General features: G+C 33.7%; 49 protein-coding genes, 2 tRNA genes, 1 riboswitch and 1 other annotated feature (1 of these 53 running past the window's edge). Of the genes, 11 read left to right on the forward strand and 40 right to left on the reverse strand.

Annotation, left to right across the window (positions count from 1 at the left end; genetic code table 11):
• Positions 1-215: 215 nt before the first annotated feature.
• From IDG66_RS02980 to hutH, 28 genes are all read right to left on the reverse strand, one after another.
• Positions 216-722 carry a DUF1643 domain-containing protein gene (locus tag IDG66_RS02980; RefSeq protein ID WP_000447786.1) on the reverse strand — a complete coding sequence of 169 codons (507 nt, stop codon included), beginning with the start codon at positions 720-722 and terminating at the stop codon, positions 216-218.
• 15 nt (positions 723-737) lie between these two features.
• Positions 738-1,049, reverse strand: coding sequence for a DUF960 family protein (locus IDG66_RS02985; RefSeq protein WP_001083109.1), 312 nt, complete (start codon positions 1,047-1,049; stop codon positions 738-740).
• 95 nt (positions 1,050-1,144) lie between these two features.
• Positions 1,145-1,483 carry an SAUGI family uracil-DNA glycosylase inhibitor gene (locus IDG66_RS02990; RefSeq protein WP_000171559.1) on the reverse strand — a complete coding sequence of 113 codons (339 nt, stop codon included), beginning with the start codon at positions 1,481-1,483 and terminating at the stop codon, positions 1,145-1,147.
• Between the two features lie 105 nt (positions 1,484-1,588).
• Complete coding sequence (gene ccrC, locus IDG66_RS02995) at positions 1,589-3,265, reverse strand: cassette chromosome recombinase CcrC (protein ID WP_000676596.1); 1,677 nt, start codon at positions 3,263-3,265, stop codon at positions 1,589-1,591.
• 225 nt (positions 3,266-3,490) lie between these two features.
• Positions 3,491-5,110: a DUF5906 domain-containing protein gene (locus IDG66_RS03000; protein ID WP_103143684.1), complete on the reverse strand. Its 1,620-nt coding sequence runs from the start codon at positions 5,108-5,110 to the stop codon at positions 3,491-3,493.
• Positions 5,110-5,478, reverse strand: coding sequence for a hypothetical protein (locus IDG66_RS03005; protein ID WP_103143685.1), 369 nt, complete (start codon positions 5,476-5,478; stop codon positions 5,110-5,112). Before IDG66_RS03005 ends, IDG66_RS03000 begins: the two co-directional genes overlap by 1 nt.
• On the reverse strand, positions 5,471-6,571 hold the full coding sequence (locus IDG66_RS03010) for a DNA polymerase family A protein (RefSeq protein WP_103143686.1): 1,101 nt from the start codon (positions 6,569-6,571) through the stop codon (positions 5,471-5,473). The genes IDG66_RS03005 and IDG66_RS03010 overlap by 8 nt, the downstream gene beginning before the upstream one ends.
• 210 nt (positions 6,572-6,781) lie before the next feature.
• Positions 6,782-8,107 (reverse strand): DUF6038 family protein, encoded by a 1,326-nt coding sequence (locus tag IDG66_RS03015; protein WP_048665304.1) that lies wholly within the window; start codon positions 8,105-8,107, stop codon positions 6,782-6,784.
• A gap of 4 nt (positions 8,108-8,111) precedes the next feature.
• Complete coding sequence (locus tag IDG66_RS03020) at positions 8,112-9,815, reverse strand: hypothetical protein (protein WP_224759327.1); 1,704 nt, start codon at positions 9,813-9,815, stop codon at positions 8,112-8,114.
• A 101-nt stretch (positions 9,816-9,916) separates the two neighbouring features.
• On the reverse strand, positions 9,917-10,396 hold the full coding sequence (gene rlmH, locus IDG66_RS03030) for a 23S rRNA (pseudouridine(1915)-N(3))-methyltransferase RlmH (RefSeq protein WP_000704777.1): 480 nt from the start codon (positions 10,394-10,396) through the stop codon (positions 9,917-9,919).
• A 367-nt stretch (positions 10,397-10,763) separates the two neighbouring features.
• On the reverse strand, positions 10,764-13,082 hold the full coding sequence (gene adsA, locus IDG66_RS03035; RefSeq protein WP_000645781.1) for an LPXTG-anchored adenosine synthase AdsA: 2,319 nt from the start codon (positions 13,080-13,082) through the stop codon (positions 10,764-10,766).
• 227 nt (positions 13,083-13,309) lie between these two features.
• The gene (locus IDG66_RS03040; protein ID WP_000088649.1) at positions 13,310-14,110 is read right to left on the reverse strand and encodes an MBL fold metallo-hydrolase; all 801 of its coding nucleotides are present in this window, start codon (positions 14,108-14,110) and stop codon (positions 13,310-13,312) included.
• A gap of 388 nt (positions 14,111-14,498) precedes the next feature.
• Positions 14,499-15,287, reverse strand: a complete 789-nt coding sequence (locus IDG66_RS03045; protein WP_001104167.1) for a two-component system regulatory protein YycI — start codon at positions 15,285-15,287, stop codon at positions 14,499-14,501.
• The gene (gene yycH, locus IDG66_RS03050) at positions 15,288-16,622 is read right to left on the reverse strand and encodes a two-component system activity regulator YycH (RefSeq protein ID WP_001060150.1); all 1,335 of its coding nucleotides are present in this window, start codon (positions 16,620-16,622) and stop codon (positions 15,288-15,290) included.
• Positions 16,615-18,441: a cell wall metabolism sensor histidine kinase WalK gene (gene walK, locus IDG66_RS03055; RefSeq protein ID WP_000871607.1), complete on the reverse strand. Its 1,827-nt coding sequence runs from the start codon at positions 18,439-18,441 to the stop codon at positions 16,615-16,617. Before walK ends, yycH begins: the two co-directional genes overlap by 8 nt.
• Before the next feature lie 12 nt (positions 18,442-18,453).
• Positions 18,454-19,155 (reverse strand): response regulator YycF, encoded by a 702-nt coding sequence (gene yycF / locus IDG66_RS03060; RefSeq protein ID WP_000101976.1) that lies wholly within the window; start codon positions 19,153-19,155, stop codon positions 18,454-18,456.
• A 619-nt stretch (positions 19,156-19,774) separates the two neighbouring features.
• Positions 19,775-19,847 (reverse strand) — tRNA-Asp (locus IDG66_RS03065).
• A gap of 7 nt (positions 19,848-19,854) precedes the next feature.
• A tRNA-Glu gene (locus IDG66_RS03070) sits at positions 19,855-19,929 on the reverse strand.
• A gap of 429 nt (positions 19,930-20,358) precedes the next feature.
• A complete protein-coding gene (locus tag IDG66_RS03075; protein WP_000095327.1) occupies positions 20,359-21,642 on the reverse strand; it encodes an adenylosuccinate synthase in 1,284 nt (427 codons plus the stop codon).
• Between the two features lie 278 nt (positions 21,643-21,920).
• A complete protein-coding gene (dnaB, locus tag IDG66_RS03080; protein ID WP_000375647.1) occupies positions 21,921-23,321 on the reverse strand; it encodes a replicative DNA helicase in 1,401 nt (466 codons plus the stop codon).
• Positions 23,322-23,352: 31 nt separating this feature from the next.
• Complete coding sequence (gene rplI / locus IDG66_RS03085) at positions 23,353-23,799, reverse strand: 50S ribosomal protein L9 (RefSeq protein WP_000864305.1); 447 nt, start codon at positions 23,797-23,799, stop codon at positions 23,353-23,355.
• Positions 23,796-25,763, reverse strand: a complete 1,968-nt coding sequence (gene gdpP, locus IDG66_RS03090) for a cyclic-di-AMP phosphodiesterase GdpP (protein ID WP_001081643.1) — start codon at positions 25,761-25,763, stop codon at positions 23,796-23,798. Before gdpP ends, rplI begins: the two co-directional genes overlap by 4 nt.
• Positions 25,764-25,777: 14 nt before the next feature.
• A complete protein-coding gene (locus IDG66_RS03095) occupies positions 25,778-26,716 on the reverse strand; it encodes a YybS family protein (protein ID WP_021286023.1) in 939 nt (312 codons plus the stop codon).
• A gap of 292 nt (positions 26,717-27,008) precedes the next feature.
• On the reverse strand, positions 27,009-27,977 hold the full coding sequence (metX, locus tag IDG66_RS03100; protein ID WP_000186492.1) for a homoserine O-acetyltransferase MetX: 969 nt from the start codon (positions 27,975-27,977) through the stop codon (positions 27,009-27,011).
• A gap of 60 nt (positions 27,978-28,037) precedes the next feature.
• Positions 28,038-28,136: riboswitch (SAM riboswitch) on the reverse strand.
• Between the two features lie 203 nt (positions 28,137-28,339).
• A complete protein-coding gene (locus tag IDG66_RS03105) occupies positions 28,340-28,669 on the reverse strand; it encodes an AzlD domain-containing protein (RefSeq protein ID WP_000628050.1) in 330 nt (109 codons plus the stop codon).
• Entirely contained in the window at positions 28,666-29,361 is a 696-nt protein-coding gene (locus IDG66_RS03110; protein WP_000207110.1) for an AzlC family ABC transporter permease, read from the reverse strand. Before IDG66_RS03110 ends, IDG66_RS03105 begins: the two co-directional genes overlap by 4 nt.
• Positions 29,362-30,012: 651 nt before the next feature.
• Complete coding sequence (gene serS / locus IDG66_RS03115) at positions 30,013-31,299, reverse strand: serine--tRNA ligase (RefSeq protein WP_000884343.1); 1,287 nt, start codon at positions 31,297-31,299, stop codon at positions 30,013-30,015.
• A gap of 89 nt (positions 31,300-31,388) precedes the next feature.
• Positions 31,389-31,598 (reverse strand) — a binding site (T-box leader).
• Between the two features lie 79 nt (positions 31,599-31,677).
• Positions 31,678-33,192: a histidine ammonia-lyase gene (gene hutH / locus IDG66_RS03120; RefSeq protein ID WP_000177468.1), complete on the reverse strand. Its 1,515-nt coding sequence runs from the start codon at positions 33,190-33,192 to the stop codon at positions 31,678-31,680.
• 325 nt (positions 33,193-33,517) lie between these two features.
• On the opposite strand from hutH, the gene IDG66_RS03125 reads away from it, so the two are divergent.
• Positions 33,518-34,330 carry an NAD(P)H-hydrate dehydratase gene (locus tag IDG66_RS03125; protein ID WP_000449218.1) on the forward strand — a complete coding sequence of 271 codons (813 nt, stop codon included), beginning with the start codon at positions 33,518-33,520 and terminating at the stop codon, positions 34,328-34,330.
• An 86-nt stretch (positions 34,331-34,416) separates the two neighbouring features.
• On the opposite strand, the gene gyrA is transcribed toward IDG66_RS03125, so the two are convergent.
• The 6 genes from gyrA to dnaA form a co-directional block, all read right to left on the reverse strand.
• Complete coding sequence (gyrA, locus tag IDG66_RS03130; RefSeq protein WP_000819084.1) at positions 34,417-37,080, reverse strand: DNA gyrase subunit A; 2,664 nt, start codon at positions 37,078-37,080, stop codon at positions 34,417-34,419.
• Positions 37,081-37,116: 36 nt separating this feature from the next.
• Positions 37,117-39,051: a DNA topoisomerase (ATP-hydrolyzing) subunit B gene (gyrB, locus tag IDG66_RS03135; protein WP_000255586.1), complete on the reverse strand. Its 1,935-nt coding sequence runs from the start codon at positions 39,049-39,051 to the stop codon at positions 37,117-37,119.
• Between the two features lie 9 nt (positions 39,052-39,060).
• On the reverse strand, positions 39,061-40,173 hold the full coding sequence (gene recF / locus IDG66_RS03140; protein WP_000775113.1) for a DNA replication/repair protein RecF: 1,113 nt from the start codon (positions 40,171-40,173) through the stop codon (positions 39,061-39,063).
• Complete coding sequence (gene yaaA, locus IDG66_RS03145) at positions 40,170-40,415, reverse strand: S4 domain-containing protein YaaA (protein WP_001789359.1); 246 nt, start codon at positions 40,413-40,415, stop codon at positions 40,170-40,172. The genes recF and yaaA overlap by 4 nt, the downstream gene beginning before the upstream one ends.
• Before the next feature lie 380 nt (positions 40,416-40,795).
• The gene (gene dnaN / locus IDG66_RS03150; RefSeq protein ID WP_000969811.1) at positions 40,796-41,929 is read right to left on the reverse strand and encodes a DNA polymerase III subunit beta; all 1,134 of its coding nucleotides are present in this window, start codon (positions 41,927-41,929) and stop codon (positions 40,796-40,798) included.
• 277 nt (positions 41,930-42,206) lie between these two features.
• On the reverse strand, positions 42,207-43,568 hold the full coding sequence (dnaA, locus tag IDG66_RS03155; RefSeq protein ID WP_001290433.1) for a chromosomal replication initiator protein DnaA: 1,362 nt from the start codon (positions 43,566-43,568) through the stop codon (positions 42,207-42,209).
• A gap of 730 nt (positions 43,569-44,298) precedes the next feature.
• Between dnaA and rpmH the strand changes: the two genes are divergently transcribed.
• From rpmH to IDG66_RS03200, 9 genes are all read left to right on the forward strand, one after another.
• Positions 44,299-44,436, forward strand: coding sequence for a 50S ribosomal protein L34 (gene rpmH, locus IDG66_RS03160; protein ID WP_000240855.1), 138 nt, complete (start codon positions 44,299-44,301; stop codon positions 44,434-44,436).
• A 120-nt stretch (positions 44,437-44,556) separates the two neighbouring features.
• Complete coding sequence (gene rnpA / locus IDG66_RS03165; protein WP_001789343.1) at positions 44,557-44,910, forward strand: ribonuclease P protein component; 354 nt, start codon at positions 44,557-44,559, stop codon at positions 44,908-44,910.
• Between the two features lie 138 nt (positions 44,911-45,048).
• The gene (gene mnmE / locus IDG66_RS03170; protein ID WP_000362509.1) at positions 45,049-46,428 is read left to right on the forward strand and encodes a tRNA uridine-5-carboxymethylaminomethyl(34) synthesis GTPase MnmE; all 1,380 of its coding nucleotides are present in this window, start codon (positions 45,049-45,051) and stop codon (positions 46,426-46,428) included.
• Between the two features lie 66 nt (positions 46,429-46,494).
• Positions 46,495-48,372, forward strand: a complete 1,878-nt coding sequence (gene mnmG, locus IDG66_RS03175) for a tRNA uridine-5-carboxymethylaminomethyl(34) synthesis enzyme MnmG (RefSeq protein ID WP_000249657.1) — start codon at positions 46,495-46,497, stop codon at positions 48,370-48,372.
• Positions 48,372-49,091 carry a 16S rRNA (guanine(527)-N(7))-methyltransferase RsmG gene (rsmG, locus tag IDG66_RS03180; protein ID WP_000215595.1) on the forward strand — a complete coding sequence of 240 codons (720 nt, stop codon included), beginning with the start codon at positions 48,372-48,374 and terminating at the stop codon, positions 49,089-49,091. Before mnmG ends, rsmG begins: the two co-directional genes overlap by 1 nt.
• A gap of 42 nt (positions 49,092-49,133) precedes the next feature.
• Entirely contained in the window at positions 49,134-49,973 is an 840-nt protein-coding gene (noc, locus tag IDG66_RS03185; RefSeq protein WP_000742837.1) for a nucleoid occlusion protein, read from the forward strand.
• 316 nt (positions 49,974-50,289) lie between these two features.
• Positions 50,290-50,643, forward strand: a complete 354-nt coding sequence (locus tag IDG66_RS03190) for a DUF3147 family protein (protein ID WP_000491382.1) — start codon at positions 50,290-50,292, stop codon at positions 50,641-50,643.
• A 67-nt stretch (positions 50,644-50,710) separates the two neighbouring features.
• On the forward strand, positions 50,711-51,106 hold the full coding sequence (locus IDG66_RS03195) for a DUF3147 family protein (RefSeq protein WP_000779136.1): 396 nt from the start codon (positions 50,711-50,713) through the stop codon (positions 51,104-51,106).
• Between the two features lie 259 nt (positions 51,107-51,365).
• Positions 51,366-51,935 (forward strand): helix-turn-helix domain-containing protein, encoded by a 570-nt coding sequence (locus IDG66_RS03200; protein WP_001054118.1) that lies wholly within the window; start codon positions 51,366-51,368, stop codon positions 51,933-51,935.
• A gap of 117 nt (positions 51,936-52,052) precedes the next feature.
• Here the strand turns inward: IDG66_RS03200 and IDG66_RS03205 are convergent, their stop codons facing one another.
• The 4 genes from IDG66_RS03205 to vraD form a co-directional block, all read right to left on the reverse strand.
• A complete protein-coding gene (locus tag IDG66_RS03205) occupies positions 52,053-52,253 on the reverse strand; it encodes a cold-shock protein (protein WP_001059079.1) in 201 nt (66 codons plus the stop codon).
• Between the two features lie 392 nt (positions 52,254-52,645).
• Positions 52,646-52,837, reverse strand: a complete 192-nt coding sequence (gene vraH / locus IDG66_RS03210; protein ID WP_000672033.1) for a peptide resistance ABC transporter activity modulator VraH — start codon at positions 52,835-52,837, stop codon at positions 52,646-52,648.
• 92 nt (positions 52,838-52,929) lie between these two features.
• A complete protein-coding gene (gene vraE, locus IDG66_RS03215) occupies positions 52,930-54,810 on the reverse strand; it encodes a peptide resistance ABC transporter permease subunit VraE (RefSeq protein ID WP_000143655.1) in 1,881 nt (626 codons plus the stop codon).
• Positions 54,800-55,558: a peptide resistance ABC transporter ATP-binding subunit VraD gene (vraD, locus tag IDG66_RS03220; RefSeq protein ID WP_000154162.1), complete on the reverse strand. Its 759-nt coding sequence runs from the start codon at positions 55,556-55,558 to the stop codon at positions 54,800-54,802. The genes vraE and vraD overlap by 11 nt, the downstream gene beginning before the upstream one ends.
• A 282-nt stretch (positions 55,559-55,840) precedes the next feature.
• Between vraD and IDG66_RS03225 the strand changes: the two genes are divergently transcribed.
• Entirely contained in the window at positions 55,841-56,353 is a 513-nt protein-coding gene (locus tag IDG66_RS03225) for an HdeD family acid-resistance protein (RefSeq protein ID WP_001051870.1), read from the forward strand.
• 133 nt (positions 56,354-56,486) lie between these two features.
• On the opposite strand, the gene IDG66_RS03230 is transcribed toward IDG66_RS03225, so the two are convergent.
• Both IDG66_RS03230 and IDG66_RS03235 read right to left on the reverse strand, forming a co-directional pair.
• The gene (locus IDG66_RS03230; protein WP_001017420.1) at positions 56,487-57,281 is read right to left on the reverse strand and encodes an arylamine N-acetyltransferase family protein; all 795 of its coding nucleotides are present in this window, start codon (positions 57,279-57,281) and stop codon (positions 56,487-56,489) included.
• Positions 57,282-57,523: 242 nt separating this feature from the next.
• Positions 57,524-57,671, reverse strand: the end of a protein-coding gene (locus IDG66_RS03235) for a HoxN/HupN/NixA family nickel/cobalt transporter (protein WP_000215641.1). It continues 869 nt past the right edge of the window; 148 of the gene's 1,017 nt are visible here — the last part of the coding sequence; the start codon falls outside the window, past its right edge; it ends in the stop codon at positions 57,524-57,526.

Consider the following 57,671-nt stretch of genomic DNA (forward strand, 5'->3'; position numbering starts at 1 on the left):
CCGCAGGTCTCTTCAGATCTACGGATTTTCGCCATGCCACGAAATTAGCATCATGCTAGCAAGTTAAGCGAACACTGACATGATAAATTAGTGGTTAGCTATATTTTTTTACTTTGCAACAGAACCAAATAATATATCTTTTAATCATATTGTAGATTAAAAGATATATATGAAATTCAATTATTTTCATGGATAGTGAATAAACATTTTAGTTGCTATACTTTTAATATCCATTTTTGACGTGCTTTCGAATTAAGGGGATGCATGATTTCATTGGTTTCTGGATTCATGAGTCGTTTTACTTTCTTTTTATGTGGTTTCAACATCTCTAATACTTCATTAACACGTGCTTCAACACCGGGCTTTTTAGCGTAAGCGCCCCAAGCTAATATCACTTCATCTGACTCTTTCACTGCCTTCATAATTTGAATATCTGTATGCTTATCATACGCATTTTCTAAATGTTTGAGATTGATAGGGGTTGTAATATTAGAGTATAGATTCACAAAATTGATTGAACCAAATGCATCCATTTCTGAAACTTTGTTCATGATGAGTTGGGTCGTTAGGTCAATATTGAGAATGCCATCATAATGCGGATACATTGTAATGATTGTGATTGATTGTTTTTCACTATTCCATGTTTTCTTAAGTAGATAGCGATGTTGTTTGTCATCACTGAATATGGCTTCTGTTTTTAATGTACTTTTGATTGTTTCCATATAATTTTCACTCCTCTAGTATTCTTCAGGTAATAACATGACATAATAAGAAAGGTCTACATCATCTTCTCGAATAATGTAGACCTTATTGATATTGATTGCTTTTGAATAATTAGCTTTATGGATTTTCGCATATTCAGGTCGTTCTTGTTTGTGTTTGATATATAATTGATTGCGATGCTTATTGAACTGGAATATATGAAAATAATCTACTGAAGTATTATCTTTGGTTTGTTCTTGTTCTCGCTCAGATACGAGTTGCCATAATTGGTGTTGTAAGATATTAGGTAAGTTGTTGGCGATACCCCGGGTGATATATCTATTCATAAGAGACTTCCTTTCGTTCTGACTCTTTCATCCAAATGATGATTTCACTTAGTATTGTAATGACTAATTGTGTAATTTTGATGTATTTATGCATTTTATTGTCCTCCTGTTAGTAAGTATCGTTGATCCAAAAGAGGCATGATAGTGTTGTGTAGGTATAAGAAATCCATATCGTGATTTTCGTCGATATAACCGATGGCTATGAGTTGTTTCTGATAGTAGAGAATGAAAGGATAGATATTACTTTCATGAAGTGTGTCAGAGTAGTAGGTATTAGTCTGAAGTGTTTTATTACTGAGTGGGCCAAGTCTTACATATTGATTGGGTAAGATATCATCAGCGATTTCCTCGATAGATTCGCAGTGCCACACTTCGTCCCTTGGCAGATTGAATAAGTTGGTTATATAGTGCTTGAGTTGTTGTTCTAGTGTCATGGTTATGACCTCCTAATGTATTTGATTGATGTATGCATGTGATACATCATTTTGATAATATATATTTGATTTTTATTTCATTTCGCTCACTTTTGTCACTAATAACTAAGTGGTAAAAGTGGTAATTTGGTCGATGAAATAATCATTTTGACCATATATTTCAAATTGGAATTTGGGCATAAAAAAAGACCCCCAATCTTTTTTCAAAGATTGAGGGATAAGACTTTCGTCAATTTTATACCTTACAAGTTTTACTTGTTTATCTGTCGTAATTTCAATTGAATCAATTAACATTTTCATAAGTTGATTTTTAGCTTCGGGTGTAGCCTTTCTTAAGTACACGCTGAATCGTGTTATCATCAAAATGAGTCGTCCTTTTAATTTATCAAAATTAGGTATTTCATCCTGTGATTGATTTGCTTGTTGCGCTTCTTTAATTTGTTGATCTAATACTTCTAACTGTTGATTCATTTGACTTTGTTTAGCTTTTAACATTTCGCTATCCATCTGATCATCTAAGAACAATTCTAACAATCGTTCTTGTTGTGTTTTAAGCTTAGCTTTTTGTTTTTCTAAACTATCAATGTCATATTTAATTTCTGTTTGGTTACTATGCTTTTGTTTCAGTTCTTCTATCACATTTGACGCAATCTGCTTGATAATATCTGGTTGAGACAGAATACGATTCAAATGAACATTAATTACACGCTCGACGACTTCAGCATTGATGGAATTACTGTGACATGCAGAACTCCCTGAACGATTGAATAAGGAACAAATGTAATAACGCTTGATTGTCCGTTCTTTGGACTTTTTCGTTTTATAATACGTCCGTCGACATACCATATTATTTCCGCATTCTGGGCATTTAATAAGGCCACGTAAGTAGAAATCTCCACCAATAGGTCTGCCCGGTTTAAAACTTTTAGAAGCTAATTTTTCATGAACTTTATCAAATACCTCTTCACTTATAATGGCTTCATGTTTACCTTTGACCAATATCACATCATTTTTATCACTTTTGCCACTTCTTCGCTGTACAGCCCAGTTTTGATGGTTATTGAATCTGACATAGCCTTTATAGACTGGATTATTCAAAATGTATTTAACACCATACACTGAAAATGGCTTTTGATTAATAGTACGATACCCCTTTTGATTAAGTACGGTTGTAATGGCTTTGAGGCCTTTATTATGATTCAAATATAAATCGAAAATTTCACGTACAATATTAGCTTCATTTTCATCGATAACCAAATCATTTTTCTGTGTAAGTGGATTAAGTGATAATTTGTAGCCTAAAACACGACCGGTGATTGCCTCTCCGCTCCTTGCCTTAGCATTCATAGAAAGTTTCACATTCGAAATCAAAGTCTGGCGTTCTATAGATCCTATTAACCCAAACATTGTAACGAGTACTTCTCCAGAAGCATTGGATGTATCAATATTCTCAGAAATCGATTTATACCCTACATCATGTTCTTTGAATTCATGAATAATATTAAACACGTCTCTCATTGATCGTGAGATACGATTCAATTTCCAACTTAACACCATTTCGATTTTATTATCCTTAACATCTTGTAATAGACGTTTCATTGCCGGACGACCTTCAATATTTTTACCTGAAATGCCTGAGTCAGTATATGTCTCATAGTCATAACCTGGGAAATTTTTCACAACTTCTTTGATGAGTACTTGTTCCTGCTCATGGATTGAGTACCCATGCTCCGACTGCTCTGACGTACTAACGCGTGAATAAAGTGCAATTTTACCCTTCATATCATACCGCTCCTTTTATTAGATTATTGCTACAGACTATCGGTCTTGTAACAACATATAGATAATATATATTTATAATTTCGTTTCATTTTTATCACTTTTACCACTTAATCATATGAGTACTACAGGCAACTGCCTGTAGTACGTAATTAGCCTTAATTACCTTTATTGATACGTTCTTCTATGATAGGTACAAGCACTTCTACAAATGCTTCAATTTGTTCATTATTCATCGTCAAAGTCCTCCCAACCTAAGTTCAAATCATCTTCGTATAAGAACTCATCATCTGTTACATTCTCATTTTCATCGAATGAAATCATGTCATCTTTTTTATCAGTTTCTTTCCATCCTAAATCGATCCAATACTTATAACCATTATTTAGTCTACTTTGTACATTAAAGTTAGCTTGAACCAAATCATTAATAACTTGAGAGCTTACTTTAATTTCATCTCTAATAACCTCATTTAGCCTAGACACTTTGATACGTGACCCTGGTTTAATTGCTGTAAGTTTTCGGAGTAAATTAATACATGCTTTCTGATTTGGAATACTTACGGACCTGCTAGAAACAAATTCATATCCAAAATTTAACCAATCGTGAGTAATTTCAGTGACACGGCTATTTTCAAGGTACTCGATATCTGCTTTTACAATCTGTTGATACACATACATCAAGTAAAGAAAGATTTCTTTCTTTTCATCCTGTAACTTTTCAATTAAGTCGGGATCAGCTTTTTCAACATAATATTCACATGGAATAACAGCAATTCTACGCTCTAATGCTTTTGCGTGCTCAGATGGAAAGTTTAGTACAGCATTAGTATTAAAAATCAGTTTTAAATCTAATGTGACTTCTACTTGTGTCTGTCCCTTTCTATCAACATGGATAGGTTCAACTGAAAGTAACTTCTTAAAGTCATTTACTACCTTCTCATTGATTCTTGCCTCACCAATTTCATCACTTGCCATTAATCGTTTCCCAATTAAGCTTTCTTTATCAAAACGTCCACCAAGTTCGTTTAGCGTTTTTGATATAACGTCATTTTGATGAAAGAATGATTTCAACAACTTTATATATACTGATTTTCCATTATTAGCAGCGCCATGCAGAATCAAACCTCTTCGTAGTTTGGTATTAGCAGTAAGCAGTATTGCTGTATGCTGTATCAGAAAGTGCTTTAAATCGGTATCAAAGTTAGCAAGCTCTAGCATGTATTTACTAAAGTGGTCAGGTATATTTTCATTTATAACATCACCTTTATCTATTTCTATATTCAAGCGTGTTTTAGGGAATATATCTATACAATTTTTAACAACTTCAAATGTATTTAGATTAAACATGTTAGGACCGCAACCAATATACTGCTTATCCTCAACAAGCTCTTCTACATCTGTTGATTTTTGTAGACCATCAACCACATTTCTTAGTGTACTTTGTGAAGGTTTGTAGTCGATAAATAGTACTTGTATCATTTTACTTACCAATCCTTGTAATTCATCTTTATTTATCTTTTGCCAACCGTTAGCTTTGAAAACAAATAATTCTGAATTAAAACGTTTAATATGAAAAACCTCTATCATCATTTCCATTAGTACTGTATCATTGGGTTTCTTCTGAATACCAAAATAACTATAGATATTAGGTCGGTAATCCTTATCTTTAGGGATATTAAGTTGTAACTTATCAATAAGTTTGCTATATATTGCTTCACCTTGTGCCGTTTCTTCTATCTCATTGCCATTACCAATACTAAGGGTTAGGATAGCAATCAGACCTTGACGGTCGATTGCCTCCTTAGCTTCACTTAATAGCTTAGATAACATTTGTAATATATGGTTCATTATAATATGCCTCCAGTTTCATTTAATGGCGCTACATCGTTTACATAATAATTACCATTATATTGACCAATATGGATTAAATGCTTACGGTCAATGTAAGGTTCATACGTTTTATGACACACGCTATAGTTGCTATGACGTTTAAGCCAATCATGAATTGACAACTGATTAGCGCTCGGTTTTGTTGGAATATTACGATTCGCATATACAATCTGATTGTTCACTTCAATTTCATACGTGAATTGGTGCTTTATTTCACCTGAGAAATCTGTTTGGATCACAGAATGTAACGTAGCTACATATATATTATTTTCTTTGATTGGTGTACTACTTGGGATGTGTAGGCTTTGTCCTCTATCATTATTCATGGTCTACGCCTCCTATTTCTTCCACTGTCACATGTGCAAATTCACCATTGAACAACTGGTTAGCCGTATCTTTCATTAACTGACCCACATTTTGTGCAATTTCTTCATCTTCACATTCAATCATAATCGCATCGTGTATCGGTACTATAATCTTGAACGTTTTTTGATCGCACTGTGCTTTGTACACTTTTAGCAGAATGTGCTTGAAAATATAACTCGCTACAGTTTGTACGTAGATTGCCATAATACTGCTACCTTGAAATGCGCTCATATCATGTTCAATGCCGTAGGGCATCGGCATGGTTTTATGCTCTTCGATTTGTTTCTTAAGTTCATTGACTTTTGTAAATTGGCTGACCGTATCCAACCATTGCTCTTCACTTACATAATGTTTCAACTTGAATTTGGGGCTATCGAAGTTGCCGCCAAATAAAAACGAACCAATAAATGTACGTTTAACGAACTTTTTCTCCTTTTTGGACAGTGATAAATCTTCTAATAATGCGTCATATAAACCTTCTTTATGATTCAAATAGTCAATCAGTTTAGAATCTTGCGTCATGTATCCAACAACTGAAGGGTCAAATGACTTGAAATCGATTGTATATACCTTTTTGAATTGTGAAGGTAAAATCATACGTTGGACGGATTTTGGTAAGCCTTGAAGATTAAAATTTTTAGTTGTAATTCGATGTGTTCGTGTACCAATCAACGATAATTGCGTATATAATCGATTCGTACCATTTAATGCCTGTTCTAACCTATCAAATAGCTTTTCGATCTTATCAGAATGTTCATCATTCTTGGCTCTTTCAAGCATTGTTGCTTTGATATCGGGTAATTTATCTATATTAAGTTTAATGGATTCTGATTCAATCTCTTCCTTTAATGCTTCCAATCCTTGATGTACTTCCACATATTGGTCTAACTTAGCTTGATTGTCAGCTAAAAGTGCATTATATTTTTGATCTAACTGCTGGCTGAATTGTTGCTGCAATTGTTGAATGTCATCTTGGTTAGATGACTTGTCCATTAGCCATTGCTGTGTTTTGTCACTTTGAGTCAATGACATCAGTTTGTCTCTTGTCTCCATGTAAATCTTCTCCTTTATGGTTGAAAGTGGCGCGCTCACTTTCAACTTAAAATTTGTTCAAAACGTTTTGATAAGACAATCCTAATACTAAATAGAGGTCATTGATGAAGTGGCAAAAAATTTCAAAAAAAATTCCACCAAATAAATAAGCTCAATCCCTTTATATGAGGGATTGAGCTTACCAATTATTTATTAATTTTCTACTTAACTTCAATTAGAGCTTTTTCGGTTATTCCTTCTTTTTAACAGTTGATTCTTAAATTGTTTCATTAACATTGCCATTGGGATGTTATTTTCGTACGTCTTAGTCACTTCAATTTCATTATTATATGCATTATAAAATGATTTATATTCATTAATATAGCCATTTTTCATATCATTATAATGTTCAGTCTTATTAATGTATCGGTCTATCAATGTTACAACTTGTTGCATATCATCCATAAAATATTGGAACATTTCATTGCCTATGTGTGAATGATTTTTCTGATTTAATACTGCTGCAGAATGAAAGTCTAATCGTTTACGTAACTCTAATAAATGCTTTCTAATTTGTTCATCCTCATTAAAAAACTCAATATTGTCATTAATGACCTTTATCTTATTATCGAAGTCATATTTTTTAGATTGTTTATTTAAGTTTTCCTTTTTGTTAAGCTCTTTATCAATCATTTTCGATACGTCTCTAAGGAAATAATGTTCAATATCTCTAAACTTTTGTGTTCTATGATGAGGCTTAGCGTTTCTCATCCCCCAACCATCAGCAGCCCGTTGAACTTTATTTAGTATGTTAACCAATAACCAATCTAATTGTTCATCATTATCATATATAAAGGCTTTTTCTTCATTTATATCTTCTGTTATTACATTATCAGTTAATTGATTTACGAAATAGTTAAATCTAAAATCATACTGACTTGAGTTTTCACTTGTTTGATTATGCTCAGCAATCCTTTCATTATACTTGATCTCTGCGAATGTAGAATAAATAGTTTCATGTATAGCAAATGCGATTTTATCACTTAATTCAACTTGTTTATCAATAGGTAATTGATTCATTACTTCTGAAACTAATTGCAACTTTTCATTTATTTTATTACCTGAATCAAATACTTTTTTTACATCTTGATATGCTTTTTGTGCATGTATATGTAACTTTAATGGCTTAAATTCAATTTTATCTATATCATTTTTAATGCTTTTAATAAAATGTGCATATTGGTCAATATCGATATGCTCTATCGCATTTTTTCTTAACTTTACGTCTTCATCTGTTATTGCTTTAGGGAGCATATCATCTGTCATATTATTTAATAAGACACATAGTATATCAAAAGCAATCCCATTGAAACTATAAGCAGCTCTTTCACTTTCGCCAGAATTTTTTTGAAATTTCTTCATATCAACCTTATAAATATCAACTAATTTATCAATTCGTTTCTGCAATTGAGCTTTGTTTTTAAGACCTAAAGCTTTCTCAAGATCTTTTTTTGTATATGTTTTTTGAATTCTTTCTCTAAAAGTATTTTTCGTCATAATCTCAACTTTCTATTAATTTTTTATATAAATTAAAAATCGGGTAAGCATTAAATATTTCCAAATCTGCAGCATTGAGGGTTTCATATCTTATTTTTGCCTCTTGCTTACTCCCTGATACTACGTTGATATACAATGTTGCTATTTCTTTATCAATGTCTATTAATTTATCTCTCAATTTGAATAACTTAATTAACAATTTTTCATCTACATCATTTCTTCTTCTCTTTATAATTTGAGCTTTGTTGATTAAGTTCATAAATATTTTATCATTATCAAAATTCAGCAAATTATTTAATACATATTCAGCTAATTCTAATAAATCGGTTCTTTGAGTTTCATCATAGGCTGCGATTAATTCTAATGCAAAGTTATTTAATTTCTCCCATTTAATGTCAGATTGAATAGCAATTTTATCTGATTCAATACATTCTTTAATAACATTTATATCAAAATTCAGTACATCTACAATCATATCTCTTGTTAATGTGTAAACAATTGGCATCTGTACAACTCTTTCTTTTGTAACAGCCTCAAATCTATCTACAAAGTCATTAGAGTAGACATTATACAATGATGTATTGTCTTTAAATAATAATATAAATTTTCCACAAAACTTCATTTTATAGTATCCATTATTATGCATTTTAAAATCTTTAAAATTTTTATATTCCAATAATTCTAATAAACCTTTTATCTCATTCATCTGCTTATCAAATTCTGTAGATTTTAGACTCACATCAAACGAAAGCAAGTTACTATACTCTGATAATTTAATATTCAACTTATTTATTGTTTCTTTTATTTCAATAATATTAATTTCAAAAGGTTGGATTACTAATTGGATTTGATCCAAAAAGAATTCGCCGCCTTTCGACAATTCGTTTATAACATTAAAAGATTGTTCGGCTATATTTAATTTTTTAAATGGTAACATTGTATATGTACTTTTGTTATCACTTTCAAATGTTTGAATTTTGAAAATATCATCTATAGTTATAGAGATGGATTCCTTTGAAGTTTCTATACCTACCATACCTTCAAATAATAACTTGCCTTCTTTTATTATCTGCTTTTTGTTCACTCTTTTTACTTTTTCCATACTTAATACTCCATCTGGTATAGTTACATCTAATTCAGATGAATTAATTTTTATATAGCCATAAAAATCATTTAATGGTAAACCTCTATGATCCATCACAATATTTTCAGGTGTAGCTATATATGATAAAGCTTTTTCTATGTTCTTTACTTTAACTTGACCTACTTGGTTTTGTAATCTCTTTTCATTTATATATTTTACGCAATTATTATATAAAATTTTTTCATTTTCAATTTCATACATTTTTATAGTGACGCTTTTCTGCTTTTTTTGCAGTAAAAATTGTAAATCTAATTGATGTAATTGTTTACCATAAACCTGCTTCTCAACAACTTTTTTATTCTCAACGATTAAATACACGACAAAGTAATACACACCACCTTCTCGTTGGTATGCCTTTAAATCATTCATTTTGACATTACTTCGATGAATAACCTTACCTCCTCTTTTAGCTACTTCCTTTCCTTTAACTTGAACTTGTATTTTTCCAACGAAATTTTTTTTACTCAAATTTTCAGAATCATACACTTCCAATTCTCCATCGAAAGACATTTTTGTATCGTTTGAATTAATATCCGGGTTTATTTTCAATGTATTAGTTGCCATAGATTCAATTTCTAAGGTAGCTTCCCTTTCAATAATTTTTGAATTCAAAGTTTTAATATAAATCCGCTCCTTTTATATTATGCACAATCTATTTTTTAGTTTTATTTGTGATACGCTTCTCCACGCATAATCTTAAATGCTCTGTACACTTGTTCAATTAACACAACCCGCATCATTTGATGTGGAAATGTCATTTTGCTGAATGATAGTGCGTAGTTACTACGTTGTAAGACGTCCTTGTGCAGGCCGTTTGATCCGCCAATGACGAATACAAAGTCGCTTTGCCCTTGGGTCATGCGTTGGTTCAATTCTTGGGCCAATCCTTCGGAAGATAGCATCTTTCCTTGTATTTCTAATGTAATGACTGTGGATTGTGGTTTGATTTTGGCTAGTATTCGTTGGCCTTCTTTTTCTTTTACTTGCTCGATTTCTTTGTCGCTCATATTTTCTGGTGCTTTTTCGTCTGTAACTTCTATGATGTCTATCTTGGTGTATGGGCCTAAACGTTTTTCATATTCTGCTATGGCTTGCTTCCAATATTTCTCTTTTAGTTTCCCTACAGCTAAAATGGTGATTTTCATGTCGTTTGGTCCTCCAAATTGTTATCAACTTTCCAGTTATCCACAAGTTATTAACTTGTTCACACTTTTCCCTCTTATTATACCAAGTTTTTTTGCAGTTTTTGATATTTTTCTGACATTCATGCCCAATTTTCAGTGTATAACTTGTGTATTTGTGGATAACTCTGTGGGCATTGTGGGTATTTCTCTTTAAATTGTACACAATTCTGGATAACTATCCCCATTTCTGTGGATAAATACCTTGATGTCTTATTACTTATCCCCGTTTTTATATCCCATATTTATCAACGGTTATAGCTTTTTTCCATAAAAAAACACTACCGTACCTCTTATTTAAGAAATACAGTAGTATTGTTTTCAATATATTTTAGCTAGCTTTTCTACGTCGTACAGTCGCGATTAAACCTATACCTGTTACTAATACAAACATCGCTGCTGGGCTTGAACTTTGATCAGTTCCAGTTTTTGGTAACTGTTTCTCATGTGCGCTACCTTTAGGCGCTGACATGTTAGCCAATTGTTTCCCACTCTTACTTGATACAGCAGTTCCTTCTAATGCGCGATCAGAACCTTCTGTACCGCTACTAACAGTTCCTCTATGCGCTGGTAACAACACAACTTTACCTGTCGCTGGTTGTTTCGCTGGATTCATCACTTTCTCTTTACCAATTGGTTGTGTATCTTTACCAGACTCACTACCTTTGCTACCTTGTTGTCCTTTAGCTGGTTGTTCACTTGCTACTGGTTTACCTAATAACATACGTTGTGGTTCTGTCATATCATACTTAGCTAAGTTAGCTGTTTTTAAATAACTTGCTAGTACTTGATCTAATGAAATACCTTCTTCTCTAGGGCCACCGAACATACTATATCCGTCTCCACCTGATGCTGTGAAGTCATTCATCGTTACATGATATACACGTTTTAAATCAATACTTTCAAACTTACCTGTCTCTTTATTTAAAATTTGAATAGCATTAATTCGTTTGCCAGACGGTTTATTCATATCATAGTAAACACGAATTGAATCAGAGATATGTAATAAACCGCCATTCGCTGTTAACACTGTCTTACCGTCTTTTTGTGTTGTTGGTGCACCTAAACTATGTTCGAAAGCCGTCCAGACGTCTGAACCTTTTACATCAATTTGCGCAATCGTATTTCCAAATGGTAATACTGAGATTAAATCATAGCGTGTCACCTTACCTTTTGCGATAGAGGCACGAATACCTCCACCATTTGTCACGGCAAAGTCAGTCTTTTTAGAGAAATTCTTAACGCCATATGCTTCCATAGCATCTGCAATCGCGTTTCCTAAATTTGTTTCACGCGTTCTAACGTCATCTCTTTCTCCTTTGAAATCAATCGTATTATTTGGAATAATAACCTCTGCTGTTTGTGCTCTAAATGTTTGATCAGCTTGATTAATTTGTTCAGCTAATGCTTTGTTCGGTGTTACATTTTCAACGTCTTTAACATTAATCAATGACGGCTTAATATTCGATACTTCTCCATTGCGATAATTAAATGTAATCTTACCGATATTCGCAAGTGCTGTACCTGTTTGTACTAATGCATCATTGTTATAAATTTGACCATTTTGAAGTACGGTATGTGAATGACCGTCAATCACTGTAATACGTTTCTTCAATTGTGGATTTTGACTTAATTGTTTCACTAAGTAATCGCCACGCCATGTTTCTTGTGTTGAAGGATCAATACCTAAATGAGATATAACAACAAATGTATCTACATCTTTATAAATACGCATCATTTCCGCTGTCACACTTTGTAATGGATCTCTAAATTCAACACCTTTAATGCCTTCAGGTCTTGTTTTCGTCTTTGTTTCTGGTGTCGTTACGCCAATAATTCCATAACGAATACCATTTTTCGTTACAATCGTTGAAGGCTTAAACGCGCGTTTTCCATCTTTATAAACGTTAGTACTTAGCATCGGGAAGTCTAACATACCCTCTAACTTTTTCAACTGATCGTATCCAAAGTCAAATTCATGGTTACCGACTGCCATAGCATCATAACCTACTGCATTCATTGCTTTAGCCATTTCTTCACCTTTAGATTGATTTGAAAGTGGTAAACCTTGGAAGGCGTCTCCTGCGTCTAACATTAAATCAGGCTTTTCTTGTTCTTTTACTGTTTTTAATTTAGCCATACCGATGACACGCCCTTTTTCTTCGGCTAGTCGGCCATGGATATCATTTGTATGTAATATTTTATGTGTTGTTGTTTGTGGTACATTAGCAGCAAACATTCGTGGTGAAAGTGATGCTGTTTTAGCATTTGATAATTTGAATGTTGCTGTGTGAGTTGGTTTTTGTGTTGAGGCTTGTTGTGCATCTACATCGTGTCTTTTGTTTCCTGTTGTTGAAACTGCTGTAGTTGGTTTGTTAGTTGGTGCGTTGGATGTTACTTTGTTGTTTGTATCATCAGCTGTTCCCTGCGCTGATGCTGATACGTTGGTTGCCGCTTCTTCACCATAATGATGAGCCGCTTCCTTTGTTGGCGGTACTTGTTGCCTATCTGTTGTTGCTTTGTCTATCGTTGTTACTGCATGTGCTTTCATTGGTGTATGCTGCTCAGCCGCGTTCGAGACTTGCCATAATCCCATCACACTAAAAAGCAAAACGAGCCATACACTTGTTTTAAGTAATAAAGCTTTCATTTCGTTCCCTCCATTAACTGTCATACACCAATATATTATCATAATCCTTATATTAAAATGATTGATTTTATGTAAATTATTTATAAATTACATTTAATATCGAATTATTTTACACATTTCAATCAAGCCGGTTCAATCTAACAACAGCCATTTCCCACCAATAACATAAAAAAGCACCCGATAAAGTCGTCTCACAGCAGTGCCGAACTTTATAGGGTGACTCTCATTTATATTGTATATATTGGCGTTGGAATAGCTTTATCCGTATCACATAGCAATACTTCTTTTTCCGTATCAATATCGTGTTCGTTCAATACTTGACCAACACTCATACGCGCCAAATCTTTCATATTATTATCTTGTGATAAATGTGATAGGTAAATACGTTTCGTGTTGCCTGTAATCACATCCGTCATCGCATGGCCCGCATCCTCATTAGATACATGTCCCATATCGCCTAAAATACGTTGTTTCGTCTTCCATGGATAACGACACATTCTCAACATATCGACGTCATGATTACTCTCAAAAATAAACGCATCGCTGCCACGTATCATACCTTTCATACGATCCGACACATATCCCGTATCCGTTAAAATCGTAAACTTCTTATAGTTATTATGGAAAATATAAAATTGCGGATCTATCGCATCATGTGACACGTTAAACGATTCAACATCGAAACCTGCAATAGATTTCGTTTCATAAGGATTAAAAATGAATTTCTGATCCATAGGGATGCGACTATCTTTCTTTTCAATAGCTTGCCAAGTCTTTTCATTCGCATAAATTGGCAATTGATATTTACGCGCTAAAACACCTAAACCTTTAATATGGTCAATATGTTCATGGGTTACTAAAATACCATTTAAATCTTGAATATTACGGTCAATTTGACTAAACAATTCTTCCATTTTCTTGCCAGTCAAACCAACATCAACTAATAGACTACCTTTTTCATTTTCTACAAAAGTGGCGTTACCTGTACTACCACTTGCTAATACACTCATGCGTATCAAGCGGCTCATCCTTTCTATTTAAGCAGTCAATCTCTCTATATGACTGCAATATACATCAGTGCAAATATACGATTTTCCCTACAGAAACTATCAGTATATTAGCTGTTTTGTATACCTTTCCTATTATGTAACTTTAGTTCATCGACCGGTCTCTTATAATTAAATTTTGATAATCACGTGCAATGAATGTCCTAATTATTATAACAATGATTAGACAAATACTAAAGTTTTTAAAATAACAGTTACACTAATTTTACAATGCGGTACTACTTAAAATATGAATAAATGCGCACGTTGGAGACACAGAAACGTCAGCCATAATAAACCGTACCAGCAAAAAGCTAGCACCGCTTCTCACATATGATGAGCTTGCAATGCTAGCTTATTACGATTCATATTAATGATTAATAATTTTAGGGTTATTATTTGTCGCTTCGACATAGTAAGTATTCGTTTTGTCCTTACCGTCATGCTTCACTTTAATTTCCCAGTTTGGTTGTAACAATTGAACATTCGTTTCATTCACGACTGAATAGTAACCAAGTCTAGCATTAATGACTTCATCACCTTTTTTCAAGTAACGATTATAATATAATGCCTCGATTGCTTTTCTCACACCAATCACTTGATGCTTCTTATCTGCACCATCTGTGGGCTTAATGTCATCCATCATTGATTGTTTATAACTAGTCGCTTTGTTATCTTCTATATTAAAGTTCAACATCGCTTTACTATTGTTCAAAATCGGGAAATTATCATACGTTTGTTCGTATTTTACAGAACCAGAACTAATTTCACTTAATTGATATTCTGAACCTTTGAACACACGTTTGTTAACATAATCTTTCAAATCTTTTAAGTTATTGTCACTGACCTTTACCGATTGACTAATGTTCGCATTTAATAATTTTCCACCATCTGATGTGGTCAAATCCGAATCGCCTTTAGCTTTAGAACTAAAGTCTTTTGATCGCCCTGTAATTTGCTCTAATTTTATACCTTTAACTGATTTATTCAATATACTAGCCGGTACTTTAATTTCTTCTTGCTGAAAATTAACTTCATTGTTACTCTCAACTTCATTAATGTGTGAGCGATTGACTTTATTAACATAAATCGATACTAACACGATGTTGACAAGAATAAACACGAAAATGAAAAGTGTCTTTGTCAGTTTCCAGTTCATTTATTCAAGCCTCCCATCGTTATAAACATACCATTCGCCATCATATTCTACATACCAACGCGGTACGAGTTCACTGTTAATCTGCACTTCAATGTGATTATGATCTGAGTTATCCTGCATTTCGTAACCGATAGCGATGTTTGTTACTTTTTCAAAATTAATATCACTATTGTTCGCTAAGCTTGAACGTACAGACTCTAATTTCGGCAACGTTTTATTATCTTCACTGTTTAAAACAACGTCGGTGCGTAATAACGAACGACGATAATCAAAGACGCCTTTTTCACCCCAAGTGACTTGAATTTGATTAGAGCCTTCTTTATTAAACGTTGGATAACCATTAAGGAAACGTTGATATGTTAACTCGCCTGACTGATTATTCGTACTAAACAATCTGAAGTCTTCGTTTAAGAAACCACCATGACCATTAATAAAATCAAAGGTTCCTGGAATCGTTTCTTCCATTTTGCTGGAACTCGCTTCATCTTCGGACAAGTTTTTATAATGATATTTTTCATTTTTATCGTTATAGTTTGCGACACCTGTATTATTGTTGTAGGTTGTAACACCACTCTTTGAACTACGAACGATGGTTGAATCGTCAAATAGTATAGCATTCATTTTCTCAACACTAATCGTGTTAAATACCATGCGATATGTTTTTAACTTTTCAGGTTTACTTGGTGCAAAAACATGCGTCGTACGATCAATCGTATCTTTGTTTGTGATGATATCTGTGTATGGTTGCATATCTTTTTTCACTGCTGCTAATGCATCTAAAAAATGATCATTTTTCGTTGTAGTTGTTAATTTTACGTAATCGTGGCGATCTTTGCTTATAGCATAAAGCACGATATTATCATCAGCATCATAATCTATGACCAAACGATTGAAATTGAAATGATTTGGTACTTTCGCATTCATGTTCAGTACTTGGCCAAGATATGTTGATAACGGTAAATCATACGTAAAATCGAATAATGTAAAATCACTGCTCAAATCAGGAATCATCAAGTTATGATCCCGACGAACATGTTCCACGGACTTCACTTCTTTATTTTTCAAAGGTTTCGTCAGTTTATTCACATTAGATACCGTCGCGATTGTACCTTCTGGATGATCATTTTTCGAATGAATAATCTGAAATGGCGTAATAGTTGTATCCATTTTGGCTGTCATAGGTGTCGTTAAAGGTTTCGTTTCACTCTTCTTACTATCTGTATTGTCGACATTTGCAATATCAGGAGAAAAGTTCCATACCATATATGTCAATACGACACTCATCAAGACGAGTAGCGCTAAAATGACAGATTTAATATGTTCCTTATTATTCATCCCAATCACCGTCTTCAATGACTTCACATGGAAGTGTGATAAAGATAGATGTACCTTGACCTTCTACACTGTTTGCCCAAATACGACCATTGTGCGCTTCCACAATCTCTTTCGAAATGGCTAGTCCTAATCCAGTACCACCCATTTTACGCGTACGCGCCTTATCTACACGATAGAATCGGTCGAATATCTTATCGACTTTATTGATAGGAATACCGATGCCATTATCTTTAATACGAATCGTCATTCGATTATAAAGTGGATTTTGTTTCACGTGGAACTCGACACGTTTATCGCCTCTAGAATATTTCATCGCATTTGTAATGACATTATCAAATACTTGCGTCATTTTATCAGGATCAAATTCTGTGAAAATCGTCTTTTTCGGAATATCTCGAATAAATGTTGTATCTTTCGCAGACATTTCATGTCGATTAATAATTTTATTAATGAACATGTTAAAGTCGATAATTTCTTTGTTGATTTGATCAGACTCATTATCCATTTTAGATAACTGTAGCAAGTCATTGACCAGTCGAATCATTCGTTCTGTTTCTTCACGGGTAACAGATAAAAATTGTGGCGCAAGTTCCTCATCTTTCCATGCACCTTCTTCAAGTGCTTCAATGTAACTATTCATAGAAGTTAAAGGTGTACGTAACTCATGTGATACATTGGCAACAAATTCACGACGCTCACGTTCAACTTGTTGTTGTTCAGTAACGTCATGTAACACAGCGATATAACCAGTTACAAATCCTGTTTCCTGCACAATCGTACTAAAGTTAACACGTGCGATTAGACCTTCTTCTTCATTTAAATCTAATAAGAAACTATCATTATTCTCTTGAATTTCTTCAAGTTTAAATTCATCTTCAAGACTTAATACACTTAACATGTAATATCCAATGATGTCTTCTTTCGCCATACCAAGCATCTTGAGTGCCATATCATTGACGATACGAATACGTCCACGGCGGTCTGTTGCAATAATACCATCACTCATATGGGTGATAACTGAGTCCAGTCTACGTTTCTCACTTTCAGTATTAGCCTGCGCTTCTTGTACACGTTTAGACAAGTTATTAAATGCTAAAGCTAATTCGCCAATTTCATCATTACCATAAATCTTCACACGTTGCGTATAGTTACCTCTGGACATTTCAACCGTCTGGTTACGCATATCGGTGATTGGTTTGGTAATCGTTCGCGCTATAAAGAATCCTAGGATGACTGTGATTAATAATGAAATAGCTGTACCAACAATGAATATTTGATTTATATTATTTAATTGGTTATAAACGTCATTAATTTTTGATTCGATATAAATATTACCAATTACCTTTTTATCGACTTTAACTGGGATATTATATACCCAGACACGGTCCTTACCACCGCCATAATCTTTTAAAATTAAATGATCGTTTGATTGTCCTAGTGATAGTGCTTTTTGGACAGAACTATCATTCGCTTTTTGATTGATTAGACTACGGTTAGACTGCTTCGTCGTCGCAATAATAATTTGGTCTTTATCTATAAAACGAATTTCTCCAATTTCTTGACGGTTGGCATACTCACTTAATAAATTTTGAATATCTTTTTGTGCATTTACGGAGCCCTTTTCGTCATATACTTTTTCAATACTAATTTCTAATTGTTTAGCGTACTGCGTAATATTCTTCTTAAAATTATCAAGCAGCTCTTTTTCAAGATTATTTGTAAAATACAGCCCGATAATTTGCATACCAATGATAATCAGTAATACATAAACAATTACAAGTTTAGTATGAAGGGATTGTAGTTGTTTTAGCCACTTCATTCGTTTCGACCTCTACTCATGTTGTTGGAGGAAATATCCAACGCCTCTACGCGTCACAATATATTCAGGATGTGACGGATCATCTTCAATCTTTTCACGTAAACGACGAATCGTTACATCGACCGTACGTACATCGCCAAAGTAATCATAGCCCCATACTGTTTGTAATAAATGTTCACGTGTCATTACTTGTCCCATATGTTTTGATAAATAATGGAACAATTCAAATTCACGATGTGTTAATTCAATATCTTCGCCACGTTTTTTAATAGAATATGCGTCTGGATAAATCACAATATCTTTAATTGTGATTTCATTCGTTACATTTCCAGTGTCTTGTGCTGGTTGTGAGTAATGACGACGTAAGTTCGCTTTCACACGTGCGATTAATTCACGCGTACTAAACGGTTTCGTTACATAGTCATCTGCACCTAGTTCTAAACCAAGCACTTTATCAATTTCTGAATCTTTAGCAGTAAGCATTATAATTGGCATTTCGTATTTTTTGCGCACTTCACGACATACTTCCATACCATCACGACCAGGTAACATGATATCTAGTAATACGATGTCTGGTTCTTCTTCATAAATTAAGTCGACTGCATCATTACCATCGTATGCACAGTACACATCGTATCCTTCTTTTTTTAAGTTAAATTCTAAAATATCAGCAATCGGTTTTTCATCATCAACTACAACAACTTTTCTAGCCATTTGCATAAACCTCTTTTCTTAAATCATTAATATTATTTTATCATTTTTTGTTCTTTATCGTTTATGTTTGTGTAAAAAATCACAGGATGTCGCTTACTATTTTTGTTATTGTGCGCATTTTCCGTCTTATAACGTATAGTAACCTATTATATAATTTACCATTTATAAGCTATTAATTCTATTTTCCAATATAAACTTATATATTACTATTTTTTATTAGTTTCTCACGGCGGATTGTGACAATGATATTTAACACAATGATGAGGTCTCTATTCCAATAATAAAATTAGGATAATGGCAACTTCTAGTTGCACGTCATTGCTCAGAAAATAAATATCATTATTCGTTATTCGTTACTTTAACAATTGATGTTATGGAGGACTGGTGGCATATCACAACGAAGAAATATGTTGACAGTAGCATATGTTTGTACGTCTAATAAAGATTTTATTGTCTACGTTTATCTTTCATATCCAACCACTAAGTTACTTGAGGTTCATACATTTTAAAGAAAATGGACGAACAGATAAATCAATATGATTATCATTCGTCCATATATCTTTTATTAATATAATATTAAACGCAAAAAAATGCCTATCCTCTTGGATAGGCATTTGTACGGTCTCGACGGGAATCGAACCCGCGATCTCCTGCGTGACAGGCAGGCGTGTTAACCGCTACACTACGAGACCTAAAAAATGGTGACTCCTACGGGACTCGAACCCGTGTTACCGCCGTGAAAGGGCGGTGTCTTAACCGCTTGACCAAGGAGCCGTTCTTAAGCACAAGATAGATTATAGCACAGCCAATCTTGCCATGACAAGATATTTTTTACATAATTTTGCTATTATTTTTTGAAGAATGTTATAAGTGAAAAATTGCATTTTATTGGCAGTCTATTTATTATAATAATTACGCTATTTTTGAAATTTTTCTATTTTAGGTGCTTTCATTTACACTTACGTCTACTCTATTTTAATAGCTATTTTCGACATCAGACTTCTTACATTCAAGTATTTCATCTTAATTTTCGTTAAATATCATCTAATCTTCTAAATTATGACTAGCAAATATCGCCTTTACGTTAGTATTTTTTATCTAAATAATCGAATCGATACAGAAGCAAGCATAACAAAAGCCTCCTACCAATAAAGATAGAAGGCTCATGTATTTATAATCATTGTGTATGACTTATATAAAGTTCTACCACAATTCTTTTAATAGGTTTGTTTGTTCTCTATCTGGACCAACTGAGAAGATAGAAATTTGTACATTACATAATTCTGAAATACGCTCTAAATATTTACGTGCATTTTCAGGTAATTCTTCTAAAGTACGCACATTTGTTACGTCTTCTGTCCAACCTGGTAACTCTTCAAAGATTGGTTTACAACGTTTTAATTGATCTAAGTTTGCTGGGTACTCAGTAATTTCTTTACCGTCTAATTCATAAGCTGTACAGATTTTCACTGTGTCTAGGCCTGTTAAAACATCGATTGAGTTAATAGATAAATCTGTAATACCACTTACACGACGAGAGTGACGTAATACAACTGAATCAAACCAACCTACACGACGTGGACGTCCTGTTGTTGTACCGTATTCACGACCAACCTCTCTAATATGATGTCCATCTTCATCGAATAATTCAGTAGGGAATGGACCATCACCAACACGTGATGTATAAGCTTTACATACACCAATTACCTTTGAAACGAATGTAGGACCTACACCTGTACCAACAGTAACGTTACCTGCAATTGGATTACTTGATGTAACGAATGGATATGTACCATGGTCGATATCTAACATTACACCTTGCGCACCTTCGAAAAGTACCTTTTCATCTGCTACAAATGCATCGTCTAAGATTTTTGATGTGTCTGTTACAAATTCTTTTAAACGTTGACCTGCAGCATAGTATTCTTCAAAGATATCATCAAATGATGGACATGTTTCGTTAAACATACCTTTGAAATATGCTTGTTTATATTCAATGTTTGATTTTAATAATCTTTCGAATGTTTCTTTTTCAAGTAAATCTGCCATACGAATACCGATACGTTGAACTTTGTCTACATATGCTGGACCGATACCTTTTTTAGTTGTACCAATCTTATTGTCACCGCGTAAACGTTCTTCATATTCATCTTGTGCTAAGTGATATGGTAAAATCACTTGCGCACGATTAGATATACGTAAATTACTTGTAGGAATGCCACGTTCATTTAATCCGTCTAATTCTTTCAATAGTGCAACTGGATCAACAACGACACCGTTACCGATTACCGCTAATTTGTCTTTGTAAAAGATACCAGATGGTACTAAATGTAATTTATATGTTTCTCCGCCAAATTGAATGGTATGGCCTGCATTATTACCACCTGAAAAACGCGCGATAACATCTGACTGTTCTGCCAAGAAATCCGTTATTTTTCCTTTTCCTTCGTCTCCCCATTGTGTCCCAACTACTACGATTGATGACATGTGAGCACCTCCAAGTTTTTCTCATTTAACCATTTGATATTCTACCAATATCGAGACCATAATGCAAATAAAAATCGAACATTGATTTTCAGCCTTTTTAAAAGAAAAATCATTTTAACAAATCGTCTTCAACGTCCTAAAAACCCTTTAACAGAGGCGTTGACAGTACTAATCCATCACTTTCAATACACAAACTTAACATATATCAACCCGTTCAGAACAAAATAAAAACCGTACAATTTTATCATCGCAATGATTATTGTACGGAAAAACTTTTTTTACATCATATCAGCATGTGCATAATCGATATCTGTAAATTTATTATATTGTTTCATAAAGTGTAACTTAACTGTGCCTGTTGGACCGTTACGTTGCTTAGCAATGATGATTTCTATTTCACCGTTTTCATCATTCGTTTGTGGCTCAAAACCACCATCATCGTCATCATCTTCATCGCCGCCACGGTTATAGTAATCATCACGGTATAAGAACGCAACGATATCAGCATCTTGCTCAATCGAACCAGATTCACGAATATCACTCATCATTGGACGTTTATCTTGTCGTTGTTCAACACCACGAGATAACTGACTTAATGCGATAACTGGACATTCTAATTCACGGGCTAATGCTTTTAATGTACGAGAGATTTCAGAAACTTCCTGTTGTCTGTTATCGGACGCACGTGAACCACTACCTTGAATCAACTGTAAGTAGTCAATCACAATCATGTCTAAGCCATGTTCTTGCTTTAATCGACGACATTTAGAACGTAAATCATTAATTCGAATACCCGGTGTATCATCAATAAAAATCTTCGTACGTGATAATTTACCTACCGCTATAGTAAAACGACTCCAATCTTCCTCAGTCATAGTACCCGTTCTTAAGCGGTTTGAGTCAACATTTCCAGAACTACAAATCATACGTGTGGCTAACTGATCAGCACCCATCTCTAGCGAGAAAATACCAACTGTATACATATCTTCATGCGTTGCAACTTTTTGTGCAATATTAAGTGCGAACGCAGTCTTACCTACAGATGGACGCGCTGCAAGGATAATTAAATCATTTCGGTTGAACCCTGCTGTCATTTGGTCTAAATCTCGATATCCTGTAGGTATACCTGGTGTTTGACCACTATTTTGATCAAGCTCTTCAGCTGTTTCATACACTTGTCCTAAGACGTCTCGAATGTCTTTAAAGCCATCGCTTTCACGAGAAGATGATAGCTCTAAAATTCGACGTTCTGCATCACTTAAAATCGCATCTAGTTCAAGTTCATCATTATATCCATCATTGGCAATACTATCTGCAGTTTGAATCAATCTACGTTTTAATGCATGCTTAGAAACGATATCAGTATAATACTGAACATTTCGCGTCGTTGGTACATTTGTAGATAACTCTGCAAGATATTGCGGGCCACCCGCTTCATTCAACGTACCTTCCGTCGATAATTGATCCATCAATGTTACAACATCAATTTCTTTATTATCTTCATTTAAGTGCATCATTGCACGGAAAATATGTTGATGGGCACCCCTATAAAACGACTCAGGAAGCAAAACTTCCTGAGTAGTATTAATCAATTCTGGATCTATAATAATTGAACCTAAGACAGACTGTTCAGCTTCATTGTTATGCGGCATTTGATTTTGCTCATACATTCTATCCATGAATGGTTACACCTCTTATTTCAATCCAACTTTATTGTTCAACTGTGTGTACGCGAATTGTACCTTCAACTTCTTTATCTAATTTAACAGGTACATTCGTATATCCTAGGGAATGAATTCCATTTGGTAAATCCATTTTACGTTTATCAATTTTAATATCATGTTGTGCTTTTAGTGCTTCGGCAATTTGTTTTGTACTTACTGACCCAAACAATTTACCACCTTCACCAGTTTTTGCTGATACTTCAACTTCAATGTTTGATAACGTTTCTTTTAATGCTTTAGCATCTTCAATTTCTTGTTGGCGTTCTTGTTTTGCACGTTTTTTCTGTAACTCTAATTGTTTAAGGTTACCTGGTGTTGCTTCTACAGCATAATTCTTTTTCAATAAGAAGTTATTTGCATAACCTACTGGTACTTCTTTAACTTCACCTTTTTTACCTTTACCTTTAACATCTTGTGTAAAAATTACTTTCATGCATCTTCACTCCTACTTAATTGTTCTGTAATTGCTTGTTGTAATTGTGCTATCGCCTCTTCGACTGTCACACCTTTAAGTTGTGTTGCCGCATTGGTTAAATGTCCACCGCCACCAAGTGCTTCCATTGTTAACTGGACATTTACTGAACCGAGTGAACGCGCAGATATACCAATCAGATTATCTTCACGTCTCGCAACAACATATGATGCTTCAATACCTTCTAAACTTAACAGTTCATCTGCTGCTTGTGCAACTGTTACTGGATGATAAATTTTATCGTCTGAACCATGCGCAATTGCTATGCCATTATCTTCAACTTTTACAGTTCGAATTAATTCAGATCGATTAATGTAAGTATCCACATCATCTTTTAAGAAATGTTGCGTTAAAATCGTATCTGCACCATGTGCACGTAAATAACTCGCTGCATCGAATGTTCTTGATCCTGTTCGTAATGTAAAGTTTCTTGTATCTACAATAATACCTGCATACATCACTGTTGATTCAAGACGTGTTAAACGTTGTTCTGTTGGTTGATATTCCAGTAACTCTGTTACCAATTCAGCTGTCGAACTTGCGTATGGTTCCATATATATCAACAATGGATTAGAGATGAAGCTTTCACCACGTCTATGATGATCGATAACAACTTTACGGTTTGCTTTATTTAAGACATTTTCATCTAAAACCAGTTCCGGTTTATGCGTATCAACAATCACTACGGTTGTCTTAGATGTCATCATATCCCAAGCATCATCTGATGTAATAAATCGCTCTCTTAACTCTGGCTTTTTATCAATTTCGTTCATCACGCGTCGTAATGTTGGATCAATGTCAGTCTCATTTAATACGATGTATGCTTCTAAATTATTCATCATTGCAAATCTAGACACACCGATTGCTGCACCAATTGCATCTAAGTCAGGACGTTTATGTCCCATGATAATGACTTTGTCACCCTCTGCAAGGATATCTTTTAACGCATGTGAGATAACACGCGCTCTTACACGAGTACGTTTCTCCATCGGGTCAGTCTTACCGCCATAGAAGCGCACATTACCATTAATACTTTTAATTGCAACTTGGTCGCCACCGCGTCCTAATGCTAAGTCTAGGCCTGATTGTGATAATTCACCTAAATCGATTAAATTTTCAGTACCTTCACCAACACCAATACTTAATGTTAATTGGGCACGATAACCAACACTTTTTTCACGTAATTGACTCAAGATATCAAATTTAGATTCTTCTAAGTCAGCTAATATTTTTTGATTTAAATAGGCTACGAATTGATCGGAACTATACCTTTTAAAGAATATATTATACTCAGTTGCCCATCGACTAATAACACGCGTTACCATTGAATTGATTTCCGAACGCTGCGTATCATTCATATTTTGAGTAATCTCATCGTAGTTATCTAAAAATAATGTCGCAATGATTGGTTTAGAATTTTCATATAGTTCATTTGTTTGTACTTGTTCAGTTATATCAAAGAAATAGAGGCAGTGATCATTCTCAGAATAACGTACTTGGAAATGATACTGATTATATTCTATTTCAACGGATTTCACTCTATCTAATTGCTTTAAAATGTTTGGAAATACTTCATTTACAGATTCAGAAATGACATTTGCTTCCATATGATCTGTCATAAATTGGTTAACCCATTCGATGTGATCATTTTCATCTAAAACAATGATACCAATTGGTAAATGTTTGATTGCTTTATTATTTGTTGTTGAAATTTGAGCACTCAAACCATCTACATAACTATCCATTTTCATTAAAGCTTGTCTGAATAAAACGATGCTAACAATAATCATCACGACAAGAACGATAGATGCAATTAGTGCTATAAGACTATTAAAGATAAACCATACACCCATTAAAACAATTGCTGTGATGATCATGATGACAAATGGTATTAGTAAAGCTTTCTTAGTGGACTGCCGATTCATTATTCCACCTCTATTCACTTTTTAGAATTATTTTTCATGATTCGCTTCAAATTCAAACTTAAATCGATAACACCAAGTAGTCCTACAATATGTGTCGTAGGTGTCAGTATTGTACCGATAATCAATAGTAAAATCGTTACTGCATTCGGCAAACCTTTCGCTTTACCAAAGAAATGAATAACACTTAAACCTTGAATATACATTACTAATGATAACACAAGTTGGAAGTTTAAAAGAATGCTCTGGAACACACTCGGTTGACCTGTAAATAATAAACATATGATAACAATAATGTATATCCATAATAAAATACCGCTCATTTGCCACGCGAAAAGTGGCTTAAATACAGGTGTAGCGATTTTAAATTTTCGTAAAATCGGAAATGTAACGATTAAGTTAATTAAGACGATTAAAAATGTAATGATAATGATGAAACCTGGTAATTGAACGGTCGCTTGTCTAAACCCTTCTTCTAATATTTGGGTCATATTCGCATCGGCACCGCTCATCGTAATCGCTTCATGTAATGTTTGCTTGAAAGGTTTTACTATGCTCGCTGATGGTGGAATTCTTCCGAATGTTTGTAGTAACATAAAAGCGATTAATGAAATTAAGCTCATCGCTACTGTTGTTACGTATAATATTCTTTCTTTAGACGTTCTTTCTTTGAGCAATTGACCAATAATTAAACTTGCAATTAAGACTAATATGATGGCACTTAAAACGAAAGTATTACCTAAAACAGTTGTTATAATTACTGTAATAAGTGCACTAATCCCGAAAGATTGTATTGATTTATTCCATAAAACGATACCTGGTATGGTTGCAAACAATGCAAATATTAGTCCTAAACCAGGCACTAGATATAAAGCTAAAGCGACAAATACCAACGCAATCGTTGCAATTATTGTTGCTTTAGGTTGTATTTTTGAAAACACATAAGCCACTCCCATATTTTTAACTATAGCTATTATTTTAACCTCTTTAATGGAATTTAACAATTTATAGATTGTATGCTTCTATTTCATTTAATTGAATAATAACTTTCATGTTTTATAAGTAATTAACATACTCATTTGAATCGCTTTTGTGTGCTTTCATTTTCAACATGATTATTTAATCCCACTACATAGCAATCAAGCTTGATTTAGATTTACAATTCATTACCACTCTCATGTACTCTAGATGTTTTTGAATATGATAGCTGTGATTTAGTGGCTTCATTCTTTGAAAATATATATATTATTACTTACGCTTAAAATGCTTTAAATTTAAGAAATGATATAAGTTAGGTGCCCAGGTACTAAAGTTTAGTAGGAATCCATCATGCCCAACATTATCAGGCACGAAGAAATGACGATGATATTTAAAACGTTCACCTAATGCACGAACTTGATCATCCGGATATAGCAAATCATCTATGAACCCCATCGTTAACACTTTTGTTTCTAAATTTTTAAAAACATGCGTTACGTCTGTGCGACCTCGGTCAATGTTGTGACTATCCAATACATCTAGCAGTGTCAGATAACAATTCAAATCAAAATGTTCTTTAAATTTATTACCTTGATGTTGTTGGTATGCGACTACTTCATCCGGCGTGAAACGTTCATCATAACTTTTTGATGATCGATATGTCAAAAAACCTAATTGGCGTGCAATACTTAGACCTTCCTTACCACCAAGATGAATGGCTTGCCTTGCAATTTCATTGAAAGCTCTACTATAAGATGATGTTCGGCTTGTTGCAGCAAGGATAATGGCTTTATCTACTTCAAACTGTTGATTGTAAAGTAGTTCCATTGCTTGCATTCCTCCAAGGCTTCCCCCTATTAAAATATTAATCTTGTCATAACCAAGGGCTTGTATACCTCGTTCATTCGCTCTGACTATATCTCTTAATGTTAATTTTTTAGGAAAATGAGGGTCGTTTAAAGGTGAACTTGAACCGAAAGGACTACCAATAACATCAAATGTTAAAAATTGATAATCGTGAATGGGTATATATCCCCCATCAATAATTTCTCGCCACCAACCCGGATAATCATCTGTTCCATATGTTAAATGATTGCCAGTTAATGCATGACAAACTACAACTAATGGTTGTCCATGATAACCGACATGCTCATATCTCAAACGCAAGTTATCTATGACTTCCCCAGATTCTGTAATAAATTTCCCTAAATTTAAAGTATCTACTGTGTAATTTGTCATTGTTTTTTCCTCCTTAAACAAAAAAAACTTCTCACCCTATTGAAAAGTAAGAAGTCTTTATACTTATCATTCGAGTAACTCGTTGGTTTTAGCACCGTGCTATAAAGTCGGTTGCTGAAGTATCACAGGGCCAAGTCCCTCAACTTCTCACAATAAGAAATATGAAATTGTTATGTGTTAGTTGAGATTCAGTGATGAATTACTTTATCATTTAAAATGTTGTTATCATTGTCATGCGTTAGCCAAATCGCTTACGTATACACGATTCCCAATCTTAACATAGACGATTTGTATATCAGAATTTTCTGATTACTAACAGTTTACCTAAGTTTAAATATCTGTTCAATGATTTTCAGTTATTTTTAAAAGAAAAATCGTAATGCTGCCATGATAACAATCCCACTAATAATTGTAATAGTTAAACTACGCGTGATTATAGATAAAATAACCGTCGGAATGAGCGCGATAATGTAAGGGATGTTTAATGTATACCCCTCACCATGAGGCGTCTGTTGAATAATGCTGTCTATGACAAGTGCCGTAAATAGTGTGATTGGGATAAATGATAGCCATCGAACCACGACATCAGGCAATTGCACTTTTGAAATCATGATAAAAGGTATAATTCGAATTAATAGCGTTACGATACCACACAATAAAATAAGTATTAACATGTTCATATGAGTTATCATCGTTCCATCATCACTCCTAACGCTGCTGAAATTGTGGCTGCAATTAATATTGCTAGATATGAAGGCATAAACATACTTAGCGATAACATCATTACTATGACGGCAATAATGAGTACTATGTAAATTCTTAATCGCGATTTAGTAATTGATTCAAATTGCGCAATGGCCAAAAAGATAAACATAGCCGTGATAGCAAAATCTAACCCTAATGCTTGTGGATTCGAAATATACTCGCCAAACAATGCACCTGCTACACATGAAATTGCCCAAAATAAATATGCTGTGATATTAAGACCATGCATCCAACGATCATTGATAGCTTCTCCTTTTAAATAAGGTGTAATGGCGACGCCAAACGTTTCGTCAGTTACTAATGAACCTAATCCAACACGGTTCCAAAACCCATATGTCTTGAAGTTTGGTGCAAGCGACATACTTAAAAGGAACATTCTTGAATTTACGATAAATACAGTTAGTACAATCGCTGATATCGGTGTACCTGCTATAAACAACGCGCACATAATAAATTGCGCAGCACCGGCATATATAACAAGACATAACAAGACAATTTCTAAAATACTAAAGTTTTGAGACGAAGCCACAATACCAAATGAAATACCAACACCGGCATAACCCAATAATGTTGGGACACACTCTCGCACGCCTTGTCTAAAACTTAAATGTGTTGTCATCTCAACTACCTCCTTTGCCACTTTATATTTATATAATTACGAAAAAAATAATATACCTAGTCTAATACAGTTCTATATCACAAGCAATAACGTTAGACACTGGTTTGTCTGAAGTTAGACATACCGGAGTCTTTAATCAGCTTCATATTAACTTTTTATTTTTTTAGAATTTTCAATTTTTTATTTAAGACTACCTCCATATTTTCTATGGATTGTAGTTGTTTTTAAATACTAATTTTATAAATTTTTATATCTAATGATGAGTCTGGGATATTGATTCATGTACCACTCCCTTATAATCATCATCCCCTCCCCCTACCCTACTCCATCGATATTACTCATACTACATCAACGAAATCAGTATTTTATCGCTTAATTTCCTATAATAGTGATGCTCAAAATTGTTACGTTTTAGATTGTTTTAGTTCATCATAATTATCCCGTATTGTTGCTATAATGAAATGCGTTCACCCCATTAAACAACAAACTTAATTTATTGTTGTTATGTGCATTGGCTCACTACTATACTTTTACAGCACAAAAAAAGTGGCGACAGCTTCGTCACCACTTTTTAAAATATTATTTAAAGTATCTTGCCCTTGCTTTAAGTATACGTAGATATATACTTTTTAAAGCTTGTAGCTAAAGCCTTTATTTAACTGGTTTTGAAATTTGTGTTTTACCACCCATAAATGGTACTAATGCTTCTGGAATTGTTACTGTTCCATCTTCATTTTGGTAATTTTCAACAATAGCAGCAAATGTACGTCCAACTGCTAAACCACTACCATTTAATGTATGTGCTAATTCTGGTTTAGCTGCTTTGTCACGCTTGAAGCGGATGTTAGCACGACGCGCTTGGAAATCCGTACAGTTTGAGCATGAACTAATTTCTTTATAATCATTGTAGCTTGGTAACCAAACTTCTAAATCATATGTTTTGCTTGCACTAAATCCAATATCACCTGTACATAAAATAACACGACGATATGGTAAACCTAACTCTTCTAGAATTGCTTCTGCGTTTGTTGTCATTTCTTCTAAAGCATTCCATGAATCTTCAGGTTGTTCAAAACGTACCATTTCCACTTTATCGAATTGATGTAAACGAATTAATCCTCTTGTATCTCTACCTGCTGATCCTGCTTCACTACGGAAACATGCAGATTGACCAGTGAATTTTTCAGGAAGTACACCTGGTTGAATAATTTCATTACGGTAGAAATTCGTTAATGGTACTTCAGCAGTTGGAATTGTATATAATCCTTCTTTTTCTACTTTAAATAAATCTTCTTCAAATTTAGGTAATTGACCTGTACCATACATTGTATCTGCGTTCACAAGCTGTGGTACCATCATTTCTGTATAACCATGTTGTGTTGTATGTTTTGTAATCATATAGTTCATTAAAGCACGCTCTAATTGCGCACCTTCATTTGTTAAATATACAAAACGCGCACCTGAAACTTTTGCTGCACGATCAAAATCAGCCATTTTCAATTCTTCTACAATATCCCAATGTGCTTTGGGTTCAAATGAAAACTCACGTGGTGTACCCCACTTTTTAACTTCAACGTTATCTTCATCAGATTCACCTTGAGGTACATCATCACTTATTAAATTTGGAATACGACAAAGGATACCTGTCATTTTATTATCAATTTCATTTAATTGACTATCTTTTTCTTTAATATCGTCACCTAATGTGCGCATTTCAGCAATCACATCATCAGCATTTTCTTTATTACGTTTTTTTAATGCGATTTCTTCGCTTACTTTATTACGACGTGCTTTCATTTCTTCTGTTGCACTAATTAATTTACGTCGTTGCTCATCCAATTCTAAAATTTCATCTACAACTTTTGAATCATCTCCACGTAATTCAATTTTGCTCTTAACTGTGACAGGCTCATTTCTGAATAATCTAATGTCTAACATTAACCTTCATCCTTTCCCAAATAATTATCATTTATTATGGAATGACGTACGTCTTTATTTTTTAGAAAATAAAAAAAGACCACATCCCTACAAGGGACGTGGTCTACGCGTTGCCACCCTATTTAACAATTTAAGTTATAAAGATACACTAAACCTAAATTGCACTTCACTAAAATAACGGTTATCACCGATTGTTCTTTTAAATTAAGTAGGTAGATTCATATATATGTTGATTCTTGTTCACACTAACCACAAGCTCTCTGATATCGAACACTATATATTACTTGTCCTACGAACAATGTCTTATTAAGTTATTTTTAATATAGCAAACTATATTTGCTTTTTCAAGTAACGATTTCAAACATCGCTCATGTCGATTTAGTGACATGCAGTCGTTTGATAAATTGATTGCTTTAAATACTGTGCAACCGCTTCAATATCTTTATGAAATTGACGGTCATGTGTAATGGATGGCACGATACTTCGAAACTCCTCATATTTACGACGTGTTTTTGGTGATAAACCTTCAACACCTTTTAACTCTGCTGCTTGTAATGCAATAACACATTCGATTGCCAGCACACGTCTTGCATTTTCAATAATTTGATAACCATGTCTAGCAGCTGTAGTTCCCATAGATACGTGATCTTCTTGGTTCGCAGATGAAGTGATAGAATCAACACTCGCTGGATGCGCTAAAGTTTTATTTTCAGAAACGAGACTTGCAGCAGCATATTGCATAATCATCGCGCCACTTTGCAATCCTGGCTCTGGACTAAGAAATGCTGGTAAATCACCATTTAATTGAGGATTTACTAGTCGCTCTAAACGACGTTCCGATACGTTTGCTAATTCACTTACACCTAATTTAAGATGATCTAATGCAAAAGCAATAGGTTGTCCATGGAAGTTACCACCTGAAATAACAAACGTTTCATTTGCTTCCTCAAATATAAGTGGATTATCATTAGCCGCATTCATTTCAAATTCTAATTGCTGTTTAACATAATTGAATACTTGAAAACTCGCGCCATGGATTTGTGGTATACAACGCAACGTATATGCATCTTGTACACGTATTTCTGCTTGTCGCGTCGTTAATGTTGATCCTTCTAACCAATCACGCATACGCGCTGCCACATTAATCTGTTCTTGAAAATTACGAACAGCGTGCACATCATGTCTATATGCATCTATAATGCCATTAAGAGACTGATGCGTTAATGCAGCAATCCATTCAGATTGGTAACCTAAATCTTCTGATTCTATATAACTAATGACACCTTGAGCTGTCATAGCTTGCGTACCATTAATCAATGCTAAACCTTCTTTAGCCTGAAGGTTCAAAGGTTGTCTATTTAATTCTCTTAATACATCGTCACTATCCTTTTCTTCCCCTCTGTACAATACTTTCCCTTCACCAATTAATGCTAATGCTAAATGTGATAATGGCGCTAAATCTCCTGATGCACCGAGAGAGCCTTGCTGTGGGATTATCGGTATAATACGTTCATTTATAAAAAATTGTAATTGTCTCACTAATTCTAAAGTGGCACCTGAATGACCTTTTAATAATGTATTCAATCGTAAAATCATCATGACTAATGCTACTTCTTTTGAAAATGGCTCACCTAGTCCACAGGCATGTGAGCGTATCAGATTCACTTGTAATTCATTATATTGCGTCGGGTCTATACGTACATCACTAAATAACCCAAAACCTGTAGTAATACCGTAAACCGTTTCCTCATTTTCAATAATACGTTCAACTACCGCTCTACTTTTTTTGACACGTTCTAACGCATCATCAATAATTTCAATCTTTGATTGTTGTTGTAAAAATGATTTAATATCCTCAATTGTTAGTGTTTCACCATCTAAATATAAAGTCATATATGTTACCCCCTTGTTTATATTAAGTAACCCATCCTTCTTGAAGTATACGTTTTCATTTTTATTGAAACAATGGTTTTACGTACATTTATAACCTATTATCAGAGCACTATTGTAGTGCGTTAAAGGATATTAAGATTGTTGTAAGCATATTTAATAATTTATCTATTGACGAATTGCATATACAGGTATAGTATTTTCTATTGTATTTAACGACAAATAATAATGAATTCAGAAATTTATAATACATTTTGTTAAAAGTTACTATATATTTTTAAAATTGAATAAATTCGGAAAAGGCTTTTACATGGGAGGTTATATCACTATGGAAACGTTAAATTCTATTAACATTCCTAAGCGTAAAGAAGATTCACATAAAGGTGATTATGGCAAAATTTTATTAATTGGTGGATCTGCTAACTTAGGTGGTGCCATTATGTTAGCGGCTCGTGCATGTGTATTTAGCGGTAGTGGTTTAATCACTGTAGCTACACATCCAACAAATCATTCAGCATTACATTCTCGTTGCCCAGAAGCGATGGTTATTGATATTAATGATACGAAAATGTTGACGAAAATGATTGAAATGACTGACAGTATACTAATTGGTCCAGGTCTTGGCGTTGATTTCAAAGGAAATAATGCCATTACATTCCTACTACAAAATATACAACCGCATCAAAATTTAATCGTAGACGGCGATGCGATTACAATCTTTAGTAAACTGAAACCGCAATTACCTACATGTCGTGTGATCTTTACACCACACCTCAAAGAATGGGAACGATTAAGTGGTATTCCTATTGAGGAACAGACATATGAGCGTAATCGTGAAGCAGTTGATCGTTTAGGTGCAACTGTTGTACTTAAAAAACATGGTACTGAAATTTTCTTTAAAGATGAAGACTTTAAATTGACAATCGGTAGCCCAGCAATGGCGACTGGTGGTATGGGCGATACACTTGCTGGTATGATTACAAGCTTTGTCGGTCAATTTGATAACTTAAAAGAAGCGGTTATGAGTGCCACATATACACATAGTTTTATTGGCGAAAACCTTGCAAAAGATATGTATGTGGTGCCACCATCAAGACTTATCAATGAAATACCTTACGCAATGAAACAATTAGAAAGTTAGTCATTACTAATCATTGAATATAGTAAAGCATTACTTTCTAGCATAAAAATAAGACTCCCCTACATATAGGGAAGTCTTATTTTTTATTATTCTTCATCTGATGATTGTTGTATATCTTCTTCAACACGATCCATGAAATCTTGTCTTACTTCAATACGTCCATCTTCATCATTTTCTTCTGAATCAATCACTTCAGTATGAATTGCATTTCCTGGTGTTTCATCATTTACAACCGCTTCACGTTGTTGTTCAGTACCATCTTCAGATACAGTTGAAGTAGATTGCTCATCTTCATTCGTTTCATCTTCTGCATCTTCTTTTACTTTAGCAACCGTTGAAACAAATTGATCATCACCTAAGCGAATTAAGCGAACACCTTGTGCTGCACGACCATTTTGAGAAATATCTGCAACATCTAGTCGAATAATGACACCTGCATTAGTAACAATCATTAAATCTTCTTCACCAGTTACTGTAGTGATACATACAACATTACCATTACGCTCAGTAATCGTAGCTGTTTTAATACCTTTACCACCACGATTTGATAAACGATAGTCATTAACTGGCGTACGTTTACCATAACCATTTTCAGTAACTACTAATACTTCATCAACACTGTTTGCATGAGCTACATCAAGCCCTACAACTTCGTCACCTTCACGAAGTGTAATACCTTTCACACCCGTTGCTGTACGGCCTAAAGGACGTAATGTTGATTCAGGGAATCGAATTAATGATGCATGTGATGTTCCAATCAAGATATCTTCTTGACCACTTGTTAAGCGAACTGCAATTAACTCATCATCTTCTCTGAACGAAATCGCAATCTTACCATTTCTATTTATTCTTGAGAAGTTACTTAATGCTGAACGTTTAACGACACCACGTTTAGTTGCAAACACTAAGAAGTTGTCTTCACTTTCAAGGTCTTTAACAGCAATCATTGTACTAATGACTTCATCATTTTCAAGTTCAATAGCATTCACTACAGGAATACCTTTAGACTGTCTTGATAACTCAGGCACTTCATAACCTTTAAGTTTGTATACACGACCTTTGTTAGTAAAGAACAATACATGGTCATGTGTACTTAAAGTTACCAATTGACTGACAAAATCTTCTTCCAATGTATTCATACCTTGAACACCACGACCACCACGGTTTTGAGCACGATATGTAGATACCGGCAAACGTTTAATGTAGTTATTATGGCTTAGTGTAATTACTATTTGTTCTTCTGGAATTAAGTCTTCGTCCTCTAAGTCTTCAAATCCACCTAATTGAATTTCTGTACGACGATCATCACCGAAACGATCTCTAATTTCAGTCAATTCATCTCTAACTAACTGTAATAACACTTCTTCATCAGCTAAGATTGCTTCTAATTCACTAATATAATTTAATAACTCATTATATTCAGCTTCAATTTTGTCTCTCTCTAAACCTGTTAGACGTCTTAAACGCATGTCTAAAATAGCTTGAGCTTGTTTTTCAGAAAGTTTGAAGCGTTGTTGCAAGCTTTCCATTGCAACTTTATCTGTATCTGACTCACGAATCGTTGAAATAATTTCATCGATATGGTCAAGTGCGATACGTAATCCTTCTAAAATGTGGGCACGATCTTTAGCTTTACGTAAGTTGTATTGCGTACGTCTTCTAACAACTGTCTTTTGATGCTCTAAATAATGTACCAACGCTTCTTTTAAATTAATAAGCTTCGGTCTACCATTTACAAGTGCAATCATATTCACACCAAATGATGTTTGAAGTGGCGTTTGTTTGTATAAGTTATTTAAAATGACACTAGCATTTGCATCCTTACGCACATCAATAACGACACGCACACCAGTACGTAAACTTGTTTCATCACGTAAATCAGTGATACCGTCAATTTTCTTGTCACGAACGAGTTCTGCAATTTTTTCAATCATACGAGCCTTATTCACTTGGAAAGGAATTTCAGTGACAACAATACGTTGACGTCCGCCTCCACGTTCTTCAATAACTGCACGAGAACGCATTTGAATTGAACCACGACCTGTTTCATATGCACGTCTAATACCACTCTTACCTAAAATAAGTCCAGCAGTAGGGAAATCAGGACCTTCAATATCCTCCATTAACTCAGCAATTGAAATATCAGGGTTCTTACTTAAGCTAAGTACACCATTGATTAATTCTGTTAAGTTATGTGGTGGAATATTCGTTGCCATACCTACCGCGATACCTGATGCACCATTGGCTAACAAGTTAGGGAATCGAGCAGGTAAGACTGACGGCTCTCTTTCATTACCATCATAGTTATCGATAAAATCTATTGTATCTTTATTAATATCACGTAACAGTTCAAGTGTGATTTTAGTCATACGCGCTTCAGTATAACGCATTGCTGCTGCGCCATCTCCATCCATTGAACCAAAGTTACCTTGGCCATCAACAAGCGGATAACGATAACTGAAATCTTGAGCCATACGTACCATTGCTTCATAAATAGATGAGTCACCATGAGGGTGATATTTACCCATTACGTCACCAACGATACGTGCTGATTTTTTATATGATTTATCCGGTGTCATACCTTGTTCATTTAATCCATATAGTATACGACGATGTACTGGTTTTAAACCGTCACGAACATCTGGCAATGCACGAGCAACGATAACACTCATCGCATAATCTAAAAATGATTCACGCATTTCACTGGTAATATTTCGTTCATTTATTCTTGATTGAGGTAATTCAGCCATCAAGAGTTCCTCCTTCAAAAGTTCAGTTCACAGCGCTTAGAAGTCTAAGTTTGCATAAACTGCATTATCTTCTATAAATTGTCTACGGTTTTCTACAACATCACCCATTAACATTTCAAATGTTTGGTCCGCTTCAATCGCATCTTCAAGTTTTACTTGTAAAAGAGCGCGGTGCTCAGGGTTCATTGTTGTTTCCCATAATTGATCTGCATTCATTTCTCCAAGACCTTTGTATCGTGCAATAGACCATTTTGGTGTTGGATTCAATTCAGATTTAAGTTTATCAAGTTCCCTATCATTGTATACATAATACTTTTGTTTACCTTGTGTCAGTTTATACAACGGTGGCTGTGCAATATACACATAGCCTGCTTCAATTAACGGTCTCATAAATCGATAGAAGAATGTTAATAACAATGTTCTAATATGCGCTCCATCCACATCGGCATCAGTCATAATGACGATTTTGTGATATCTTGCTTTCGCTAGATCAAAGTCGCCACCGATTCCTGTACCAAATGCTGTGATCATTTGACGAATTTCATTGTTATTCAAAATTCTATCTAATCGTGCTTTTTCAACATTTAATATCTTACCTCGTAATGGTAAAATCGCCTGCGTTCTAGAGTCACGACCAGATTTTGTAGACCCCCCGGCAGAGTCCCCTTCGACTAAGAAAATCTCACATTCTTCAGGACTTTTACTAGAGCAATCGGCTAATTTACCTGGAAGGCTTGCTACATCTAACGCTGATTTACGACGTGTTACTTCACGCGCTTTTTTCGCAGCAACACGTGCACGTGCCGCCATAATACCTTTTTCAACCACTGTACGTGCGACTTGTGGATTTTCATATAAAAATCGTTCAAAGTGCTCTGAGAATAATTTATCTACAACTTGACGCACTTCAGAATTACCTAATTTTGTCTTCGTTTGACCTTCGAATTGAGGATCACCATGTTTGATAGATATAATTGCTGTCATACCTTCACGTGTATCTTCACCAGAAAGTCTATCTTTTTCTTCTTTCATAATCTTGCTACTTAAACCATAACTATTTAAGACACGCGTTAATGCACGTTTGAATCCGTCTTCATGCGTACCACCTTCATACGTATGAATGTTATTTGCGTAAGTTAAAAGATTTGTGGCATATCCTGAGTTATATTGAATCGCAATTTCTACTTCAATATCATCTTTAGATTGATGAATATAAATTGGCTCATCATGAATAGGTTCTTTATTTTCGTTCAATAACTCAACGTACGATTTAATACCGCCCTCATAGTGATAGGAGTCTTCTCTAACGTTTTCTTCATCACGTTCATCTCTTAATGTGATTTGAATTCCTTTGTTTAAGAAAGCAAGCTCTCTAATACGCTGCTGTAATGTTTCATAGTTGTATACAGTTGTCTCTGTGAAGATTTCTCCATCTGCTTTAAAACGAATGACAGTACCTGTCTTATCAGTTGTGCCAACTTCTTTTAAGTCAAATTGAGGTACACCTTTTTTATATGCTTGATGATATATAGTCTCATTTCTGTGTACATATACTTCTAAGTCTTGTGACAATGCGTTTACAACTGATGAACCAACACCATGTAAACCACCAGATACTTTGTATCCGCCACCGCCAAATTTACCACCAGCATGTAAAACAGTTAAAATAACTTCGACAGCTGGACGTCCCATTTTTTCTTGAATATCAACTGGGATACCACGTCCGTTATCCGTTACTTTAATCCAGTTATCTTTTTCAATAACAACTTCAATTTGATTTGCATAACCAGCTAATGCTTCATCGATACTATTATCGACAATTTCCCACACTAAATGGTGCAAACCTCTCTCTGAAGTCGATCCTATATACATACCTGGTCTTTTACGTACTGCTTCTAAACCTTCTAATACTTGTATTTGCCCAGCACCATAATTATCCGTGTTGTTTACATCTGACAATGCAGTCACCATCGCTTTCTGTTACTTTATAATTTCACCTTGATTAATACGATACAATTTAGCGTTATTCATGATTTCATGATCAATACCATCTACAGATGTCGTAGTGACAAATGTTTGTACTTTATGCTGAATCGTACTTAATAAATGCGTTTGACGCGAATCATCTAATTCACTGAGTACATCGTCTAATAATAAGATGGGATATTCCCCAACTTCGATATTCATTAACTCAATTTCAGCTAATTTAATGGACAAAGCCGTTGTACGTTGCTGTCCTTGAGAACCATATGTTTGAGCATCCATGCCATTCACATCAAAACTTATATCATCTCGATGTGGTCCGAATAAGCTAATGCCTCGTTCTTTTTCTCTTTGCATATTATCGCTAAGAATAGACATAATTTCTTCAAGTCGTGCCGCTTCATTTTGAGCATAATCAAATTTAAGACTAGGTAAATAATTCAGCGACAACGCTTCTTTATCATTTGTGATACCAGCATGAATCGGTTTAGCTAACGACTCTAGCTCTTGAATAAAATGTGCACGTTTATCAGTTACTTTCATTGCATATTCAGCAAACTGCTGATTTAATACTTCCAACATTGTTAAGTCCTTTTTTTGGCCTAATTGTAACTGCTTTAAGTAATTATTCTTTTGCTTTAAAATACGTTGGTATTGAGCTAAATCATTTAAGTAAACAGCAGAAATTTGGCCCAACTCCATATCTATAAAGCGTCGTCTTATTTGAGGAGAGCCTTTTACAATATTCAAATCTTCTGGCGCAAATAGAACCACATTGAGGTGTCCAATATATTGAGTTAGACGACTTTGCTCTAAGTGATTCACTTTGACTTGTTTACCTTTTTTAGTTATAAACATTGTTAATGGCATCGTGCCGTGTCTATAACTAAGCTCACCTTCTATTTTAGCATAATCAGCATTAAAACGTATGAGTTCCTTATCATTACTCGTTCTATGACTTTTTGCTAAAGCTAAGGTATAAATTGATTCAAGTAAATTTGTCTTTCCTTGTGCATTTTCTCCAATGAGGATATTCACGTCAGGATGACATTTCAACGTAACCTCATCATAGTTACGATAATTTTCTAATTGGAGTGTATTTAACTTCATTGTTCACCTTGATGAATGATTAAGAAAGAACCAGCATCTTCAGGTAATTCTGGGATATCTATACGATCTTGATGTTCTAACTTTTTACCGCGACGTGTTTCACGCACTCCATTAATTAATACTTCAACGTCTTGCAAGAACCATTTTGCTTGACCACCAGATTCAATAATCCCTTCTGTTTTTAGAAATTGACCTAAATTAATGTCTCCTTCTACTACAACTTCTTGAACCAAAATAATCACTCCATTTCTTTGTATGTCATTAATATATTATACCTTTTTTTGTCACAAATTTCATTTAAAATAGAGGTAGAAACCGTTTACATATAAATAATTAATTCTTATTTTTTGGCAATACTGTCATTTTCAATTTTTTAACGCTATTTAACGGCGTTTAACTTTTATATTCAACTTGTTATTGACTATTAAAATTTTAAATTTAAAGGGCATATAAGCACACTTATTAAATTTTGGATATATTTGTCATAAATTTAATTGGCGTCTTTTATTTGCTGTTTAAAATGCTGCCAAATTTATTTTACATACGCATCTAGAATTATTTTTGCCAAAAAATAAAGGATGACGTTTTAATTAATCACGTCATCCTTTATTTATATTTATTTTTAGTAAGTTCTGATTGGTAAAATTAATTGCGTTACCGAGTCGTCACCTTTTGGTTTTAGAATAAATGGTTTCATTGTACCGAAGAATTCAACTTCAACCTCATCATTATCGATTGCTTTTAAAGCATCCATCATATATTTAGAGTTGAATGAAATTTTCAGGCTACCACCTTCAACATCGTTTGCATCAACTTCTTCTTTTACAGTACCAATTTCTGGTGATGTAGAAGATAATTCAACAACGTCATCACCTGTACTTAATTTAATAACGTTGTTACCACCTTCACGTGCTAATAAAGAGGCACGATCAATCGCATGATAAAACTCCCCATTGTCTATACTTAATTTAATTTCATAGTTTTCAGGGAATAAACGTGTTGTATCAGGATAATGTCCTTCTAATAATCGAGAAATAAAGTTCACATTTCCAACTTTAAATAAAACTTGGTTTGAAGCAAAGAAGATATCAATGTCTTCTTCATTGTCAGACATAATTTTATTTAATTCAGCTAAAGCCTTACCTGGAATGATGACATTTTTGTTTTCAGAAACATCTTCTAACTGCAACTTTCTTACAGCCAAGCGGTGTGAGTCAGTCGCTGTGCATATTAATTCATTTTCTTGTATAAGCCAGTTCACACCAGTTAGTACTGGGCGTGTTTCTGAGGTGGACACTGCAAAATTTGTTTGTGCAATCACGTTTTTAAGCACTTTTACCGACAATTGAATTGCGTCATCTCTAGAAACTTGAGGTAATAAAGGATATTGATCTGGATCTAAGCCACTTAAATTAAATTCAGAATGACCTGATGTAATTAATGTCTGGAATTGTTCATTTGTAGATAATTTAACATCTTTACCAGGTAATTTTTTTATAATATCAACAAAGAATCGTCCAGGAAGTACTACTGAGCCTGTTTCTGAAATATTGACAATATCTTCGCCATCTACAGTTTTAGGAATAGTGATTTCTATTGAAATTTCAGAGTCTGAACCAGTTAATATAACTTCATGTTCTTTCGCATCGATTTTGATACCAGTTAATATAGGTAATGTTGTTCTTGGTGAAATAGCTTTTAATGTGTCATTTAATTGTGTAATAAAATAATCTCTTTTAATAGTGAATTCCATCATTAATTAAAACTCCTTCCAGTCGTTTATATATAATTATATAGGTTTTAAGTTCTTAGTAATAGTAGTAGGTGCTGTGGATTGGTGGATAAGTCTTAAAAACATAGATTTGGCGAAGTTATACACATGTTGATAACTTGTGTATGGTGTGTATGACTTTTAAACATTATCCACAAAATGAGTTTTGCTCATCTTGCCACATTAGCATATAGAAATGTAAAAAATGATTGTTATCATTAGTGCTGTTATATAACAGATTACATTTCCCAAAGTTTCCTACTTATACATTTCTTATTTCTTTTTCAAGATTCTCTACTTCTTGTTTAAAAATAGGATCTTCTTTTAAATCTTTAGATATTTTTTCATGAGCATGAATGACGGTCGTATGATCACGCCCACCAAATTCTTCACCAATTTTAGGTAATGAGAAATCTGTAAGCTCTCTAGACAAGTACATAGCTATTTGACGCGGATATGCAATTGACTTTGTACGTTTTTTTGCACTGAAATCTTCAATTCTAACATTATAGTACTGGCCTACAATTTTTTGAATATCTTGGATGGTAATCTTTTTAGATTTTGGTGCTTGAATGATATCTTTTAAAGCTTCAGCAGTTAATTCAGTTGTAATTGGTTTTCCTAATAATTGTGAATATGCAAGTAAACGTGTTAATGCACCTTCTAATTCACGAATATTAGATTGAATTTGATTTGCTATATAATTTAAAGCTTCTGGTGGAATATCTAATTTTTCTTCTTCAATTTTCTTCTGCAAAATTGCCATTCGAGTTTCATAATCTGGTGGCGTAATATCAACAATTAGCCCCCATTCAAAGCGTGAACGTAATCGGTCTTCTAATTGTGCAATTTCCTTTGGTGGTCGATCACTCGAAATAACTATTTGCTTGTTATTCTGATGCAATTCATTAAAAGTATAGAAAAATTCTTCTTGTGTTTGTACCTTGTTTTGTATGAACTGAATATCATCGATTAATAAGACGTCGATATTACGATATCTTTCTCTGAAAGCTTCACCTTCGTTATCACGAATTGATTTAATAAATTCATTTGTGAATTTTTCACTTGATGTGTAAATCACTTTGGCATCTGGATTATTATCTAAAACATGATGACCAATGGCATGCATTAAATGGGTTTTTCCTAAACCAACCCCTCCATAGATAAATAATGGATTGTACGCTTTGGCTGGTGCTTCGGCTACAGCTAAACTTGCTGCATGTGGAAAGCGGTTACCAGGTCCGATTACAAAAGTGTCAAATGTGTTATGGGCATTGAATTGCTCTCTACCAAGCACATGATTATCCTCAGTTGTTTCAGTAGAAGGTTTTGTTGTTTCTTTTGGAGTAGCAGTTTCATTATTACTATAATTTGCTAATTCTTCAGTAGTAATAAAGTGAGGTTTAACTTCATAGCCTACAACATCAAATAAGATTGCTTGGATAATTTCAGCATATTGTTGATTTAACCAATTTGCATTAAAAGGAATACTCGATAATACGATAGCTTCACCATCTTTAATCGTGTAAAGCTCAGTATCTTTTAGGAAAGTTGAGTAACTTACAGCTGATAATTTTTCTTGAGCAATTTCAAGCACTTTTTCCCAAATTTCTTTTTCCGACATAAATTTACTCCATCTTTCTTAAATTTTTAAGTTATACACAAAAATAACAGCCGTGGATAACTTCTAAACACACCATGTTAATAATTATCCACAAGTTAATAACAATCGGTGGATAACTTTATCCTGTTTATTAGTTATGCACAGTATTTTTATGTAAATATCAATAAATAAATCCTTATAAAATCATGAGTTGGACGACTTATCCACACAATTATACTTTTTCAGTTCTCTATATGTCAAATACCTGTGAATATGTTGCTAAAAATAGTATAACTTTGTGTGTAATTTCTAATTATCCACAATTCTGAAAACTATAAATGTGCATAAGTGGATAACTTTTCCTTCTATAGAATATCTGTTAGTGAGTGTATCAAAACAGCTTGGGAAATAATTTATAAAGTATGTATAAGAACTGTATAAGGTATTCAAACATTGTAAACACTCATGCTTCGGACCAAACTCATGGTGATGTTATGAAATTTGATTGCTCGCATCGTGTATTTCTATCTTTAATCGATAAAAGTAAAAAAATTGAGCAGTAGTATAAAATGAACTTGCGTTATAAAAAGGATTTTGTTATATTGTAGTAGTTGCTTGAATTATGACTAGATAATCAATGAGCTAATACGAGAATTTTAATCTAAGAAACGCAAAATCTTATCTATTAAAGTGATCAGAGTCTGCATAATCTGGTATATTAGATAACTGTATAAAGATGGAGGTGTTTTGCATGGTAAAACGTACTTATCAACCAAATAAACGTAAACATAGTAAAGTTCATGGTTTCAGAAAACGCATGAGCACAAAAAATGGCCGTAAAGTTTTAGCGCGCCGTCGTCGTAAAGGCCGTAAAGTTTTATCTGCATAAGATCACTGACTCATCAGTGATCTTTTTTTTCGTTTAAATTAAGAATAAATAGAAATTTATGTTATAAGCTCAATAGAAGTTTAAATATAGCTTCAAATAAAAACGATAAATAAGCGAGTGATGTTATTGGAAAAAGCTTACCGAATTAAAAAGAATGCAGATTTTCAGAGAATATATAAAAAAGGTCATTCTGTAGCCAACAGACAATTTGTTGTATACACTTGTAATAATAAAGAAATAGACCATTTTCGCTTAGGTATTAGTGTTTCTAAAAAACTAGGTAATGCAGTGTTAAGAAACAAGATTAAAAGAGCAATACGTGAAAATTTCAAAGTACATAAGTCGCATATATTGGCCAAAGATATTATTGTAATAGCAAGACAGCCAGCTAAAGATATGACGACTTTACAAATACAGAATAGTCTTGAGCACGTACTTAAAATTGCCAAAGTTTTTAATAAAAAGATTAAGTAAGGATAGGGTAGGGGAAGGAAAACATTAACCACTCAACGCATCCCGAAGTCTTACCTCAGACAAACGTAAGACTGACCTTAGGGTTATAATAACTTACTTTAAAATGTATTCACATCGTTGAAGGAGGCGAGTAGCAATATGGATTTAGATACAATTACGAGTATTTCAACACCAATGGGTGAAGGGGCAATTGGAATTGTTCGATTGTCTGGACCGCAAGCCGTTGAAATTGCTGACAAATTATATAAAGGAAAACATCTTTTAAATGATGTTCCATCACATACGATTAATTACGGTCATATTATTGATCCAGAGTCTAAAGAAGTGGTTGAAGAAGTTATGGTGTCTGTGTTAAGAGCGCCAAAAACATTTACACGCGAAGATATTATAGAAATTAATTGTCATGGTGGTATTTTAACGATTAATAGAGTGCTGGAACTTACTATGACATATGGCGCTAGAATGGCTGAGCCAGGTGAATTTACAAAACGTGCCTTTTTGAATGGTCGTATTGATTTATCTCAAGCTGAAGCAGTTATGGACTTTATTCGCTCGAAAACAGATAGAGCTTCTAAAGTTGCGATGAATCAAATTGAAGGTCGTCTAAGTGACTTAATCAAAAAACAACGTCAATCTATATTAGAGATACTCGCTCAAGTGGAAGTGAATATTGATTATCCTGAATACGATGATGTTGAAGATGCGACTACTGAATTTCTTTTAGAGCAGTCTAAAGAAATCAAACAGGAAATTAATCGTTTATTAGATACCGGTGCGCAGGGTAAAATTATGCGTGAAGGTTTATCTACAGTTATTGTTGGTAAACCAAACGTAGGTAAATCATCGATGTTAAATAATTTAATACAAGATAATAAAGCGATTGTAACTGAGGTAGCAGGTACTACAAGAGATGTCTTAGAAGAGTACGTCAATGTTCGTGGCGTGCCATTAAGATTAGTTGATACTGCTGGTATACGCGAGACAGAAGATATAGTAGAGAAGATTGGTGTTGAACGCTCTAGAAAGGCTCTTAGCCAAGCAGACTTAATTTTATTTGTATTAAACAATAACGAAGCATTGACTCAAGAAGATTACACATTATATGAAGTGGTTAAAAATGAAGATGTAATCGTAATTGTTAATAAAATGGATTTAGAGCAAAACATAGATATTAATGAAGTTAAAGATATGATAGGTGATACGCCATTAATTCAAACTTCAATGTTAAAACAAGAAGGTATTGATGAATTAGAAATACAAATTCGAGATTTGTTCTTTGGTGGAGAAGTACAAAATCAAGATATGACTTATGTTTCTAATTCAAGACATATTTCATTATTAAAACAAGCAAGACAAACGATACAAGATGCGATTGATGCAGCAGAATCTGGTGTGCCTATGGATATGGTACAAATTGATTTAACTAGAACTTGGGAAATATTAGGAGAAATTATTGGTGAGACTGCAAGTGATGAACTCATCGATCAGTTATTCAGTCAATTCTGCTTAGGTAAATAGTAATTGAAATAGACGGAATACCGTCTTAAGAAGGCTAGTAAGATATCAAATAAGGAGGTTTATATTGTGGTTCAAGAATATGATGTAATCGTTATAGGTGCGGGACATGCAGGTGTAGAAGCAGGTTTAGCATCTGCAAGACGTGGTGCTAAAACATTAATGCTAACAATAAATTTAGATAATATTGCATTTATGCCATGTAACCCATCTGTAGGTGGACCAGCTAAAGGTATCGTTGTTCGTGAAATTGATGCTTTAGGTGGACAAATGGCAAAAACAATCGATAAAACACACATTCAAATGAGAATGTTAAATACAGGTAAAGGACCTGCTGTAAGAGCACTAAGAGCGCAAGCAGATAAAGTACTTTATCAACAAGAAATGAAACGCGTGATTGAAGATGAAGAAAATTTGCATATAATGCAAGGTATGGTAGACGAACTTATTATAGAAGATAATGAAGTTAAAGGTGTACGTACAAATATTGGTACAGAGTATTTATCTAAAGCAGTAATTATTACAACGGGAACATTTTTACGTGGTGAAATCATTTTAGGTAATATGAAGTATTCAAGTGGACCAAATCACCAATTACCATCAATCACATTATCAGACAATTTAAGAGAACTTGGTTTTGATATTGTTCGTTTTAAAACAGGTACACCACCGCGTGTAAATTCAAAAACAATTGACTATTCGAAGACTGAAATACAACCAGGTGACGATGTAGGTCGTGCATTCAGCTTTGAAACAACAGAATATATATTAGATCAATTGCCATGTTGGCTAACGTATACTAATGCTGAAACACACAAAGTTATCGATGATAATTTACATCTATCTGCAATGTATTCAGGGATGATTAAAGGAACCGGGCCACGTTATTGCCCTTCAATTGAAGATAAATTTGTTCGATTTAATGATAAGCCGCGACATCAACTTTTCTTAGAGCCTGAAGGTCGTAATACAAATGAAGTATATGTGCAAGGATTGTCTACAAGTCTTCCTGAACATGTGCAACGTCAAATGTTAGAGACGATACCAGGTCTTGAAAAAGCAGATATGATGCGTGCCGGCTACGCAATTGAATATGATGCGATTGTGCCAACGCAGTTATGGCCTACACTTGAAACGAAAATGATTAAAAACTTATATACTGCAGGTCAAATTAATGGTACATCTGGTTATGAAGAAGCAGCAGGACAAGGATTGATGGCAGGTATTAACGCTGCAGGTAAAGTGTTAAACACAGGCGAAAAGATATTAAGTCGTTCAGATGCATATATTGGTGTCTTAATCGATGATCTTGTAACTAAAGGTACTAATGAACCTTATCGTTTACTAACATCACGTGCAGAATATCGTTTGTTACTACGTCATGATAATGCTGATTTGAGATTGACGGATATGGGATATGAACTTGGTATGATTTCTGAAGAACGATATGCACGTTTTAATGAAAAACGTCAGCAAATTGATGCGGAAATTAAGCGTTTATCAGATATTCGTATTAAACCAAACGAACATACGCAAGCGATTATTGAACAACATGGTGGTTCTCGCTTAAAAGATGGTATTTTAGCTATCGATTTATTACGCAGACCTGAAATGACTTACGATATAATTTTAGAAATTTTAGAAGAAGAACATCAATTGAATGCAGATGTTGAAGAACAAGTAGAAATACAAACAAAATATGAAGGTTATATCAATAAATCACTACAACAAGTTGAGAAAGTTAAGCGTATGGAAGAGAAGAAAATTCCAGAAGACTTAGATTATAGTAAGATTGATAGTTTGGCGACTGAAGCGCGAGAAAAATTATCAGAAGTAAAACCTTTAAATATTGCACAAGCTTCTAGAATATCAGGGGTAAATCCAGCAGACATATCTATATTATTGATTTACTTAGAACAAGGTAAACTCCAAAGGGTGAGTGACTAATGACTGTAGAATGGTTAGCAGAACAATTAAAAGAACATAATATTCAATTAACTGAGACTCAAAAACAACAGTTTCAAACATATTATCGTTTACTTGTTGAATGGAATGAAAAGATGAATTTGACAAGTATTACAGATGAACACGATGTATATTTGAAACATTTTTATGATTCCATTGCACCTAGTTTTTATTTTGATTTTAATCAGCCTATAAGTATATGTGATGTAGGCGCTGGAGCTGGTTTTCCAAGTATTCCGTTAAAAATAATGTTTCCGCAGTTAAAAGTGACGATTGTTGATTCATTAAATAAGCGTATTCAATTTTTAAACCATTTAGCGTCAGAATTACAATTACAGGATGTCAGCTTTATACACGATAGAGCAGAAACATTTGGTAAGGGTGTCTACAGGGAGTCTTATGATGTTGTTACTGCAAGAGCAGTAGCTAGATTATCCGTGTTAAGTGAATTGTGTTTACCGCTAGTTAAAAAAGGTGGACAGTTTGTTGCATTAAAATCTTCAAAAGGTGAAGAAGAATTAGAAGAAGCAAAATTTGCAATTAGTGTGTTAGGTGGTAATGTTACAGAAACACATACTTTCGAATTGCCAGAAGATGCTGGAGAGCGCCAGATGTTCATTATTGATAAAAAAAGACAGACGCCGAAAAAGTATCCAAGAAAACCAGGGACGCCTAATAAGACTCCTTTACTTGAAAAATAATGCATAATCCTTTACAACTAACATAAAAGGAGCGAATGGATAATGAAAAAACCTTTTTCAAAATTATTTGGTTTGAAAAACAAAGATGACATCATTGGACATATTGAAGAAGATCGCAATAGTAATGTTGAATCCATTCAAATTGAACGTATCGTTCCCAACCGTTATCAACCAAGACAGGTGTTTGAACCAAATAAAATTAAAGAACTTGCTGAATCAATACATGAACATGGTTTATTACAGCCTATTGTTGTAAGACCGATTGAAGAAGATATGTTTGAAATTATTGCTGGAGAGCGCCGATTTAGAGCAATACAATCACTAAATTTACCTCAAGCAGACGTTATTATTCGTGATATGGATGATGAAGAGACGGCTGTTGTTGCATTAATTGAGAATATTCAAAGAGAAAATTTGTCTGTTGTTGAAGAAGCGGAAGCCTATAAGAAATTATTGGAAATTGGTGATACAACGCAAAGTGAATTGGCAAAAAGTTTAGGTAAAAGTCAAAGCTTTATTGCAAATAAGTTGCGTTTATTGAAGTTGGCGCCGAAAGTACTACTTCGCTTAAGAGAAGGTAAAATTACTGAACGCCATGCGAGAGCGGTATTATCATTGTCTGATAGTGAACAAGAAGCGTTGATTGAGCAAGTCATTGCACAAAAACTAAATGTGAAACAGACTGAAGATAGAGTACGCCAAAAAACTGGGCCCGAAAAAGTCAAAGCACAAAACCTTCGCTTTGCACAAGATGTCACTCAAGCACGAGATGAGGTAGGCAAAAGTATCCAAGCGATTCAACAAACAGGACTACATGTTGAGCATAAAGACAAAGATCATGAAGATTATTATGAAATAAAAATTCGAATATATAAACGTTAGTAGTAGGATGTCGTATACATGATGACTAACACATAAAAGACAAAGCTAAGATCATAACAGCTTTGTCTTTTTTTGTTTTACGTGAAACATAAAAATTTATATTTATATGTTGATTTGAAAATTACAGTTAATGGTAATTTTCAATAATTTGAGCTGGATATACCTTCATTTGAACCCTTTATTGCTAGTTTATGAAAGTATCATGAAAGCTTTATGAACATCGCTTGAGTTGCCTTTACAGTAGAAAATTTAAGTTTTACACTTTGTGTGAATGATACGTTTTGTATTGAATTAATTATAGAAAGGTACGTTGAAGATGTTTTCAATTGGAAGTGCAATACTTCATTTTGTCATTGGTGGTATCGCTGTTGCATTAGCTTCAATTATTGCTGATAAGGTAGGTGGTAAGTTAGGAGGTATTATAGCTACTATGCCGGCAGTCTTTCTTGCGGCTATTATCGCATTAGCTTTGGATCATCGTGGTACACAATTAGTGGAGATGTCGATGAATCTTAGTACTGGAGCAATTGTCGGTATTCTGTCTTGTATATTAACTGTATTTTTGACATCTCTCTATATTAAGCATAAAGGTTATCGGAAAGGCGCAATATTCACAGTTGTTTGTTGGTTTGTTATTTCCCTTGCAATATTCAGTATTAGACATTTATAGTTTGGAAAATGCGTGATAATTAGTTGTATTCAGTTATTAAGTAATAAATTTTTGGAGGCAGAACATCATGAAATTAACATTAATGAAATTTTTTGTGGGGGGATTTGCAGTATTATTAAGTTATATTGTATCTGTAACACTACCTTGGAAAGAATTTGGCGGTATATTTGCAACGTTTCCGGCAGTATTTTTAGTGTCTATGTTTATTACAGGTATGCAATATGGTGATAAAGTCGCTGTGCATGTAAGTCGTGGCGCAGTGTTTGGTATGACAGGGGTATTAGTTTGTATTTTAGTTACATGGATGATGTTACATATGACGCACATGTGGTTGATTAGCATTGTTGTTGGTTTCCTAAGCTGGTTCATCAGTGCAGTATGTATTTTTGAAGCAGTAGAATTTATAGCACAAAAAAGATTAGAAAAGCATAGTTGGAAAGCTGGAAAATCGAATAGTAAATAGTGTGAACGTAATCTCTTAAATAGGACTAACTTCGCAAGCATTGAATAGCATGGAAAAGTTGCATCATTAATAAATGAAATTCAAGTTGGCATTGAGAAAATTACAAGCGCGTAATCATACAGGTCTGTCTTGAGGAAGTCTTCAAACCCTGATGTTGTCGTATGTCAAAACATTTAGTCAATCATAAAGGTGACTTTAACTAAGTTTATCTGATAGTCTGATTGTAATGATTGTACTAATTGACTGGAGGCGTATGTAATTGAATCTGAGTAAACAAATTAAAAAATATAGGGAACGAGATGGTTATTCACAAGAATATCTTGCTGAAAAGTTATATGTATCTAGGCAGAGTATTTCTAATTGGGAAAATGACAAAAGCTTACCAGACATACATAACTTATTAATGATGTGCGAATTGTTCAATGTAACTTTAGATGATTTAGTAAAAGGGACCATTCCATTTGTACCTGATATTAAAGCGCAACGAAGTCTTAACTTATGGACATATGTGATGCTTATTTTCATGACATTAGCTGCAATTTTAATGGGACCTTTAGTTGTTTATTGGAATTGGACTTGGGGTGTAACGGTGGCAATCATTTTGGGAATAGGTTTTTATGCATCTATGAAAATAGAAGATTTAAAAAAAGTGCATAAAATGGACAACTACGATCGAATTGTTGCTTTTATGAATGGAAAAGATCCTAGTGAAGTACAAACGACTAAAGCTAGAAATACGATGACAAATGCGCTTTCTATTATATCAGTAATTGGTATACTCAGCCTCATAATTTTCCTTAGTGTGTATTTGGCAAATAAGTTTTTATAAATCATCATCGTATTGTCTCATATTATCCAAAATAGCATAAAAAAATACCAACAAGATTTAGAACCTTGTTGGTAATCAAAGCGATTCATTTATAATGAGTCGTTTTATTTTGTAAGATTAAACAGTTTGTACGTTAACTGCTTGGTCTCCACGTTGACCTTCAGTGATTTCGAAAGTAACTTTTTGACCTTCTTCTAAAGTTTTGTAGCCATCGCTAGCGATACCTGAGAAATGTACGAATACGTCTCCGCCATTTTCTTGTTCGATGAAACCAAAACCTTTTTCTGCGTTAAACCATTTTACTGTACCGTTATTCATATAGAAAACCTCCATGTGCTTTTGCACTTAATATTTGTAACAAATTCATAACTAAAAAAGAGGATATTCTAAACAAATACACTACAATTTAATTCACGAGCTTTTATTACGTAAGACCAACTATACGCTCATATTGGCATAATGTACAGTGTTTTTTGAAAATAAATTAAAAAAGATTTTTAAAAACCTTAGAAACGTTGATTTAAAGGGGTTTATAAAAATAAAAAAATTGTAGTCTTTTATGGTGTTTGCTAGTTTTCAAAGTGACATATCGTTTAAACATGATGATTTTATAAGCAATCCATAAAAAACAAGCAGCGATAAACGCTACTTGTTGATATTAAAATCTGACTTGAAAGGTCATAGCAATGTTCTATACCGATGGAATGTGCTTACTTGCCTTTTTCTTCACGACGTTTTAAATAATAGGCGCCACCTAATAAACCAGCTGGAATACCTATAATTGGTGTTGTAACTACGCTTAAGACAATAACAATCATTGCTAAAGCAATGACGTTATACCAAGTTACAGTCAAATTTTTCAAATCCTCGTATGATTGTTTTACTAATTCTCTAAATTTCATGATTCAATCTCTCCTTTTTTATAAATCAGTTAATAGTTATACTGCATTGCTTAAAATCAAAATCTCAATGAAGCATCTTTTAATCATAAGTGTTAAATGGTTTTCTTAATCAATTTGTTTGAATGTACAAAAGCAATTAAAGCAAAAGTAATGTAAATGAGTGTGTATACAACAATTACTACAATAACCGGCATGAAGGAAATATTACCCATCAATTTCATAAATGCTATTGCGGCGAATACTGCATGTAATATAGCAATCAATAATGGTAAACCGAAGTTGAAAGTAATTTTTAATAATAATCCCTTAAGCATATCTGTATGCGTAAAGCCTATGCGTTTTAATATTCTGAAGTTACTTAGTTCATCCTCAGTTTCATCCATTTGTTTAATATAAATAATACATCCAGCTGCTACTAAAAATGCTAATCCTAAAAATGATGTAACAAATATTAGAATACCGTTAGTAGCATCGACCTCTTTTTTCATTTCATCATACGTGATGACTTTGTCTCCAAACTGTTTTGCAATTGTTTGAGCTTTTTCCTTTTGTGATGTTTGTTTAATATCATATCCATAAAAAGTATGAACGTTATTTTGTGTTTTCAACTGCTGATACTTTTCAGGACTTACTTCGATGACAGGTGAGTTGAAGCTTAGATTTAAAGGATAAACCTTACCTTTGTCTTCTTGTGTAACACGGAAAGTTTCATTCTTAGTACCTTTTACTACTAAATCTTTGTTTAAATGGATATTAATAATGTTAGGCAGCGATTTTGTATTTGTAATGATGGCATTGTTGCCTGTTAACTTGTTATTTGCACTTAAAATAGAATTCGTGCGACCTGAATCGCTACCATTTTCCAAAGTAATAACCTGATCTTTAACATTATCTACAGTAATAGTTTCGTAAGCATTTTTAGAAAATGTAATTTGTTGTTGGCTTAGTTTAGTTTCAAATTGTTTAGCATCTTGAGTAGCGACCACGTTAAATTCATTTGGTGCCATAGATGTAAGGGTTTGATCTGTATTTGATTTAGATAATGCCGCGAAACACAATACAGTTACTGTAACTGCAGAAATAATTGCAATGATAGTTAAAGACATCGCATTTTTCTTCATTCGGTACATAATAGACGATGTAAATACAACATCTGTAATAGATACGCGTCCATTTTTAGATTTTTTCAAAGTTTTAAAAATTAGTGACACGGAACTTCTGAAGAATAAATAGGCGCCTACTACCGTTAAAAATAAAATGATAAACGGTGATGTCATAGCCATAGTTAGTGCTTTAAATGTTCCAAACATTTCTGTCGCCATATAATAGCCTAGTGCAATCATAGCAATACCTAATACGCCTGAAATGACTTCTATAACTGTAACTTTCGCAGTTGTAACATCAGTTTTAATTGAGTCTTTCATCATTGATAAGATACTACGTCTTTTTAGAAATAAAGCACTTTGAAATAAAATCAGTACATACGCAATAATTAGCATGAAAATAGTTAAAACAAGGGCCATAGGTTCGAAATGTATCGATAAGTTAATCGATAACGACATCAATTTAGATACTATGGAAAGCAATAATTGTGCACCTGCAATGCCACATAATACACCGACAACACCTGTGATTAAAAATACAATCATTTGTTCAAGTGCTAACATTTTCAAAATGTTTTGTCGTGTTAAACCAATCAACTGAAATAGCGCAAATTCACGTGTACGACGTTTCACGAATAAATGATTGGCATACATTAAAAAGATGACAATAATGATAAATAAAAATATTGATCCGACTAAAGCACCTTTCTTAATGATGGCCATCGAGTCGTCATTATTTACACCTTTAGTAAACTGTAAGGTTGTAAAACTGAAATATAAGACGATGCTAAAAAATAATGAAAATAAATACATTGCATAATGTTTTAAGTTTTGGCGTAAATTTTTGAAAACGATATGGTTAAATGTCATTTGAGACACCACCTAATACTGATTGAAGATGTACAATGTCTTCATAAAAGGCCTGTTTAGAACGTCCTTCCTGATAAAGTTGTGTATGAATTTGGCCATCTTTTAGCATGATGACACGTTCTGCAAAACTTGCTGCAACCGGATCATGTGTAACCATGACAATAGTTGTATCAAACGATTTATTCATTTCTTCCAAACGTTGTAATAAGTCATTTGCACTTTTCGAGTCGAGTGCGCCTGTTGGCTCATCTGCAAATATGATTTGTGGTTTGTGAACAAATGCTCTCGCTGCTGCAGTTCTTTGTTGTTGACCACCAGATAATTCGCTAGGGTATTTATTTCCTAGGTCATAAATACCTAATGCTGTCGTGATCGCTTTGTAATTTTCTTCCATTGTTGCCTTCGACATTTTTTGAACAGATAAAGGTAACATAATGTTTTCTTTAACAGTTAATGTCGGCAGAATACTGTAATCTTGGAAGATGAAACCTAATGATTCTTTACGGAATTTGGCAAGTGCTTTTTGATTAAGTTTATTAAGCTCTTGTCCGTTAGCAATCACGCTACCGCTAGAAATTTGGTCAATTGAACTTAGTACATTTAATAAGGTTGTCTTACCTGATCCAGAAGGCCCCATAATCGCAACGAATTCGCCTTTTTGTATGTCAAAGTTAATATCTTTAAGTGCTTGAAATGTGTGCTTTTTACCGTATGTTTTTGAAACATGTTGCACTGATAATATTGTCATAGTCTCACTCCTTTTGTATTTAATTTCATTTTAAATAATGTTTGGAGTAGTAGCCTTTATCTAAACTTACAATTCAATGTTTGAACCTTACAGAGTTGAAAGCTATCGCTACGTAGTAGATTTTTGAGTGAGGATACAGATTCATCGTACATATTAGACAAAAGCAATGGTGCTTTCTAAGTGATGATGTTTGTGTAAATTGAGAAAAGGGAATTTAATTATTGTATAATAAATTTTTTGTAAAAATTAAAAGAGGGCTTTATTTGAAAGGAATTGATTGTTATGGCAAAAGGAAACCAAGGTATTAAATGGTCTAGTTTAATAATGGGTGTATTATTATTAATGTTGGCAGTCGTTATTTTTACATTTCCAATTGAAAATTTTTATGCTATTACCTGGTTGATTGGACTGTTTGTATTAATTAACGGTGTGATTCAAATCATTTACCGTAGAAAAGCAAAAGCTTTAGTAGGTGGTAACCAAAATTGGATTCTGTTTATGGGGATTGTAGATATTCTCTTTGGTCTTATTGTCATTTTTAATGTTGGCGCTAGCTCGGCATTTTTTATCTACATGTTTGCATTCTGGTTTATTTTTAGTTCTATTGCAGGATTATTTACGTTTACGGGTAGTGGTAGCTTAAAACTAATTTCAGTGATTTTTAATTTATTAGGTATTGTTTTCGGTGTCATTTTATTATTTAATCCATTAATGGGTATCGTCTTTATTTCGACGATGATTGCTATTGCATTTGTATTCGTAGGTGTCATTTATGTTGTAGATGCACTTGCTTAAGTAAAATGAAGCGGTTCAAAAGAAGGGTGTGACATGAAGTTTGTGTCATATCCTTTTTGTTGTGTTTATGAAGCATAAAAACGGGGCGCTACCTACAATAAGTAAGATACGCCCATATTTTTATATTTTACTATTATTGTTTTTCAATACGATTAATAGTTATATCTAGTCCAAAATATTTTTCTAAAAAATGTTTATAGTTATTTTTAGTGACAGCTAACTTTTCTGAGCTACCATTCCTTGTTAAAGTTAAATGATTTTCAGACATTGTAGCACGGCCAAATGATTGTGGCATTGTAATTAATAAATGCTGTACAAATATTGAATCTGGGTTGGTTTGATTATATTCGATGTTGCTATTAAAATCTTCTATTTGTTTAGGTTTGAATTCAGCTTCATATTTTGTATGCCAATGATCATTTTCGAATTTTTGAACATAGAAAATATCCTTGTCTTCGTTGTTAAAAATAGCGCGGAATGTACCACTGATATCAGTAATTGGTTGTGTATGCTCAGATGAAGTAATAGGAATGGCATGTATAGGTAAGTCTCCAAAGCCAACATCAGTTACATAGAATACATCATTTATAGAAACAACAAGTGAAGCATGTGAACCGTTCAGACTACGACCGCCACCGGGTGTGTGAATAGTAGCTGACATTAATGCAGGATTAAATCCTTTTTGTTGTAAATAGGCTTTGAAAAATGTATTTAACTCATAACAAAAACCACCACGTTTATCATGAACAATTTTATTAAAAAGTGCATCGATATTTATAGATATAGGCTTACTATTTTGAACATCAATATTTTCAAAAGGTACAGTTAACATAAAACGTGTTGCATAATAATTTAATGCTTCAATACTCGGTCGATTATAACGAGATGAATCAATTTGTAAATAATTCTCTAACTTCGCAATATTCATAAGCATAGCGCCTCCTGTATTAAAGATTATAATTAAATTTTAAACAGAAATACTGAAATTTTAAATTCGAAAGCATTGAATTTTGGATAAATACATTTTAAATAGAAAAATACGCTCTCAAAATGAAGTCATCTCTAAAAGAAACGATTTAAAGATGACTACTGAGAGCGTAGCATAATGGAAGAAGTGTGCAGGGTGTCTAAAAATGCAACAATACAAAGGTAGTTGCAAGACAAGTTACTTTATTTAGACCATTTGTGTTCTATGCGACCAAACTTCCAAATTAAACTTGAAATAAGCCAAGTAATTAAAAATAATGCAACTAAAATATAGCCTAAATAATCAAATTCGATCGAACCAATGAATGCCCAAAACGCACCATGTAAATCT

Source organism: Staphylococcus sp. EG-SA-18 (assembly GCF_017151825.1).
GTDB classification, from domain to species: domain Bacteria; phylum Bacillota; class Bacilli; order Staphylococcales; family Staphylococcaceae; genus Staphylococcus; species Staphylococcus aureus.

Coding starts and splice junctions, on each gene's coding strand:
- IDG66_RS03000 (WP_103143684.1), bottom strand. CDS start 5,110: ATGAACCATATATTACAAATGTTATCTAAGCTATTAAGTGAAGCTAAG.
- rlmH (WP_000704777.1), bottom strand. CDS start 10,396: ATGAAAATCACCATTTTAGCTGTAGGGAAACTAAAAGAGAAATATTGG.
- ccrC (WP_000676596.1), bottom strand. CDS start 3,265: ATGAAGGGTAAAATTGCACTTTATTCACGCGTTAGTACGTCAGAGCAG.
- gdpP (WP_001081643.1), bottom strand. CDS start 25,763: ATGAATCGGCAGTCCACTAAGAAAGCTTTACTAATACCATTTGTCATC.
- IDG66_RS03020 (WP_224759327.1), bottom strand. CDS start 9,815: ATGGCAACTAATACATTGAAAATAAACCCGGATATTAATTCAAACGAT.
- dnaN (WP_000969811.1), bottom strand. CDS start 41,929: ATGATGGAATTCACTATTAAAAGAGATTATTTTATTACACAATTAAAT.
- IDG66_RS03125 (WP_000449218.1), top strand. CDS start 33,518: ATGGAAACGTTAAATTCTATTAACATTCCTAAGCGTAAAGAAGATTCA.
- walK (WP_000871607.1), bottom strand. CDS start 18,441: ATGAAGTGGCTAAAACAACTACAATCCCTTCATACTAAACTTGTAATT.
- IDG66_RS02990 (WP_000171559.1), bottom strand. CDS start 1,483: ATGACACTAGAACAACAACTCAAGCACTATATAACCAACTTATTCAAT.
- serS (WP_000884343.1), bottom strand. CDS start 31,299: ATGTTAGACATTAGATTATTCAGAAATGAGCCTGTCACAGTTAAGAGC.
- IDG66_RS03075 (WP_000095327.1), bottom strand. CDS start 21,642: ATGTCATCAATCGTAGTAGTTGGGACACAATGGGGAGACGAAGGAAAA.
- IDG66_RS03095 (WP_021286023.1), bottom strand. CDS start 26,716: ATGGGAGTGGCTTATGTGTTTTCAAAAATACAACCTAAAGCAACAATA.
- metX (WP_000186492.1), bottom strand. CDS start 27,977: ATGACAAATTACACAGTAGATACTTTAAATTTAGGGAAATTTATTACA.
- yycH (WP_001060150.1), bottom strand. CDS start 16,622: ATGAATAATAAGGAACATATTAAATCTGTCATTTTAGCGCTACTCGTC.
- adsA (WP_000645781.1), bottom strand. CDS start 13,082: ATGAAAGCTTTATTACTTAAAACAAGTGTATGGCTCGTTTTGCTTTTT.
- dnaB (WP_000375647.1), bottom strand. CDS start 23,321: ATGGATAGAATGTATGAGCAAAATCAAATGCCGCATAACAATGAAGCT.
- IDG66_RS03230 (WP_001017420.1), bottom strand. CDS start 57,281: ATGAATATTGCGAAGTTAGAGAATTATTTACAAATTGATTCATCTCGT.
- IDG66_RS03195 (WP_000779136.1), top strand. CDS start 50,711: ATGAAATTAACATTAATGAAATTTTTTGTGGGGGGATTTGCAGTATTA.
- noc (WP_000742837.1), top strand. CDS start 49,134: ATGAAAAAACCTTTTTCAAAATTATTTGGTTTGAAAAACAAAGATGAC.
- rnpA (WP_001789343.1), top strand. CDS start 44,557: ATGTTATTGGAAAAAGCTTACCGAATTAAAAAGAATGCAGATTTTCAG.
- IDG66_RS03190 (WP_000491382.1), top strand. CDS start 50,290: ATGTTTTCAATTGGAAGTGCAATACTTCATTTTGTCATTGGTGGTATC.
- vraH (WP_000672033.1), bottom strand. CDS start 52,837: ATGAAATTTAGAGAATTAGTAAAACAATCATACGAGGATTTGAAAAAT.
- vraE (WP_000143655.1), bottom strand. CDS start 54,810: ATGACATTTAACCATATCGTTTTCAAAAATTTACGCCAAAACTTAAAA.
- IDG66_RS03110 (WP_000207110.1), bottom strand. CDS start 29,361: ATGACAACACATTTAAGTTTTAGACAAGGCGTGCGAGAGTGTGTCCCA.
- IDG66_RS02980 (WP_000447786.1), bottom strand. CDS start 722: ATGGAAACAATCAAAAGTACATTAAAAACAGAAGCCATATTCAGTGAT.
- hutH (WP_000177468.1), bottom strand. CDS start 33,192: ATGACTTTATATTTAGATGGTGAAACACTAACAATTGAGGATATTAAA.
- gyrB (WP_000255586.1), bottom strand. CDS start 39,051: ATGGTGACTGCATTGTCAGATGTAAACAACACGGATAATTATGGTGCT.
- vraD (WP_000154162.1), bottom strand. CDS start 55,558: ATGACAATATTATCAGTGCAACATGTTTCAAAAACATACGGTAAAAAG.
- IDG66_RS03045 (WP_001104167.1), bottom strand. CDS start 15,287: ATGAACTGGAAACTGACAAAGACACTTTTCATTTTCGTGTTTATTCTT.
- IDG66_RS03010 (WP_103143686.1), bottom strand. CDS start 6,571: ATGGAGACAAGAGACAAACTGATGTCATTGACTCAAAGTGACAAAACA.
- yycF (WP_000101976.1), bottom strand. CDS start 19,155: ATGGCTAGAAAAGTTGTTGTAGTTGATGATGAAAAACCGATTGCTGAT.
- dnaA (WP_001290433.1), bottom strand. CDS start 43,568: ATGTCGGAAAAAGAAATTTGGGAAAAAGTGCTTGAAATTGCTCAAGAA.
- IDG66_RS03105 (WP_000628050.1), bottom strand. CDS start 28,669: ATGATAACTCATATGAACATGTTAATACTTATTTTATTGTGTGGTATC.
- recF (WP_000775113.1), bottom strand. CDS start 40,173: ATGAAGTTAAATACACTCCAATTAGAAAATTATCGTAACTATGATGAG.
- IDG66_RS03015 (WP_048665304.1), bottom strand. CDS start 8,107: ATGACGAAAAATACTTTTAGAGAAAGAATTCAAAAAACATATACAAAA.
- rsmG (WP_000215595.1), top strand. CDS start 48,372: ATGACTGTAGAATGGTTAGCAGAACAATTAAAAGAACATAATATTCAA.
- IDG66_RS03205 (WP_001059079.1), bottom strand. CDS start 52,253: ATGAATAACGGTACAGTAAAATGGTTTAACGCAGAAAAAGGTTTTGGT.
- IDG66_RS03225 (WP_001051870.1), top strand. CDS start 55,841: ATGGCAAAAGGAAACCAAGGTATTAAATGGTCTAGTTTAATAATGGGT.
- IDG66_RS02985 (WP_001083109.1), bottom strand. CDS start 1,049: ATGAATAGATATATCACCCGGGGTATCGCCAACAACTTACCTAATATC.
- mnmE (WP_000362509.1), top strand. CDS start 45,049: ATGGATTTAGATACAATTACGAGTATTTCAACACCAATGGGTGAAGGG.
- gyrA (WP_000819084.1), bottom strand. CDS start 37,080: ATGGCTGAATTACCTCAATCAAGAATAAATGAACGAAATATTACCAGT.
- IDG66_RS03040 (WP_000088649.1), bottom strand. CDS start 14,110: ATGAGCCGCTTGATACGCATGAGTGTATTAGCAAGTGGTAGTACAGGT.
- rpmH (WP_000240855.1), top strand. CDS start 44,299: ATGGTAAAACGTACTTATCAACCAAATAAACGTAAACATAGTAAAGTT.
- IDG66_RS03005 (WP_103143685.1), bottom strand. CDS start 5,478: ATGAATAATGATAGAGGACAAAGCCTACACATCCCAAGTAGTACACCA.
- rplI (WP_000864305.1), bottom strand. CDS start 23,799: ATGAAAGTAATTTTTACACAAGATGTTAAAGGTAAAGGTAAAAAAGGT.